The organism is Arthrobacter sp. FW306-1B-G06A (assembly GCF_058781765.1).
Map to the genome: position 1 here is coordinate 1 of NZ_JBYSXB010000034.1, position 54,417 is coordinate 54,417.

A 54,417-nucleotide genomic window follows, 5' to 3' on the forward strand; every position below is an offset into this window, starting at 1 on the left:
GGGCTTGCGTTCGACCGGGACGGCTTTGTTGCGCTGTTCAACGCGCAGCAGCTTACGGCCTTCAGGTGCCAGGGTCATGAGGAACTCCATAATTCAGGTGGCGCGGACGCACCACGATGATTCGGTTCCTCCCCGCTCTGTATTGGACCTGAGAGTTTCCGCGTCCCTGCCTTGCGGCTGGACGCTTGCACCGTCGGTGAGTCCGGTTGCCCGGGCTGCTTTCCAGAGTTGCCTTGCCGCGGCGGTACATGGGCCTGAGAGATTCCTGGGGAGGATTTGCTCCTACGGCGCCTGCTGAAACGTACCGGCAGGGCTCTCCCGCCGCAGATCATAAGCGTGTGCCGCCTTCCGGTGACACGTCTCACATGGTATCCGGTGCCTGTGCGGCACGCAAAGGGCACGTGAGCATTCGTGAAGCTAAATCCTGCGGTAACTAAGGTCGAAGATCATGCGCCCGGCCTCGTGGGCCTTGTTTTCGAAGCTGGTGCGGATGCGGCCATCGAAGCGCGGAGCCCATCCGCCTACGTGGTCCACTCCCTCGTTGGGGCCGGTGTGCTCGGTGCTGACCGGTGCCCGGCCTTCCTTGACGGGGGCCCCGCCCACCATGGATTCGACTCCGGATTCCCACACTTGGGTGAGGGGGCTGTCCGCGCCGGCCCGCTCGCCGTCGTGCAGGTTTTCAAACTCGGTTGAGCCGGCCAGGACCTCGCGGACGTGGACGGCGTAGTTGGACCAGTCGGTGGCGATCCGCCACAGGCCACCCTTCTTGACGGACCGCGCAGCGAGTTCGGCGAACGCGGGCTGGATGAGGCGGCGTTTGTGGTGCCGGGACTTGTGCCAGGGGTCGGGGAAGAAGACCCAGAGCTCGCTCACCGAACCGGCAGGAAGCATGGTAGCCAGGACCTCGGGCGCGTTGGCTTCGACCACCCGGACGTTGCTGAGCCCGCGGCTGTTGATCTTGATCATGGTGTTGGCCAGGCCCGGGGTGTAGACCTCCACGGCGAGGAAGTCCTTGTCCGGGTTCTCCTCCGCAGCGTGGCATACGGCGTCGCCGAGTCCCGAACCGATTTCAACGATCAGCGGTGCCTTGCGCCCGAACTCCGCTTCGGCGTCGAACACGTAGTCCGGGTGCACCGAGGTGTTGGCGACATGCCGCGGAACCTGGATGGCCCAGCGGTCCGAGTGCTCTTCCCACGCTGCCTGGCGGCGGCCCTGGAGGCGCGTCCCGCGGCGCACGAAACTGACCGGCCGGCCGCCGTAGGTGCCGAAGGAGGCCTGGCTCCCTGGGGTCACGGGGCGCGAAGACTGCGGTGTTTCAGGGGATTCTGGGGTTTCACTCATCCCCTCCAGAATACCGTTGCAGGACCAAACGCCCGCGGCGGAACCTGCGCACTCTCCCGTCACGAGGCGCCCGCCCACGGGAGTGACTGCCAGAATGGGTTGGTGACCCCCGCTTCAAGCGCCCCCAAGAACACCAAGCCACACTCCGGCGTCGCCGAGATACTTGTCGACGCCGAGATCGACGAGCTCCCCGCCGCCGAGCCCACCCAGGTCAAGACGCGCGGCGGACTCGTCTTCCTGGGGATCTGCCTGGTGCTCATCGGGCTGAACCTGCGGACGGTCTTCTCGAGCTTTTCGGCTGTCCTTCCGGAAGTCACCGCCGACGCCGGTCTGCCGGGCTGGGCGGTGGTTGTCCTCACCACCGTGCCGGTGACCTTGCTGGGTGTCTTCGCTCCGCTGGCGCCCATCCTGGCCCGCCGTTTCGGTGCCGAGAGGGTGCTGCTCGGCGCGATGGCCGTGCTGACAGCGGGGCTGCTGATCCGACCCGTGGACCTCGCCGGAGCGGGGCACTTGCCCGCACTGCTCACCGGAACCGCGGCGTGCGGCGCCGCGATCGCCCTGTGCAACGTGCTGCTGCCCGGCGTGGTCAAGCGCGACTTCCCGCATCGGCTCGGACTCATGGGCGGCCTGTATACGACGGCGATTTGCGCGTCTGCCGCGCTTGGTGCCGGTTTCACCTACCCCGTCTTCACGGCGGCCGGGCACTGGACCTCGGCGCTGTGGTTCTGGGCGCTGCCCGCCGCCGTCGTACTTTTGCTTTTCCTGCCGCTGGCGATCCGCCAGCACCCCGTCCGCCACAACGCGGCCGACGGCGGTGCGAACGTCTGGCGTTCCGCCGTCGCCTGGCAGGTCACCGCCTTCATGGTGTTCCAGGCGATGATGTCCTTCAGCGTGTTCGCCTGGTTGGCGCCGATCCTGCGTGACCGCGGGATCGACGGCGGGACGGCCGGCTTGATCGTGTCGGTGTCGATTGTCCTGCAGATGCTTGGTTCGTTCGTTGCTCCGGGGCTAGCGGCCCGGTTCAAGGACCAGCGCGTCATCAACACCGTGGTGGCGCTCATGACCGGGGGTGGCTTTGCCTTGAGCATTTTCGGCCCCACGGACCTGATCTGGGTGTGGACCGGACTGTTGGGCCTTGGCCAGGGGAGCCTCACGGCCGTGGCGTTGACCATGATCATGCTGCGTACCCGCGATTCGCACACCGCCGCGCACCTTTCGGGCATGATGCAGGGCGTCGGCTATGGCTTGGGCTCCACGGGAACACTGATGGTCGGCCAGTTGCACCAAGCGACCGGTGGCTTCGCCGCAGCCGGCATCCTGTTCCTCGTGGTGGGGTCCCTGGCGGCCTTCTTCGGGTTCCGCGCCGGTCGGAACCGCTACGTCGGCTAGCCCGACTGACTCGCAGTTGTTGTCGTTTTCAGGGCTCAAAACGACGTTAACTGCGAGTCAGTTGGGTCCGAACGGGGGAGGTTAGTGCGTCAGGTCCTTGCCCTTGGTTTCCGGGATCATGAAGGCGAAGGCGATACCGATGGCCAACAGGATCACGGCGTAGACGTTGAACATGTTGGCTTGGCCGATGCTGCCGAGCCACGTCTGCAGGTACGGGGCCGTCCCGCCGAAGACCGCAACGCAGATGGAGTACGGGACGCCGACGCCGACGGTGCGGATCTTGGTCGGGAACAGTTCGGCGTACACGGCCGGGACAATCGAGGCGCTGCCGGCAATGAAAAACAACATCACGGACATCGAAACGGCAAGCTGCCAAGGGGAGTCCTTCAGGAGCCACGTCATGGGGAAGTGCAGCAAAGCCGCCCCGGCGGAACTCACGATCAGCACGGGCTTGCGGCCGATGCGGTCGGACAGCTTGCCCCAAAACGGCAGCGACGCGATGAACGCGACGTTGCCGATGACGCCGGCCCACAAGGCTGCGCCACGATCCATCTTGAGGCTGCTGGCCGCGTAGCTCGGCGCCACGACGCCCCAGATGTAGTAGACAACGGTGAGGCCGACGGTCAGCCCGATAACCTGCAGGGCCTGCTTGCGGTATTTGACGATCTGCGGCCACATGGGCTCGCGCTTTTCCTTCGGAGCTTCGGCTTGGAACGCTTCGGTCTCCTTCATTTTGGCTCGCATGACCAGGGCGTAGATGCCCAGGGCACCTCCCACCAGGAACGGCACGCGCCAGCCCCAGGCGTTCATGTCGGCCTTGCTCAGCACACCGGTCAGGATGGCGCCCAGCAGCGTCCCGGCAAGGATGCCGGCTGTGCCGGAGGTGTAGATGAGGGTCGCCCAGAAGCCGCGCTTTTCCTTGGGCGCCATTTCGGACAAATACGTTTGCGACGACGGCAGCTCGCCACCGTGGGCGAGGCCCTGGATGAGGCGGGCCACCAGGAGCATGACGGATGCCAGGGCCCCAACGGCCTGGAATGTCGGGGCGATACCGATCAACAGGCTGCCGACAGCCGCGAGGCCGACGGCGATGGTCATGGACGTCTTGCGGCCGATCCGGTCGCCGATCCAGCCGAAGACGAAGCCGCCGAACGGCCGGGCCACGAATCCGACGGCGAAGATCGCCAAGGTGGAGAGGACCGCGGACGTGGGGTCGGCGCTGCTGAAGAGCGCGCTGGCGATGAAGGGCGAGAACGTGGCGTAAATGGCCCAGTCGTACCATTCGACGGCGTTGCCGATGCCGGTGCCGATGAGGGTTCGCAGATGGGACTTGTGAACCTGGGCTGTGGCTGAAGCGCCTACGGTTGCGGTCATGTCTTGCTCCAAGGTCTGGGGGTGGTGGTTAGTTGCCGGCGGCGAGAGTGGCGATACGAGAGACCGCGAGCTCTGCGTAGAGCGCCGCACCATCGGACAGGACGCCGTCGTCGAACGTGGCGTAGGGAGAGTGGTTGAACGGTGAGGTGGTGTGGTCCACGCCCCGCGGCACGGCGCTGAGGCCCACGAAGGTTCCCGGAACTTCGGCCAGGACCCGGGAGAAATCCTCCGAGCCACTGATCGGCGTGGCCCAGCGGGAGAGCCGGGAATCGCCGAACATTCCCGAGATGACGTCCTCGGCGGTGTGCGTCTCGTCCTCGTCAGTGACGGTCATGGGGTATTCGCCGCGGTAGTCGACGTCCACCTCAAGGCCGTGCGCGGAGGCAATGCCCTTGAGGAGCTGCGGAATCGCAGTCATCATCCGCTCGCGGGAGGCTTCCGAGAATGTGCGGATGGTGGCTTCGAAACGCGCGGATTCGGGGATGACGTTGCGCTTGGTACCTGCCTGAAGCACGCCCACGGTCAGGACTACGGGATCGAACATGTTGAACTGACGCGTGATCATGACCTGCAGCGCCGTCACCATTTCCGCGGCCGCGGTCACGGGGTCCTTGGCCGAATGCGGCGCCGAGCCATGGCCGCCTGCGCCCAGGACCGTGACGAAGAGCCCGTCCGACGCGCTCATCATCACGCCAGCTTTGGTGCAGAACTGGCCGTGAGGTTCCAGTGAGGAGAAGACATGCATGCCGTAGGCGGCGTCAACACGGCGGCCTGCGGCGTCGAGGACGCCTTCGCGGATCATGTGGCCGGCGCCGTCGAAGCCTTCCTCGCCGGGCTGGAACATGAGGACGACGTCGCCGGCCAGCTGGTCGCGCCGCTCGGCCAAGAGGGTTGCGGCTCCGGCGAGCATGGACGTGTGGAGGTCGTGGCCGCAGGCGTGCATGGCGCCGTCGATCTTCGAGGAGAACTCGACGCCGGTGCGCTCCTGGACGGGGAGTCCGTCCATGTCGGCACGGAGCAACACAGCCGGCTTCTGCGCTGAGGCGTGCGCCGCCCCGCCCCGCAGGACTGCGGTGACCGACGTCGTGCTCTCGCCAAGGGTGATTTCGTACGGGAGTCCGTCGAGCGCCTTGAGCACCTTTTCCTGGGTGCGCGGGAGGTCCAGGCCGATTTCCGGTTCCTGGTGGAGCTCGTGGCGGAACCGGGCGATTTCTCCCTGCATCTCTTGGGCGTCTGAGGCGATCGACATCTGTTCTCCTGTTTCCTGAACGATTGGTAGGTATCCATAGCCATTGTGGAGTGACTAGCCTCACAATCTTCCAAAGCCCTGTAAAAATTCAGGAACATGCCAGAATTAACAAGAATCGCGCATCGACTAGGAGAGGATCGCTGATGGAACTCAGTGAAGAGGACCTCCGGCTGATCAATGCCCTCCAGATCTCGCCGCGGATCAGTTGGTCCGACGCCGCGGAGGTCCTGGGCGTCCACGCCACCACGTTGGCCTCCCGATGGGACCGCCTGCGGGAATCCGGAGCCGCTTGGACCACGGCGCACCTCATGGGCGACCCCAAGCATGCCTGCCTTGCCCTGTTGGACGTGGACTGCGAAATGCACCTCAGGCCAGAGGTAACGGCCGCGCTCGCGGCAATTCCGGAGATCATCACGGTCGAGGAGGCTGCCAGCAACCGTGACCTCATGCTGACCGTGATCACCCAGGACCTCGGTGAGTTCAGCAGCCGGCTATTGCCCCAGCTCAAGGAAATCCGGGGGCTCACCAAATACCGGACCTCGCTCTGCACCCGGATCCACACGAGCGGCTATGCGTGGCGGCTCAACGTCCTGAGCCGGGCGGAGCAGCAGGCCCTCCGCGCCCTCGCCGGGCCGGAAGCGCTCAATCCGTCCGCCCCTTACGCGCAGGTCACCCCGTTGCCGGCGAGCCATATGGAGCTCTTTCCCTTCCTCGCCCGGGACGGACGGGCTTCGGCCGCGGAAATCGCACGCGCACTGGGGCGGCACCCTGCAACGGTGCAACGGCAGCTCGGCCGGGTGCTCGCGAGCCGGATGCTGTCCTTCCGTTGCGAAATCGCCCAGCAATTCTCCGGCTATCCCATGACGTGCCAATGGTTCGCGAATGTCCCAGCAGGCCAGCACGAGGCCGCGGCCGCCGAGTTGCGGGCCGTCAGGAACGTCAGATTCACGGCCTCCACCACCGGCAGCACCAACTTTGTGATCATCATGTGGCTGCGCTCGCTGGCCGAGGTCATGGAGATGGAACTCGCCATCCAGCAACGCATTCCCGGGATCGAACTCGTCGAAAGCGTCGTGATGCTCAGCACGGCCAAGCGGGTCGGCTGGATGCTGAACCCGGACTCGACGGCGACCGGCGCCGTCGTGCCGACCGCCGCCGTCGTGCCGACCGCCGCCGTCGGCTTGGCTTAGAGGCCGGCGTTGTAGACGTCTAGTCCGAAGCGGTTCAGCCCAGGGGTGCCTGCGTAGCCGAGATACGGGAGGCCGAAGGTGTCTTCAATGCTGGCCAGCAGACTGTAGTGGTTGTACGGCGTGGTGGACCAGGTGCCGCCCTTGGTGAAGGGGGAGATGACCAAAGCGCCCACCCGGCCGCCGCCCTGTCCGACAATCCCGGGAAGCGGGGAGTTGGGCCCGGGGCCCTCGCCGCAACACGCGGAAGCGTCTGATTGGGGGCTGTCGGATTCGTCGAAGGTGATCACCAGGACGCCGTCCTGGCGGAAGGCGGGAGACGAGGTGATCAGCGGAACGTACTGCTTTAGCCAGGCATCGGCGCTGGTCAGGCCGCCGGGCTGTCCGTCAACGCAGGGGGAGTCGTGTCCGTCATGGCAAAGGTTCGGCGTGATCATGGACAGGTTGGGCGTGGTGGAGACCGAAGCGAGATCGGTCTTCAGGGCTCCGAGGTCCACGTTGTTCTTCGCACAGTCCGGCGATCCCGTGATCCCCGCGAAGTAGACAAAGGGGTTGTGGCGGGCCGCGTACTGGTCCCCGACCCTTGCTTTCTGGGTGTCATCGGGTGCGCCGAGGGCCGGGTGGCGGCACGGCGTGCCCATGTCCTCCATGTAGCCCTTCCAGGTCTTCCCGGCTGCCGTCAACTGGCCCGCCACCGTGGGCACATCGGCGGGGAAAACGCAGCCGTCCCCAACGGCCTGGCCGGGATCTGCTGTTCCGGTCTTCGCGAACGGGGAGTACGTCTGGCAATCGGCCTGCATCTGCGGGTTGGGTCCTTGACCGGAAATCTGGGCGACGTAGTTCGGCTGCGAGTTGTGTGCCGTGCCGAAATACTGGTTCAGCAGGACGCCTTGGTTGCGCAGTGTGGTGGAAAGGTACGGTGCCGCCGAACCCGGTCCCCATGTGGTGTCGTACCCCTTGTTCTCGAGGTTGATCACGAACACGTGCTTGGCTCCCGGGAGGTACCCGGAGCTCTGGACGGTTTGGGGTTCGCTCGCTTGTGCCTCGGTCTGCTGCAATCCGAAGGCGATGCAGGAGGCGCCCAGCAGGACGACCAGCAGCGCAGCGAATCCGAGCCGCATCTTGGAAATGGCGAAGTTCTTGAAGGTCATGGCAGGGTCCATCCGTCCGCAAGTGCTTTCTGTTTCAGGCCGGCCCACTCTTCCTCCGCCGGCGGCCCGACAGGCGAGCAGGCCGGTCCGGCGGCATAAGGCGGCACGAGGTACGTGGGAGCGGTCAAATTGGGTGCTGATTGGAAATCAAGCACTTCGGCGATGTTGCGCGCGGCATTGTCTCGAGGCGTCAGGGCTTGAAGCCCCCAGCGCCACTCGATGGCCTTCAGGATTGAGGTGTGGTCGTAGGTATCATGCGCCACGTATTGCCTGCGGGCGCGCGGAGAAATGACCATGGACGGGACGCGGAAGCCGCGCCGGGCGGTATCCGGATTGCTGTCCGGTGCCGTTTCCGGTGGCACGTGGTCGTAGAACCCGCCCCATTCGTCGTAGTTGACCACCAGCATGGTGTTCGCCCAGTTGGGGCTTTTGGTCACGGCTTTGTAGACCTCCGCCAGGAAGAGCTCGCCCGAGCGGATGTCGGCGTGCGGGTGGTCGTCGCCGGAGGTTCCGCTGGACTCATCCGTGAAGCGCGGATCCACGAAGGACACCGAGGGCAGCTTGCCGGAACTGCAGTCGCTGAGGAACTCGGCGTAGGGCCTGGAGATGCCGAGGTACTTTGTTCCCCAGAGGGCGGTAAAGGGAACGTCGCCGTAGTAGTACTTTCCCTGAACGCCGGCGGCTGCCAAGCGGTCCCAGATCGTGGGCAGGGTGCTGGTGACGGTCGAGTTATGGAGCCTGTCCGTGGCAGCAGAGTGCTGGTAGAAGCGGTTCGGATACGTTTCGGCGAGGGTGGCTGCGAAATAGCGGTCGCAGACGGTCCAGTCGGGACCCGCTTGGCGCCAGAAGTCGAGGTCGCTCGAATCGTAGTATCCCACGGCGAATTCATCGTTCTCGCCTGCCCGCAGCCAGCCGTCGTTCTTGCCGTTGTTGAACTGGATCCTGCCGCCCTCGTAGGAATGGTCAGGGTCCGGATGCCCACAGCCCTGGAAATCCGTCAGGTGGTGGGTTGTATGCGGAATGCCGTAGCGGTCAACGAACGTCAGTCCGGCCTGTTTTCCATCCGCGCCAGGCATCCAGCCAAGGAAATGGTCGAACGAGCGGTTTTCCATCATCACCACGATGATGTGGTCGATGCCTGAGGAACCGGGCTGTGGGAGTGCGGTTGCGGCGGGCACGGTCCTCACAGTGGCGCCGCTGACAAGCGTCGCAGCCGTGGCAGATCCGGCAACGGACAGGAAGTTGCGTCTTGTGAAGTTCACGCCAAGCAGTGCATCACGGAATGATTACGGGAACAACCGATAGTCGGCTATTTAGTACAGAGTTTGCCCAGAGTTAATTTCAGGTGAATATTAATCACTTGAATGGATTTTGAAGGTGGCCCCAAACTCGTTTGGGCTTCTAGGCTGGGATGATGACAAGCCACGACGCAACAGCCGGCATACTGCAACGCCCCTATCTCCTGGCGACGGCGGGTGCCTGTGCGTTGGTCTTCCTGGCAGCGTTCGAATCCATGGCCGTCACTACCATCATGCCGCTCGTGAGCCGCGATCTGGACGGTGCCGGACTCTATGCGTTGGCCTTCGCCGGTCCGCTCGCCACGGGCGTGATCGGCATGGTGGCCGCAGGAAACTGGGCGGACAGGCGTGGGCCGGCCGCCCCGCTGTACGCATCCGTTGCGCTGTTCGCGGCCGGGCTGCTCATCGCCGGTACCGCGCTTTCCATGCAGATGCTCGTGGCCGGCAGGCTGGTCCAAGGCCTCGGCGGAGGCGCCATGACCGTGGCGCTGTATGTGGTGATCGCCCGGGTCTACCCCGCCAGGTTGCATGCCCAAGTCTTTGCCGCGTTCTCGGCGGCCTGGGTCATTCCCTCGATGATCGGTCCCTTCGCCGCCGGCGTGGTTGCCGAGTTGAGCAGTTGGCACTGGGTGTTCCTCGGGGTCGTGGGTTTGGTGGTTCCGGCCTTGGCAATGATCCTTCCCGCCATGCGGGGGGTGCGGTCCACGCCGGACGCGCGGGAGGCGGGCTCCTCGGAGCCAGGCTCCCCCAAGGCGGGCGCCGGAGAGGCGAAGCCTGGAGGCGCCGATGTTCCCTGGGCCTTCGGCCGCATGGGGTGGGCCGCGCTCGCCGCCCTTGCGGTTCTCGGCCTGAACCTCTCCGGACAGCTGCCCGGCGTCGGATGGATGATCGCCGCCGTCGCGCTCGTCATCGCCATGCTGGCAGTGCGGCCGCTGGTCCCGCGCGGCACGCTCGGCGCGCACCGCGGATTGCCAAGCGTCATCCTCATGCGCGGAGTTGCCTCAGCAGCCTTCTTCGGTACCGAGGTTTACGTGCCGTACCTCCTCACGGAGCGGTACTCGTTCTCCCCGGCATTCGCCGGACTTGCGCTGACGGGATCGGCGATTGCCTGGGCAGCGGCGTCCGCGGTCCAGGGCCGCATGGGTTCCCGGCTCGGCAACGCCCTTGCAGTCAAGATCGGGTCTGCGCTGGTGCTCGGTTCGGTGGTCATCGTCCTCGTGACCACGGTGCTCGCGTGGCCCGCCGGAGTGGCGATTGCGGGCTGGCTGTTCGCGGGCGCCGGGATGGGCCTGATGTACCCGCGGTTGAGTGTCATGACCCTGGCGCTCTCCAAGCCCGAGGATCAAGGCTTCAACAGTTCTGCGATGTCCATCTCCGATTCCCTCGGCGGCGCCCTCTCGCTCGCCGTGACGGGTCTCGTCTTCAGTGCGCTGACGACGACGGCGGGTTCCTTCGCGGGGGTGTTCGTCCTGACGTCGGCCATCGCCGTCGTCGGGCTCGTCATTGCGCCACGGGTCGCGGCCCGGCGGCCTTCTGGTGCTGAACATGCGGTGGACGCCGAGGCGCACCGCGCAGCCGAAGCGGACGACGTGCGGGCCTAGGACGTGTGAGCCCCGGATGTCCGGGTGGCCCGGAGCACGCTGTCGATGGTGGTGGCGTGTTGGCCGTCAGGGCCCGTCACCGCGCGTTCGCGGGAATCGGCAACGTTGATCCGCCACGTCCCCGGACCGTTTGTGAGCGCCTCGACCAAGTCCTCGGGAGTGAAGAACTTGTCTTTCATGTCCTTGTGCCCGCTCCACGGAGTCAGGCCATCCGGATGATGCCCGACAACCAACAAAGCGCCGCCGGGAGCCACGGCCGCCGCGGCCGAGGCCAGGAAATCGCGCCACGGAAGAAGCGGAGAATGCAGGAATTGGGAGGACACCAGATCGAAGCCCGCTTCCGGGTGCCACGAGCCGAAATTCCGTTGCAGCCACGTGATCCGGTCCGGTAGCCCGACGTCGACGGCATGGGCTTCTGCCCGTTCGAGCGCGACGGCGGAGACGTCCACCGCGGTCACCGTCCAGCCATGCTGGGCGAGCCAGATGGCGTCCGCACCCTCCCCGCAGCCGAGATCCAGGGCGGTGCCGGGAGCCAGTCCCTTGGCTTCCGCGATGAGCTGCGGATTGGGATTCCCGCTCCACCTCTTCGCCTTCTCCCGGTAGACCTCGTCCCAAAACTGCGCCGGGTCGGCGTCCTGGTCAGGGTTGCTGTGAAGGTGGGCTCCGCTGTCGTGGATTTCGCCGTGAAGGTGGGCTCCGCTGTCGTGGATTTCGCCGTGAAGGTGGGCTCCGCCGTCGTGCTGGTGCGTCATGGCTCAAGCCTGCCCCGAGGTGCCCCCGCGAGGCAACGCCTGTACCCACCCAACTGACTCGCAGTTGTTGTCGTTATAAGCCCTCAAAACGACAACAACTGCGAGCTAGTTGGGGGACGGGGACCGCATGAAAGTACCCTGTGGAAAGGCCCGCGGCCCGCGGATGCTAGAATAGATCTACTTGATGTGCAGTGATGCCCGCTTAGTCCCCGAATTTGGCTTGGTTCCAAACTTGGGAAGTGGGCTTTTTTCATGTGAGAGGCACATCCTGCGTCGATGAACGCGTTTTCTCTGGTCCCGGCCACGGCTTATTGCCTACCGGTCGATCACTGACTTTTTCCTCGGCGAACCCTTGGCCCAACCGGCGTCGGGGGACGATGTCCGTTGGACACCGCCAGAAAGACCCTTGAAACACATGACTACTTTTGCTGCCCTTGGCACGCCCAAGGCCATCGCCGAGTCCCTCGCTGCAGATGGCATTGAAGAAGCTTTCCCCATCCAGGTCAAGACCCTCCCGGATACGCTCGCAGGCCGCGACGTCCTGGGCCGTGGCCGCACCGGCTCCGGCAAGACCATCGCTTTCGCTATCCCGCTTGTGGCACGTCTCGCCGAGCGCGAAGCCAAGCACTTCCGCAAGCCCGGCCGCCCCATGGGACTGGTCCTCGCGCCGACCCGTGAGCTGGCCACCCAGATCAACGCCACCATCGAACCGATGGCCAAGGCCATGGGCCTGAACACCACGGTCATCTACGGCGGCATCTCGCAGGCACGCCAGGAAAAGGCGCTGCGCGCCGGCGTCGACATCGTCATCGCTTGCCCGGGCCGCCTCGAGGACCTCATCCGCCAGCGCATCCTGACCCTCGAAGCCGTCGAGATCACGGTCCTGGACGAGGCCGACCACATGGCAGACCTCGGCTTCCTCCCGGTGGTCAAGAAGCTCATGGACATGACCCCCACCCAGGGCCAGCGCCTGCTCTTCTCTGCGACGTTGGACAACGGTGTTGACAAACTGGTCAACCGTTACCTGTCCAACCCGCTGACCCACTCCGTGGACGACCCCCAGGCCGCCGTCACCACCATGGAGCACCACGTCCTGGTGGTCAACGACCAGACCGTCAAGAAGCAGCTGATTGTCGAGCTGGCCTCCGGCGCCGGCCGCCGCGTCCTCTTCATGCGGACCAAGCACCACGCCCGCAAGCTCGCCAAGACCCTGACCGACTGCGGCATCCCTGCCGTCGATCTTCACGGCAACCTGTCGCAGAATGCCCGTGACCGCAACCTCGCCGAGTTCTCCAGCGGTGAGGTCCGGGTCCTGGTGGCCACCGACGTCGCGGCCCGCGGCGTGCACGTCGACGACGTCGAACTCGTCATCCACGTCGACCCGCCCACAGAGCACAAGGCTTACCTGCACCGCTCAGGCCGTACGGCCCGCGCAGGTTCCGACGGCACCGTGGTGACGCTGACGCTCCCCGAGCAACAGTCCGACGTCAAGAAGCTCATGAAGGCTGCCGGCGTCGACGTCTCGTTCGAACGTGTCACGGCCAACTCTCCCCTGATTGCCGAGCTCGTGGGCCAGGTCGCCGACAAGGTTGATCCCCGCACCCGTGCGGCACTGCTCGCAGCGAAGACCCAGCAGCCGGGCGGCGGCACATCCACCGGTGCCAACGCCCAGCGCAAGCGCAACCGCCGCACCACCCAGGCTGCACCCACTGCGGGTGGCCGTGGTGGTCGCGGTGGCCGTGGCAAGGTTGCGGCCGAGCCCGTGCGCACCGACATCAACCGCGCCGAGCGCCGCGCAGCAGCGAACGACGACGTCGCCCGCAGCACGCGTGGACGCGGCAACGCAGCTTCCGCTCACCGCAACGACGTTCCTGCTGCTCGTGGCCAAGGTGCGCAGGGTGGTCGCAGCGGCCGTCCGGCAACCGGCCAGCGTGCAGCCGCGGGCAACCGCTCGGCGTCGGCCCCGCGCACGGAATCCGCAACTTCAACGCGCACCGGTGGCAACAAAGCTGTCTGGTCCTCGAACACGGGTGGCAACTCCGGTGGCTCCTACGGCTCGGGCTCGGGCAATTCAGGTGCCGGTCGTCCGGCCCGCAGCGGCCCGCGCCGTGCCTCGGCTCCGGCGTCGAACGAGCGCCGCGGCCGCTAAGCCGCGCGGGGTCTAGGGGCTCCCGTCCCCGTAGGGACTACCACCCGCGTTCGCGCCATTCCGCAAGGTGTGGCCGCTCTGCACCGAGCGTGGTCGGATCTCCATGGCCCGGATGCACCACGGTGTCGTCCGGGTAGGCCTCGAACAGACGTTCGCTCACATCGTTCAACAGCGACGTGAAGCGGGCGGCATCGTTCTGCGTGTTGCCAACTCCTCCGGGGAACAACGAGTCGCCGCTGAAAATGTGCGCTGGCCCTTCGGGGTCCAGGTACACGTAGGCGATCGAACCCGGGGTGTGGCCGCGCAGGTGCACAGCGGTGATGTCGAAACCGTCGAAGTTTCCCACGTCCCCATGGTGCAACTGCACGTCCACGGGCACTGGGAGCGCGTCGGCGTCGTCCACTCCGGCCGAGGTCTTCGCGCCCGTAGCTTCCACTAACCCGGGCAGCGCGCGGACGTGGTCCCAATGCTGGTGGGTGGTGGCGATGAGGGCAAGTTTCGGTGGCGATGCGGCGTCGGCGACCGACTCCGCAAGCATTGCTTGGATCGCCGGAAGGTCGTCCGCGGCGTCGATCAGGAGTTGCGCGCCGCTTGCCTTGGCGGTGAGCAGGTACACGTTGTTGTTCATCTCGCTGACCGAGATTCGCCGGATGGTGATGTCACGCAGTGAATGAATGAGTGAGTCCATTCGTCCACTCTACGGAAGCCGCCTGCGGCTCACCGACTACTCGCGGCCCTGTGAAACCCAGGTGGGATCCGCGGACCGTGAGCCGACGACGGCGTCCGCGGCGCCGTCGAGCACGTCCAGTTGGGCGGCACTCAACTCGAGCGACAAGGAACCCAGGTTCTCATCGAGGCGGTGCGCTTTGCGCGTTCCGGGGATGGGGACCACGCTGAGCTGGAGGCGGCGGCCCTGGGCGTAAAGCCAGGCCAGAGCCACCTGGGCGGGAGTTGCCTCCCGGCCGGTGCTCTCGGACAGCTCGGCGGCCACGGCCCGCACTGCGGCAACAACTGCCTGGTTGGCGTCGAGTGCGCCGTCCGCAAAACGGGGGATGCGGTGCCGGAAATCGTTCTCGCCGAGTTGCTCGGCGCTGACGGTGCCGGTGAGGAATCCCCGGCCAAGCGGCGAATAGGGTACGAAGCCCACACCCAGCTCTGCCGCGGTCGGGACGACGTTGCGCTCAACGTCCCGGCTCCAGATGGACCACTCGCTTTGCACGGCTGCGATCGGGTGCACGGTGTTGGCTTCCCTCAGCTCCTCGGCTGTCACTTCCGACAGGCCAAGGTGCCGGACTTTGCCAGCCCGGACAAGCTCTGCCATGGCCTCCACGGTTTCCACAATCGGAACGCGGAGGTCGCGGCGGTGCATGTAGTAGAGGTCGATGACGTCGGTGCCCAGGCGGCGGAGGCTCGCTTCCGCCGCCTGGGCCACGTACGCGGTATCTCCCCGGACATCGGTGTAGCCCTCGCGCGGGTTGCCCACGATGCCGAACTTGGTGGCCAACTGAACCTCGTCGCGTCGGTCCCTCAGCAGCTTCGCGATCAGTTCTTCGTTGTCGCCCGCGCCGTAAATGTCGGCGGTGTCAATGAAGCTGATGCCTGCATCCACGGCGTGATGCAGCGTCTTGAGGGATTCGGCGGGATCCACCTCGCCGTACACGGGGGTCAATGCCATCCCGCCGAAACCGAGGGGGCTCACGGTCAGGCCGTCACCGAGTTGTACGTTCGTGGTTTCCGGGCTCATGGTGCTTCTCCTTCGCCGAGTGTTCGTCTCACTGCTGGCAACCCCGTGGCGCGGGGGAGTATTCCGCGCTTATCGTTGGGCGGGCTCGCTCACTTCTTCACGCTTCTCCGTGGGAAGGGCCTTCAACCCGGCCGCGCAACCCACGATTCCCGCAATGAACAGCAGCTTGAGCGGGCTGGCCGGTTCGACGCCGGTGGCCATCGCCCAGCCAACGGTCAGTGCTGCCCCGATCCCGACCCAGACGGCGTACGCCGTGCCCAGGGGAATCCGTTTTACTGCGATGCCGAGTCCGATCATGCTGAGGCTTGCCGTGACGGCGAAGACCACGGTGGGGAGGGCTTCGCTGAAGCCGTCGGACAGCCCGAGAGCCGTCGCCCATACAGCTTCGAGCACGGCGGAGGCCAGCAGAATGGCCCATGCGAACTTGGCGGTCATGGCTACGCCACCACTTTCAAGCCGACCACGCACACACCGATTCCGGCGAGCAGGAGCAGCCGGGCCGCCGTCGGGCGCTCAACTTTGGTGATCATCGCGTATGCCGCCGTGAGGACGACGCCGACTCCCACCCACACCGCATACGCGGTTCCGGTGGGGATGGATTGCATCGCGAAGGCCAGGCCCGCGGTACTCGCAACCACGGTGACGAGGAAGACGGCTGAGGGCAGCGGCTTGCGGAAGCCCTTGGAGCGGTGGAGAGCTGCGGCCCAGACGGCCTCTAGAGCGCCGGACAGAATGAGGATTAACCACGACATGACAGATCCTTTGGCCAGTCTTGTCGCGTGCCGGGTACTGAACCGTCGTCCGGAGGTCCCTCTGCGGGCCTTCCTTCGAGGCTAGCAAATCCCGACGCCGGGTGGCCAGCTTTGGTGGCGAGCCTCACCAAGGGACATGTCGCCGCTGGGACTAGGAGTGCGCATGCTCCACGCGGTCGATGGAGATGACAGCGAGGAAGCCACGGCCCAGGATTTCCGGGCTGCGGGTATCGGAACCTACTACCGCGTCGTAGCGCGCGAGTTCCACAGACTGGGGCTCTGCAGGCGCGGCGGCAGTTCCACCATCCGGGCCGTCCCCGGACACAGCCGATTCCGCGGGCTCCGCGCCGGGACTAACAGAAGCCTTGCCCTCCAAAAGGACTGCCAACTGACCTTGGAACACCGGGTGTGCGCGCTTCTTGGAGAGCTCGATGATGGACGTGTAGCCCTTGAATTCGCCGGCCCTGGCGATCACATTGAGGTCCCGGATGTCGCCGGTCGGGAGTGCGCTGGCCGAAGCCGCCTCGCCGGAAAACCGGAAAGGCCGGTACTTTTCCAAGGGGTGCTCTTCGCCGTCCACCGTGAGCAGCAGCAATTCGCCGTCGATCACGGTGATGACGCGCTCCATGCCGGGGAACGTCGAGAAATCGCCGGCCGATCCGACGTCGGCGATGCTGACCCGCCAGTCCCATGCTCCGTCCTGCGCCGATGCCACTTTCGGATGACTGGCGAGTTCGCGGGTCACCCCGCCTCCGTTGCGCCACGGTTCGGGTTTGAGCTCGGCAAAGCGGATGATCTCCATGCGCTCCAGCCTAGCCCGGGCCCGCGGTTGGCCGGCTGAACGCTCGCGTAACATCGGTGCAATCTTGGTGCGGTTCAACAATCCCGGAGGCCCTTGCTAACGTCGTAGGGAGGGAAACGGTTGGAGGCGCGGCATGTTCGTCAAAGTGTGTGGTTTGAGCACGCCCGAATCCGTGCAGGCCGCTGTCGAGTCAGGCGCGGACGCCGTAGGTTTCGTGCTGACGAAGAGCCCGCGCGAGGTATCGCCCGGCCGTGCCCGGGATCTACTGGCCCATGTACCGGAAGGTGTCGCCGCCGTCGGGGTCTTCCGCCACGAGACAGCCGCCGATGCCGTCGCAACCGCGCTCGAAGCCGGCCTCGAGTGGGTCCAGCTCCACGGAAGCCGCGCGCCGGAAGACGTTAAGACCGTGCACGACGCCGGCATGCGGCTTATCCGGGCCGTCACCATGGGTGCCGCCCCGCACGAGTTCGAAGAGTGGGGCGAGGAACTTCTCCTGATCGACGCCGCCGTGCCGGGATCGGGCGAGGCATGGGACTATGCCTCGGTCCGGAACCTGGGCCTTGGTGCGCGCCACTGGTTGTTGGCCGGAGGATTGACCCCGTCCAACGTCGGAGCCGCGGCGCTCGAAGCCGAGGCCTGGGGCGTCGACGTGTCCAGCGGCGTGGAGTCCTCCCGCGGAGTCAAGGACCTCGACCTCGTGCGCGCCTTCGTCCAAGCCGCCAAAGCCTGACGTCCCCCCCCCGACGCGCGCTCACCTTTAACGCCTTTCCCCCCAACGCTCGCTCACCTTTAACGCCCTTTCGCCAAACGCTCGCTCGGATGATGTGAGCGGGCGTCTGCGGTTTTGCCCCCAAAAGTGAGCGAGCGCCGCAAGAAGCCCTTGACAGCCGCCGTCCGTCGTCGCATATTTAACACATCGGCTAATTAACCGGGATGTTAAATATAAAGGCGCAAGAAATGTCCACAGACCGGCTCAGTCTCATCTTCTCGGCACTTGCCGACCCCACACGAAGGGCCATTTTGGCCCGGCTTTCGGAGGGTGACGCCACCGTGAACGAGCTTGCCGAACCGTTCGACATCAGCCTTCCCGCCGTCTCCCGGCATCTCAAAGTCCTGGAAAAAGCAGGGCTGATCAGCCGGAGCCGGAGTGCGCAGTGGAGGTCTTCCAAGCTTGAAGTGGAACCACTGCGCGAAGCCACCGAGTGGATGGACAAATACAGGCGCTTCTGGGACGCCAGTTTTACCCGCCTCGACGCCCACCTACGCAAGATTCAGCACGATTCAGAGGATCCAGGAGTCAAACCATGAACACCGAACAGCACATCCTTACCATGACCCGCGATTTCGATGCGCCACGCGAGCTCGTCTTCGACGCCTTTGTGGACCCCGAGCAGCTCGCCGCATGGTTCGGGCCTGTCGGAGTGGATTCGCCGCGCGAGCGGATCGTCGTCGACCCTCGTGTGGGCGGAGCCTGGCAGCTCGTCATGACCTGGGACGAGAACGGGGTCGCCAAGGAATCACCCATCGACGCGGTCATCACCGCATACGACCCGCCCGCCCTGCTGGTCGCCACCCAGAAAGCAGAGCCCGACGCCGGAATCACACTCTTGCTGGAAATGCGCCTTGAGTTCGAGGTACTGGATGGCGGCCGCACCCGGCTTCATCTCACCCAGGGCCCCTTTGACTCCGACGAATGGGTGGACATGACCCGCGAGGGATGGGGCACCTCGTTCACCAAACTGGACACGTTGCTGGTGCGGGAATAGGGAAGCGGTCCAAAAGGGGGCCGAAGTCAACTTGGAAGGTCGGTGCCCATCCGGGCTACACTCCACGGCGGGGACAGAATGCCATTGCTCTGGAGACCGAACGGTTCCGGAGACCGACGATCAAGCAGAATGCGACCTTTGAAAATTTCTTCCAAACTTCTTAACGGCCCTATCCGATACCTGACAGTCGCCCTCTTCGCCGCACTGGCGCTGTCCGGCTGCTCCACACCAGGAGGGGGATCCGCAGCGGCGGGCACGCCGTCGTCCTCTTCCACGGGCGACCCGGCATCCGCAAGTGCAAGCCCGACTCCATCATCGGGGCCATTCGGGGGCTTCGCGTCGGCGGCCGAAATGTGCTCCACCATCTCCAAAGAAGCTACGGGAGCGTCGTTGTTGCCAATGTCGGCGGCGCAAGGCAAGACCGCCGAGCTGGAGCAATACAAGGCCGAGCTCGCCGCAACGGCGGATCGTGTCCCGGACGCGCTCAAGGCTGATTTCACCAACCTCAAGGACACTGCGATTGCCGGCTTGAAAGACCAGACCGTCTACTCAAGCGGCAAGTTCGAAAAGGCGATGGCTCCCGTTACCACTTGGCTGAGCGCCAACTGCAACTAGCGGTTTTATCCACTTAAGCGAATGAACAGCTAGCGCAGTCCCGTTGCCGCGGCAAGAATGGCTTCATGCAGCTGCCAGTCATGCCTCCTGTCGCACCCATGCTTGCCAAGGCGGTTGGTGCCGTCCCGGATGGCGCCATGAGCTACGAACCCAAATGGGATGGTTTCCGCTCCATCGTTTTTCGTGACGGTGACGACGTCGAAATCGGTAGTCGCAACGAGAAGCCGATGAACCGGTACTTCCCGGAGCTCATCGAGGCGTTGAAGGCAAACCTGCCGGAACGCTGCGTCCTCGACGGCGAGATCATCCTGGTCGGCAAGTCCGGTGACCGCTTGGACTTTGAAGCCCTCCAGCAACGCATCCATCCGGCAGCCAGCAGGGTCAAGCTGTTGTCCGAGCAGACGCCGGCGAAATTCGTGGCCTTCGACCTGCTCGCCCTTGGCGATGAGGACTTCACGGGACGGCCCTTCGCCGAACGGCGGGCAGCGCTTGAACAAGCGCTCGCAGACGCCGCCGCTCCCATCCACCTCACTGCGGCAACCCGGGACAAGGGAACTGCGGAGCAGTGGTTCAACCAGTTCGAGGGCGCAGGCCTGGACGGCCTGCTCGCCAAGCCGCTGGATGGTACCTACCAACCGGACAAGCGCGTGATGTTCAAGGTCAAACACCAGCGGACCGCCGACTGCGTCGTGGCCGGCTACCGGGTTCATAAGACGGGTGACGATCTTATTGGTTCGCTATTGTTGGGGCTTTATGACGACGGCGGCAGGCTTTCCAACGTGGGCGTGGTGGGATCCTTCTCGATGCAGCGGCGCAAGGAACTGTTCGACGAACTCCAACCCCTCGTGACCGGGTTCGAGGGGCATCCCTGGGCATGGGCCGAGCAGGAGGAAGGCAGCCGGACACCCCGCAACGCCGAAGGGAGCCGCTGGAGCGCAGGAAAGGACCTGTCGTTCACGCCCCTGCGGCCAGAACTCGTGGTGGAAGTGGCTTACGACCATATGGAAGGGGAACGGTTCAGGCACACAACGCAGTTCGTGCGGTGGCGGCCGGACAGGGATCCGGAGTCGTGCACCTATGAGCAGCTTGAGGAACCCGTGAAGTTCGATTTGTCAGCGGTCCTGGACACCGGGAAACCATAAATCAGGGGGATTTCAGGGCGAACCCTTAGGCCCAGGCCGCATCCAGCAAGGGACAATGGGAGATATGAAAACGCTGCTCAACATCATCTGGCTCGTCTTCGGCGGCTTCGTCCTGGCCTTGGGATATTTCATGGCCGGAATCGTCTGCTGCTTGTTGATCGTCACCATCCCGTGGGGCATCGCGTCGTTCCGGATTGCCTCGTACACGCTGTGGCCGTTTGGCCGCATGGTGGTGGACAAGCCCGGGAGCGGGGGCGTCTTTACGCTCCTAGGCAATGTCATCTGGTTGCTGGTCGCGGGCATTTGGATCGCGATCGGGCACGTGGTCACGGCCTTCGCCATGGCCATCACCATCGTTGGGATCCCGCTGGCCATAGCCAACCTGAAGCTCATTCCGGTATCGCTCATGCCGCTGGGCAAGCAGATCGTGCCGAGCAACCGACCGTTCGTCAGCACCTACCGCTAGCACGGCGACGCCGGCCACCCGAACCCCGGCGTCGGGCAGCGGGCGCCATGGAGTGTTCCGGAGTAGCGTAGGCGGTGTCTGCACTGCCTCCCCTCGAAAGGAACAGTCCATGTCCGCCGCCAGGAACACTGTTGCCAAGAACATCGTCTCCACCCTCAAAGCCAACAATGTCCAACGCGTCTACGGGATCCCCGGGGATTCGCTGAACGGTTTCACGGACGCGCTGCGGGAAGAGGAGAGCATCCGTTGGGTGCACGTCCGGCACGAGGAAGCCGCGGCGCTAGCGGCCGCCGCCGAGGCGGGCCTCACGGATGAACTCGCGGTGTGCGCCGGATCCTGCGGCCCGGGCAACCTTCACCTGATCAACGGCCTCTACGATGCCAACAAGTCCAGGGTTCCGGTGCTGGCCATCGCCGCCCACATTCCCAGCGAAGAGATCGGCAGCCAGTACTTCCAGGAGACGCATCCCCAGGAGTTGTTCCGGGAGTGCAGCGTTTATGTCGAGCACGTCGCGCATCCTTCCCAGATGCCCAGGGTCTTGGAAATCGCCATGCGGACGGCCGTCGAGAAGCGGGGCGTCGCCGTCGTCGTGATTCCCGGTGACGTGGCCCTCGCGGAGGCGCGGAGTGACCGGACCTCCGTGATCCGGGCCGCCCGGCCGGAGATCCGGCCCAACCCCCGGGAGCTCGCCGAGGCAGCGGACATCCTCAACGCGGCCGGCAAAGTCACCATCCTGGCCGGTGCCGGCAGCGCGGGTGCGCACGCCGAGGTCATGGGCCTGGCGGACGCACTGGGCGCGCCGATCGTCCACGCCATGCGCGGCAAGGAGCACATCGAATACGACAACCCGTTCGACGTCGGCATGACCGGCCTTTTGGGCTTCAGTTCCGGCTATCGCGCGATGGAGAGCTGCGAAGCCTTGCTCATGCTGGGCACCGATTTTCCGTACCAACAGTTCTACCCGGAGAACGCAAAGATCATCCAGGTGGATATCAGGGGCGAGCAACTCGGCCGGCGGTCCCGGATCGATCTTGGCCTGGTGGGCACGGTCAGGGACACTGCAGCCTCGCTTCTGCCCTTGATCGAGCGCAAGGTAAAGCGCACACACCTGAGTACCTCGCTCAAGCATTACGCCAAGTCGCGCGCCAAACTCGATGACCTGGCTTCGCCGGCGAAGGACGGCCAGCCGATCCACCCGCAGTTCGTGGGCAGGCTCGTGGATGAGTTGGCCGGCCCGGATACGGTTTTCACGTGCGACGTCGGGTCCCCCACCGTGTGGGCGGCCCGGTACCTGAGCATGAATGGCCGACGCCGGCTGCTCGGCTCGTTCAACCACGGAACCATGGCCAATGCACTGTCGCACGGAATCGGTGCGGCGGCCGCGTATCCCGGGCGCCAGGTGGTGGCCCTCGCGGGGGACGGCGGCCTGACCATGCTTCTCGGCGAGCTGATCACCTTGGTGCAGAACAAGCTCCCGGTCAAAGTGGTGGTTTTCAACAACTCCTCGCTGAACTTCGTGGAGCTCGAAATGAAGGCCGCCGGATTCGTCAATTTCGGCACTGAGCTCGAGAATCCGGACTTCGCCAAACTGGCAGAATCGCTGGGCATCCGCGGAATCCGGGTGGACAACTCCTCCGGGTTGAAGGCGGGGTTGGCTGAAGCCTTCGCGCACGACGGTCCGGCCCTCATCGACGTCCGCACGGCCCGGCAGGAACTGTCCATTCCGCCGGCGATCAGTGCCGAGCAGGTCAAGGGCTTCACGCTCTACGCGATCCGGACGGTACTCTCCGGCCGCGGCGACCAGCTCATCGACCTCGCGAAGACCAATATCCGCCAGATTTTCTAGCCGGAATCGTTACCGGGCGGGGCCAGCCGTCACGGCTCCGGTGCGCAGATCGAAACTGAAGCTGCGCTCGATCACCCGCGCGCCGCCGTCGTGCGCCACCGCAAAAGTCAGCTCAAGCGAGTCCCGCGCCAGATCCTCCTCGGTGACCGTGCATACCGGCGTGAAATACAGTGCTTCAGCGCCGGATGCCAGATCGGCGGGCGGGAAGTCCGCCGGGTTCGCGTGCGGTCCCAGGAGTACGACGCCGGATGCGGCCTGGGTGCCGAGGTTGCGGGCGCGTCCGGTGAACGCGAGGATGTCCCCGGCTTTGTAGCCCGGAATGATGGGCCCGTAGTTGAGGTCTTGGGCTTCGCGGGTTCCGAGGATCTGCGCCTGCTCCGCTGAGTATCCTTGGCCGATTTCCTTCCACGTCTGAACGTCCCAGTCACGATCGTTGTCCGAGGGGAGGACATGGAATTCACCGGCGTTCTGCCACACAGAGGGCCGGCCGGGAGTGATGGAGCGCAGTTCCATGTGAAACTCGAGGTGGTCGGGCTGGGTTCCCGGCGCACCCGCCGGGCCCGCCGCACCCGCCGGGCCCGCCGCACCCGCCGGGCCCGAAAGCTGCTCCGTCAGCTGATCCACCGGCACGGAAACGAAGACGATCTCGCGGTATCCCTGCCGCTCGTACAAGACGCCGATGTTGCCGTCCGGAAGCCGCGCCGCAGTCGAGTAGGCCGAGCTTCCCTCGCAGAGGACCAGCTTGGCGGGCCAGCTGGCCCCGTTGTCCGTGGACAGGCTGAGGACCGTATTGCGGCGCAGGGAAGTGTCCTGGTTGTTGCTCGCGAGCAGCCAGCTGCTCGTGTCCGGGGTGGCCAGGGATGCCACATTCGGCAGGCCGTCGAAGCGGACAAGCGAGCCGTTGTCGCTCGGGTCGGGGAGGTCCCCGACCGGTTCCAGCAGGCTCCACGTCTCGCCGCCGTCATGGGAGATTGCCGCCAGCCGCCGGGGCGTGGCGCGCGAGTGCAGGAGGAGGCGGCCGTCGTCGAGGCATGCCACTTTGTTTTCGTTGGGGCCGACCCCATCCGGACCCTTTCCGATGAGCGATCCGAGCGTCCAGTTCTCGCCGTGGTCGTCGCTGTATGCGGAAGCCGCCATGATTTCGCCGTCGACGAGCACCACGAACTGCTGGACCAGTCGCCCGGCGAACGGACCGGCGTGCATCTGGATTCCCTGACCGGCTGCGGCGAAAATCCCCGTGATGCCGCGGTCGCCGGCACGAGCGCCCGGAACACCGCCCCGCTTGAGCTGTCCGGTGAGCCGCCGATGCTGCCAGGTGACGCCGTCGTCGTCGGAAAAGCTGACATCGCAGTGCTGCACGTCGTCATCGGGTTCCAGGCCGCCTACCGCTTCGAAGAAACCGGCATGCGTCCCCGCGGCATGGAACATGAAGATCCGCCCGGTCACTGCGTCCACCAAGAGGCTCGGATCGCCGTAGCCATTGAGCCCCGAGCCGCTGCGGACTACGCGCTGTTCCTCCCAGCTGCGGCCATTGTCCGTGCTGCGCCGCAGCAGGAGATCGATCGGATTGGGCAGGTCGTCCAAGTTCGGCCGGCCGTCATAGGCGGCGAGCACTGTCCCCGCCGTCGAGACGGCCAGCGCCGGTATGCGGTACTGCCGGTAGCCTCCCGTGCCGCGCACCGCCAGGACGTGCTCGACGTCGGGACGGGCTTGGGGGAGTGCGGCACCACGGCGCTGGAGGTAGGAGGTCACACCTCCATGATACGAGACGACGCCTTCGGCTGGAACGACCCTTAGCTGATCCTGCGCCGGTAGGCGGCCGTGGCGAAGAAGTACGCGATAATCAGGATGCCGAGGCACCATGCGAGGGCGACCCATATGTCGTTTCCGATCGGCCGTTGTTCAAACAGATCCTGGATCGTGTTGACGATCGAAGTGACCGGTTGGTTCTCGGCGAAGGCGCGCACGGGACCCGGCATGGTGGCCGTCGGGACGAAGGCCGAACTGATGAACGGCAGGAAGATGAGCGGGTAGGAGAACCCGCCGGCACCGTCCACTGACTTCGCTGTCAGGCCTGCAATGATCGCGAGCCAGGTGAGTGCCAGGGTGAACAGCGCCAGGATTCCAACGATCGCGAGCCATGCCAGCAGGCTTGCGGAGGTGCGGAATCCCATCAGGAGGGCCACCAGCATGATGATCACGAGCGAGAGCCCGTTCGCCACCATGGAGGTCAGCACATGTGCCCACAGGACCGATGATCGTGCGATCGGCATGGAGTGGAACCGCTCGAAAATGCCGCTCTTCATGTCGGTGAACAAGCGAACAGCGGTGTACGCGATGCCCGAGGCGATCGCGATCAGCATGATTCCCGGCAGCAGGTAATTGACGTAGTTCTCCGTGCCTGTCCTGATGGCGCCGCCGAACACGTAGACGAAAAGCAGCATGAGGGCGATCGGCGTGATCGCGGTGGTGATGATGGTGTCCGCGCTGCGGAAGATGTGACGCATGGAGCGGCCTAGCAAGACGGCCGTGTCTCCGAAGAAATGTGTGCTCATGACTGCTCCTTACTTGACGCGACCTTGCCCTCGTTCCCCACCAGTGCGAGGAAGATGTCCTCCAGGCTGGGCTGTTTTTCGACGTACTCGACCTTCGCCGGTGGAAGTAGTTGCTTGAGCTCGGCGAGAGTCCCGTTCGCGATGATGCGCCCTTGATGGAGGATGGCGATGCTGTCCGCGAGTTGTTCTGCCTCGTCGAGATATTGCGTGGTGAGCAGGACGGTGGTGCCCCGTTTCGCGAGCTCCTGGATTACCTGCCACACCTCGATGCGTGCTTCGGGGTCGAGTCCGGTGGTCGGCTCATCGAGGAAGATCACCTCGGGCTGCCCGATCAGGCTCATGGCGATGTCAAGGCGACGGCGCATGCCTCCGGAATACGCGGACACCTTTCGGGACGCTGCCTCGGACAAGTTGAAGCGCGCCAGGAGATCGTCCGCCGCTTGCCCGGGGTCCTTCAGGTGCCGCAACTTGGCAACCAGCACCAGGTTTTCCCTGCCCGAGAGGATTTCATCGACCGCTGCGAATTGTCCGGTGAGGCTGATGGATTCCCGGACCTGCAGCGGGTGGGCCACGACGTCGAATCCGTTGACGGTCGCCGTGCCGGCGTCCGGACCGAGCAGCGTCGACAGGATTTTCACCATCGTGGTCTTTCCTGCTCCGTTGGAGCCGAGAAGGGCGAAGATGGTGCCCGGTGCCACGTCGAAGTCCACGCCGCGCAGCACGTGCAGCTCTTTGTAGGACTTTTCCATGCCCTGCACGCGGATCGCGGGTTCGCGGGTGGTGGATGCATTGCTCATGATTCCCGCTCCTTCCCATCGTCTCCGGCAGCGGCGTCGATCGCCTTGACCAGGCGTTCGCGCTCCTTGTTGATCCACTGACCGACCGTGTAGTTGCGCATGAACGTTTCGGCGAACTCCACGGGGTCGTCACCAACGATGTCGCGGATCGGCATCCCGTCCGCGGCGCTCTGTTCGAAGAGATCGGTGAGGTCCCCGAGCATCCGCAGCAGCACATCGCCCTTGGTGATGGCACCGAAGTACATCAGGTACCGTTCCAGCGCGGTCGCCGCCGCGCGATAGTCCGCGGGAAGCTGCTCCACGCGTGCCTTGTTTTGCCGGTATTGCTTCTTCTGTTCGAGCGATCCCGTAAGCTGCTCGATCCACCCTGCGGCCATGTTCACTTTCCTCCCTTTCGGAGCTGTTCCAGTCGCTCGGACAGGAAACTCCACGTATTCCAGAATTCGTCCAGTTCCTTTTCGCCCTGCTCGTTGAGCGAATAGACCTTGCGCGGCGGGCCCTTCTCGGACGGCCGTTTCTCGACGTCGACAAGGCCTTTTTGCTCGATCCTGACGAGCAGCGCATACACGGTGCCCTCGGCGATCTCGGTGAAGCCCTGGCCTCGGAGCAGCGTCGTGATTTCGTACCCGTACGCGGGATTCCCGGTCAGGAGGGCGAGAACGATGCCCTCGAGGGTCCCTTTGAGCATCTCCGTCATTTGCCTGCCCATCGGACACCTCCTTCCACTACTCAGTGTTACTAGCTACTGGTACATAGTACCGCTAAGTAGTGGAAGCGCAAGCCCCTTCGGAAACCGCACCGAAGTGCACTCAGGGCTGCTGGAACGCGCCGTCCCTCAAGAGGGCCACGGCGGTCCCGGCGTCAAGTTCGGCGGCAATCTCGACGTCGTCCGCGTGCCCTGCGTCGATCAACTCCCGGCCGCTGGAGCAATCCTGCAACGTGTGATGGAGCCGCGGCTCGACGGCGTTGAAAACAGCCATCGCCGCATCAGCCTCCGGCGAGAAACCTTCCCTGCCGTCTTCCGGCGTGAAGCCGCCCCGTCCGGCGGCAGCGAGTCCGGCAATGAAGGCGCCGGCCCCGATCTGATCCTCCAGGGCGGGCCGGAGGGAGCCGCCTGGCCACAGTTCACCGGCCGCGATCACCGCCACCACTAAATCCGGAGGGAGTTCGGCGGCCACCCACTCGGCGGTGGCGGCTGCGTTCCGCAGTGACACGGCCGCGATGAGCGGGACTTCCTGGGCGAGCTCATAAGCGATCGAAGAGCCGTTGGGCGAGGGCAGCACGACGCGGCTCAACGACCGCGCGTCCCGCAGGCTCGACGGCGAGAGGCTCAATCCGCCTCCACCCCGCGGACCAGCCAGCTGGGCATCGTGGTGGGCGGCGAAGTCCTCGGCCCCGGCGTCCTTCCACGCGTAGGGGAACACGATGGCACCGCGGTCGACGGCGACGCTGACGCATGTGGTGAAGGTGAGGACGTCAACCACGACGGCGAGGTCCGCTCCGGACGCAACCGCACGGGCGCCGTCGAGCCCCCATTCAAACCTCACGGTGAACGGAAGCTGCCGGTGCACCGTTCCCGCCATGGTCATGACAGTTCGGCCTCCAGGTTGCGGCGGGAGGCCTCCAGCCACAGGCTCCGCGCGCGTTCGCTGTGGAAGAGTGGATCCAAGGCGAGCAGATGGCGGACGACGGCGGCCCGGCCGGCAGCGAAGTCGGCATCGCTGACGTGGGCGTAGTCCTCGCGGACAGCAGCAAGGTAGCGGGCGTAAGCCGTTGGTTCCGCGCCGAGGATGGAGAGATCGGCGTCGCACAAGAGGGCGCCGAGTCGGTCTCCCGGTTCGGGGCTGTGGGTGGAGGTCAGCCTGACCAGCCGGGCAACTTCGTGGATCGTCGGTTCCGGGAGTCCCGCAAGAGCCAGGCGGTCCTCGGCCAGCCGGGCCGATTGCTCTTCGTCCTGCCCTGCGATTCCCTCGTAGACGGCGTCATGGAACCATGCGGCCAACGTCACTGAGCGCGCTGGCAGAGAGGGTTCGCTCAGGAGATCCAAGGCTTCCAGGACCGCCAGCAAATGCGTGCGGCTGTGGTATTTCCGATGGTCCTCGCCCCAGCGTTCGAGGAGCTCAAAACCCAGCTCCTCATGTCCTGGAAGAGCCGAATTCCAGCGCTCCAGCAAGGGTACGGTGAGCGCCTTGCTGCGTTGGCGGGCGGGGATCCGCAAGCCGCTCGCGATCAGTTTCCGCACAAGAATGCGCGCCTCCACGGGGATGGCGCCTGCGGACAGGAGGTCCTGGTAGCGGCGTTCCGGGACGTCGTAGTGGTCGCCGTCGAAGGCGCGCCCGGGAATCCCCGTCGCTTCGGCGAAGGCATGCAACTCCTCGAGCGAGGTGTCCGAGACGAGGTGGGAAAACACGGTCCCGTGCGCGGGCCACAGCGGCGGATCAACGTAGACGGCCATGGTCCGCGCCAGAGAACTAGGAGTTTTTCCGGGTGGCTACCGCAGAGAGAGCGGTCAAACCCTTTTCGAAGTCGCCGCCCACCATCTTGTCCATGTTCATGAACAAAGCGAAGATTTTGCCGAGGCCTTTGTTCTCGCCGGTCATGGTCCAGGTGACGCGGGTGCCGTCCCCTTCGGGTACGAACGTGAAACCCGTAGGATTGACTGCCTTCATCGGCTTGGTGAACTCGAGGCGGATGTCGATCCTGCCGGGCTCCTCCGAGCCGACGATTTCCATGGTTCCGGTGCCGGCCTTGTTGTTGCCGCTCCAGGCATACTTTGCTCCGACGCCGGATTCGTTGCCGGAATAGCTCCGGTTCAGCTTGGGGTCCACGGCTTCCCACGGAGACCACTTGGTCCACTCGTGGAAGTTGTTGACGAAGGGGAAGACGTCGGCGGGTGCGGCGGGGATCAGCGCATTGCGAGTGACTGTGAAGGGTGCCATGTGCATATCGTACGGCGCTTTGCCGGGATCGTGGGCGCGGGCCGAGTGCTGCGTTCCGGCACGCAGCGCGCGGCCCGGATCCACGATTTCGACGGCGGGTGCTCCCTTACATGCCCGGGACGTCGAGCGCTTCGTAGACGGTGATCGAGGCTTCGGGGGCCATGAGGAAATGCGGGTGGCCTTCGAGGAGCTTCAGCGCTCCGTCCATGTCTTCGGCTTGGAGGACGCTGTAACCGCCCACGCCGGTCTCTGCATCGGATACTCCAGAGTTCCCAACCACTTTGCCGCCACCGAGGGGTGTGCCAAGATCGGCAAGCCCAGCGCCAGCCTTCGCGGCCCAGTCCATCCACAGCTTCATGCCTTCGGCTGCTGCCTCAGGGGAGCTGCCAGCCATCATCGATTCCGCCGATTGTGGTGCATTGTAGAGAACTACGAACTTCTTCATTGCGTGTCCTTTTTCTCATGCGCGCCCGGGGGGGTGTTCCACCCGGTCACACCTGATCCTAGGGCCAGGGAACGCAAACAGCGAGGGACTTTTCACCGTAAGCGGGGAAGGCTATGGACAGCAGTTTCGCCGTCGGCAAACATGGAGCAGGAGGGACGCTTCGCCAAAGTTGAGCATAGTAGACTCAACTTTGAGAATTAGTCATCTTTCCCGAGAGGAGCTCTTCCATGGACGTCAAATTCACCACCAAGAGCCAGGAGGCTCTTTCCGCGGCGGCCATGAACGCCTCCACCGCCGGAAATCCGCAGGTGGAGCCAGCCCACTTGCTCAAAGCCCTCATGGATCAACGCGAGGGCGTCGCGGTGGCGCTCTTGCGCGCCACTGGAGCGGACCCGGATGCCGTGAGCGTCCAGGCGAGTTCGGCCATCAAGGCCCTGCCGTCGTCGTCGGGCAGTTCAGTGCAGCAAGCGCAGCTTTCCCGCCCTTCGATGCAGGCCATCCAGGCCGCCCAGAACGAGGCCGAGAAACTCGGCGATTCCTTCGTGTCCACTGAGCACCTCCTCTTGGGGCTCTCTGCCGGTAGCGACGCCGTGGGGAAGCTATTGCGCGACGCCGGCGCCTCCCACGAAGCGCTCCTCGCCGCCTTGCCGGGTGTCCGCGGTGACCGGAAAGTCACCTCGCAAGACCCGGAAAACACCTTCCAGGCGCTTGAGAAATACGGCACGGACCTCACCGCCGTCGCGCGCTCCGGCAAGCTGGATCCCGTGATCGGGCGGGACAGCGAAATTCGCCGAGTGGTCCAGGTCCTGAGCCGCCGCACCAAGAACAACCCCGTGCTGATCGGCGAACCCGGCGTCGGCAAGACCGCCGTCGTCGAAGGCCTTGCCCAGCGCATGGTGGCAGGTGACGTCCCGGAAAGCCTGCGGGGCAAGACCCTCATCGCGCTGGACCTCGCATCCATGGTGGCCGGCGCGAAGTACCGCGGCGAATTCGAGGAACGGCTGAAGGCCGTGCTGGAGGAGATCAAGAACTCCAACGGGCAGATCGTTACGTTCATCGACGAAATCCACACTGTGGTGGGCGCCGGTGCCACCGGTGAAAGCGCCATGGACGCAGGGAACATGCTCAAGCCCATGCTGGCCCGCGGCGAGCTGCGGCTCATCGGCGCCACCACCCTGGACGAGTACCGCGAGAACGTCGAGAAGGACCCTGCCTTGGAACGCCGCTTCCAGCAGGTCTACGTGGGCGAACCAAGCGTGGAGGACACCATCGGCATCCTCCGCGGCCTCAAGGAACGCTACGAGGCCCACCACAAGGTAGCCATCGCGGACTCCGCCCTGGTAGCCGCCGCCACGCTCTCCAACCGCTACATCTCGGGCCGTCAATTGCCGGACAAGGCCATCGACCTCGTGGATGAGGCGGCGTCCCGGCTACGCATGGAAATCGACTCGGCTCCCGAGGAAATCGACCAGCTCCGCCGTGCCGTGGACCGTCTCACCATGGAGGAATTGGCACTCGAGCGCGAGACGGATGCGGCCTCCATCGAACGCCTCGCCGCGCTCCGCGCGGACAAAGCGGACAAGAAGGAAGCCTTGGGTGCGCTGAACGCCCGCTGGGAAGCCGAGAAGGCCGGGCTCAACCGCGTGGGCGACCTCAAGGCAAAGATCGACGAATTGCGGTCCGCCGCCGAAAAGTTCCAGCGCGAGGGCGACCTTGAAGCTGCCTCGCGCATTCTCTACGGCGAACTGCCCGCGTTGGAGCGCGAGCTCAGCGCAGCAGCCGAGGAAGAATCCGCCCGGGAAGCGCGCGGTGAAGCGAAGCCCGCCCTGATGGTCGCGGACGAAGTCACGGCGGACGATATCGCGGAGGTTATTTCGGCCTGGACGGGCATCCCCGCCGGCCGCATGCTCCAGGGGGAATCCCAGAAGCTGCTGCACATGGAAGAGGAGATCGGAAAGCGGCTGATCGGTCAGTCCAAGGCCGTGGCCGCCGTCTCCGACGCCGTCCGCCGCGCCCGCGCGGGCATCAGCGACCCCAACCGCCCCACGGGTTCGTTCCTGTTCCTGGGCCCCACCGGCGTCGGTAAGACCGAGCTCGCCAAGGCACTCGCCGACTTCCTGTTCGACGACGAACGCGCCATGGTGCGGATCGACATGTCCGAATACGGCGAGAAGCACTCCGTGGCCCGGCTGGTCGGTGCCCCTCCCGGATACGTGGGCTACGAGGAAGGCGGCCAGCTCACCGAAGCGGTCCGCCGTCGCCCGTACTCCGTGATCTTGCTCGACGAGGTGGAGAAGGCCCACCCGGAAGTGTTCGACATCCTCCTTCAAGTGCTCGACGACGGCCGCCTCACCGACGGGCAGGGCCGCACCGTGGACTTCCGGAACACCATCCTGGTGTTGACCTCCAACTCGGGTAGCCAGTTCCTTGTGGATCCAACGCTGGACTCCACGGCGAAGCGGAATGCGGTCATGGCCGTGGTCAACGCCTCCTTCAAGCCGGAATTCCTCAACCGGCTCGACGAGATTGTGCTGTTCGATCCGCTCAGCGTCGACGAGCTCGCCAGGATCGTCGAATTGCACGTGGACGAGCTGACCAAGCGGCTGCACGACCGCCGGCTCACCCTTGAGGTCAGCGACGGCGCCCGTGCGTGGCTCGCGATGTCCGGTTACGATCCCGCCTACGGCGCCCGTCCGCTGCGAAGGCTGGTTCAACGCGAGATCGGTGACCGCCTGGCCAGGGAAATCCTTGCCGGACAGATCGCGGACGGCGACACGGTACTGGTGGACACCGCGGCCGACGTCGACGAACTCACCATCGAGGGTCTCGAGGCTTTGACGGGTCCCGACGGCGGTGCTCCGGCGGGTAGCGGCCTGACGGTGAGGCGGAAGGAATAGCTACTTCTGCAGCACGGATTCCTTGAGCGTGTTTCCCGAGTTCACCACGATGAAGCAGTCCACGCGGCGGTCGCCGTTGTCCCAGCTCGTGGCGCTCGGGTACACGTTCTGCTGCAGGAGCGCGTACTTCGTGGATGCCTCGTTGAGCACCAGATCACGGCAGATTTCGCGGCCTTTGTCACGCAAGGCAGTGGCGCCGGGGAAGGTGTCGTCAGCCTTGTACCGGAAGATGGCGCCCAGCTGGGCCGAATGGTCGGTGGTGCAGTCCACCACCTTGGACTTGATGGCGTTGGAGTCGAAATCGGCGAAGCAATCTCCCAGCTGGTAATCCTTTGCCTCCACATCCGCCGGGAGGGGACCGCGGCTGGTGGACGTGGCCGGCGCGGGGATGGGCGCGGCCGCCGGGCGGTTGGCCAGTGCCCCGACGAGGACCCAGATCACTACGCCGATCAGGATCAGCACGGCCAGCACGATGCCGCCAATGATGAGCCGATACCGCGTTATGGCGTCCAGGGCAGTCCGCAGGGACGAGCCTTTCTCGGAGGGAGCAGGGCCCTCGGGCCCGGTTTCGCCAGGCATGCCTGCATCGGGATACGTGCCCGAAGTCCCGGAATACCAGGTCCCGGAACCAGGGTCTACCGGCGACTCATTGTCGCCCGTACCGTTGTTGCCCTGGATCATGTTGTCCTGGCCCATGTCTGAGTTCGCGCCTTTCATGCCTGCCGCCCCATATTAGGGCGACTCTACCCAAGTTTTTCATGCCAATGAATGGAGATACTGCCAGGTGGAACTGTGACGGCGCTTTCGCGAAGCAAGTGGCAAGCAGTTGCTCCAGAAAGCATGTAATCTAGACATACGACAAATTGACCAAACATTCCGGGGCCTCACCGATCGCCAAGGTGACCACCTCCGGTCCAAGTACAAAAGGGGGTCACGCCATGGGGCGCGGCCGTCAAAAGGCAAAAGCTACCAAGCAGGCTCGGGACATCAAGTACTACTCCCCGAACACTGACTATTCGGCCCTTCAGCGCGAGCTGACTGGGCCATCAAGTCGTGCGACGAGCCGATTCGCGGATGATCCGCCGGAGCCGGACTACTCGGCTTACGAGGACAAGTACGCACAGGACTTGGAAGACGATGACGACGAGGTAGACACCCGCCGTATCGGATAGCTGTAGCAACAATCAGGTGCCTTTCGGCATCGAGTTGCGTACCGCCGTCGTACACGAGGTCGTTTGGCATCCCCGGATGCCTCCCAAAACGATAGAGCCCGTAGGGCGCGCCATGATTGGCGTGCGCTACGGGCCTTTTTCGTGCCCTTTGGCCGGTCAGTCCTTCTCGTGGCACAGATCCAGCAGGGGGATCAGTGTTTCGAGGTCGTTGGCGCGCGCTGCGGCCAGGATCTTCCGGTGGGCGTCCGCCACGCGCTCAAGCTTGGCGTCGTCCAAGGGGTACGAGCGGCTGATGAGCCGTTGAACAGGGTTGTCCCAGACGGATTCGAGGGTTTTCAGCAAGAATCCGTTGGGCGCAGGCGCCGCCAAGCCCAAATGGAACGCCCGCGTGGCGGTGAACAGTTCCTCCGGGTCGGCGCTTGCCGCACCCTCGGCGATAAGCAGCTCCAGCCTCGCAAGCTGAAGGTTGGTGTATTTTGCCCCACACTGCCTGATGGCCATGATCTCGAGGGCCTTGCGTACTTCGTAGACTTCCTCGACGGCTGATCGGGTCAGCGTCGTCGCGAAATACCCCGAGCCCGGGACCAAAGTGGCGAGTCCTTCGTGGACCAAGCGGTTCAGGGCGTCGCGGACCGGCGTCCGGGACACGCCGTATTCTTCGGCCAGCTGTTCCTGGACCAGGGGAGCGCCTGGCTCGACCACTCCGTTGACGATCTCATTGCTGATCCTGTCGTAGACGTGCTCGCTCAGCGGCCTCATCCCCTTGGCAGCTTGCGTGGCCATTCGCCTCATCCCCTTTTTCGTATCAAAACTCGTTCAATCCTACGTGCTTTACATCACAGGATTCACTGTATACAGTGAATCCAATTCTACCAACCCTGAAGAAAGTTGCCCTATGAGCCTGCGCATTCCACGCATACCCGGCATCGATTTTGCCGCCGTCGGCAAGCAGCTGGGTTACCTGGAGATCGAACATTCGGACAATGAGAATGACGCCGCTGTCATCCCTTCGCCGATCGCGGTCCTGAGTGGTGGGGACGGCCCCACGGTCCTCCTGATCGCCGGTACGCATGGCGACGAATATGAAGGACAGATCCTTCTCCAGGAACTCATCCGCACCTTGAACCCTGATGAGGTGAGCGGGAGATTGATCATCCTGCCTGCCCTCAACATCCCTGCTGTCCGCGAAGGAAGACGTGTTTCCAGCGTGGACCGGGTCAATCTGAACCGTGCCCTCCCGGGCCGCGCCGACGGCGGACCGGCACTACAGATCGCCTCGATCGTGGCCCAGGAACTCATCCCCATGGCCGACTTTGTGATGGACATCCATTCCGGGGGGATCGCGTCGGAGTATGTGCCGTCCGCGTTCGTCTACCAAGGGCCGACGCCGGAGCTATGGGCCGCGAAGGTGGCGGCGGTCGCCGCATTCAATGCCCCTTATTCCGTCGTGGTGAAGCCCATGCTTAAGGCGGGCTCCATCAGCGGCGCGGCCGATCAGGCCGGCGTGCCGATGATCTCGACCGAACTCGGTGGGAGGGGAACCGTATCCCTGCCGATCCTCGCAAGGGCCCGGACGGGACTTCCCTCGCTGCTTGGGCACTGGGGCGTGCTCAAGGACGCCGGCCTCTCAGGTATCGGAGACCCGATCCAGTGGGTCGAACTCACGGCCCAGTCCGCGGTCCATTCCACCATGGCAGGCATCCTCGAGCCGGTGGTCGGACTTGGCCAGAAAGTCGCGGCCGGAGAGCTCGTGGCCCGCGTTCACTCAGTGGAAGAACTCGAGCGTCCTCCAAAAGACTTCTTTTCACCGATGGACGGGGTGGTCGCAATCATTCGGCATCCCGCCCTCGTCAATGTCGGCACCACCGTGGTCAACATCGCCGTTGACCATGGAACAAGCTATGCGAAAGGCAATCATGAACCGTCCTAGATACATCTCCACAGCCGCCCTGCTGCTGGCCGCCGCCGTCGCGCTCAGCGGCTGCACCACTGCGTCACTCGACGCCGGCAAGGAAGCCGCCGCCAGTTCGATTCCCGGCAAGGACGCCGCGATTCCGGCGGCGCCCTTCAACAAGTCCGCCGCGAATCTCTTGCCCCCGGACGTCAAGGCCAAGGGGACATTGGTGGTCGGCACCGACCCCACCTTCGCGCCTTATGAGTTCTACGCGGCTGACAGCAAGACGGTGGTCGGCTGGGACGCGGACTTTGCGAAAGCAGTCGGCGAGACGCTGGGGCTCGAAGTCAAGATGGTTCCCGCGACCTTCGATACCATCCTCCCGGGCGTGAGCTCCAACAAGTACGACGTCGGCATCTCGGGTTTCAATGTCACGGCCGAGCGTAAGATGAATGCCGATTTCGCCTCCTACCAGAGCAGCGGCTCCGGCCTTGCAGTCAAGGCCGGCAACCCCAAGAAGCTGGCCCTCGACGCGATGAAGCTGTGCGGCACGAAGGTGGGTGGCGAAAAGGGGACCACGCAAGGGATCGAGACCCTTCCGGCGTTCTCGAAGCAGTGCGTCGTCGCCGGCAAAGCGCCGATCGACATCCAGTTGTTTCCCTCCCAGAATGAAGCCAACCTGGCACTCATCTCCGGCCGCGTGGACAGCGTCCTCTCAGGCCTTGTTGGCATGGGTTACGCAAGCAAGCTTTCCGGCGGTGCCTTCGAGCTCGCCGGCAACCAGGACTTCGAACCGACGCCGGTAGGTATCGCCATGCCCAAAGGCTCGCCCCTGACCAAGGCGATGGTCGCGGCGGTCAGGGCGCTGATCGCTGGCGACACGTACAAGGCGATCAATGCGAAGTACGGAATCCCGGACTCGGTGACCATCAGCGCTGATGCCGTGGACGCGAGTGGTGCGAAATGAGCACCGTGATCACCGTCCCCAAGATGGGAACAACGGACCGCGGACAGTTCACCGTGGTCTCGGCCAGGCACCCCTGGCGATGGGTGGCTGGCACTGCGGTAGGCGCCGTCGTGATCCTGTTGCTTGTTTCCGCGGTGAGCAATCCCCGTTTCGGCTGGGACAAGGTGGCCCTGTATTTCCGTGACGTTGCCATAGTCAACGGGATCGGCATCACCCTGTTCCTGACGGTTGTCTGCATGGCTGTCGGGGTGGGGCTTGGCGTGGTGCTTGCGGTCATGCAGCTTTCGGCAAACCCCGTGGTCAAGGCCTCGGCAAGCGCCTATGTGACGATCTTCCGAGGCACCCCCGTCCTGGTCCAGCTGTTGTTCTGGTTCAACTTGTCGGCGCTGTATCCGGAGATCACCTTTGGTATCCCCGGCGTCAGCCTCGACGCCAACCAGATCATCACACCCCTCGCCGCGGCGATCCTTGGCCTGGGCCTCAACGAGGCTGCCTACATGTCGGAGATCGTCCGGGCAGGAATCCAGTCCATCGATCAAGGTCAAGGCGAAGCTGCGGGTGCCCTCGGCATGTCCCGCATCCAGACCCTCATCAGGGTGATCCTGCCGCAGGCCATGCGCGTCATCATCCCGCCTACGGGCAATGAGTTCATCGGCATGCTCAAGATGACCTCGCTGGTCAGTGTCCTGGCGGTCCCCGAGCTCCTGTACTCCGCCCAGATCATCTACTCGAAGAACCTGCAGGTTGTCCCGCTGCTCCTGGTCGCCAGTATCTGGTACATCATCGTCACCACGGTGTTCACGGTGGGCCAAGGCTACCTGGAACGGCACTTCGCCCGGGGAACGTCCCGTTCCGTCCCGCCGACCGCCGCCGAGCGGTTGCGGAAATTCTTCAGGGTACATTCCGCGCAAGGCTCACGAAAACAAGGATCAGGAAAGGAAAGCCAGTCATGACTATCGAGACGAAGGAAAGCCGCAAGGCGCCGGAGGCGCTTCCGCTGGTACGCGCGGAAGGCGTGCGCAAGAGTTTCGGCGACAATGAGGTCCTCAAGGGAATCGATCTCCACGTCCAGAGCGGCGAAGTGGTCTGCCTGATCGGCGCCTCGGGCTCCGGGAAAAGCACCTTCCTGCGGTGCGTGAACCACCTGGAGAAGATCGACGGTGGCCTGCTGTGGGTGGGGGACAGGGCCGTGGGCTACCGGATCAAGGGGGACAAGCTCCATGAACAGTCCCACAACGAAATCTGCGCCGACCGGACCGATATCGGGATGGTCTTCCAGCACTTCAACCTCTTCCCGCACATGACCGTGCTGGAGAACCTGATGGAAGCCCCGATCAGGGTGCTCAAGCACCGCAAGGCGGATGTCCGCCGTCGGGCGTTGGATTTGCTGGAGAAGGTGGGCCTGTCGGAGAAGGCGGGGGCCTATCCACGGCACCTCTCGGGCGGGCAGCAGCAGCGGGTGGCGATCGCCCGGGCCCTGTGCATGCAGCCGAAGCTGATGCTGTTTGACGAGCCGACGTCGGCGCTGGATCCGGAGTTGGTGGGCGAGGTCCTCAGGGTGATGAAGGACCTGGCCCGGACGGGAATGACCATGATTGTTGTGACGCACGAGATGGGCTTTGCCCGCGACGTGGCGGATCGAGTGGTGTTCATGCATGGCGGCCGGATCATTGAGGAAGGTCCCGCCGAAGCCGTCATTGGCAACCCGCAGCATGAGCGGACCAGGGCGTTCTTGTCTGCGGTCCTGTAGTTGTTGATAGTGCGCTCTCGGAAGCGGTTGACAGAATGCGTTAGTGACGGCTAACGTATTAATCATGCTCGACCGACTGGAAGTTGCCGCGGAGCCGAACAGGCGGCGCCTGTTGCACCTGCTTGCGGCGGGCGAGCGCACCGTGACGGAGCTGGCTGGCGAATTCACGGTGAGCAGATCCGCTGTCTCGCAGCACTTGTTGTTGCTGGAGCAGGTAGGCCTCGTTGCGGCCCGCAAAGAGGGACGCAACCGCTACTACCGCTTGGATAACGACGGCATGAGAGAACTCCGGATGCTTTTTGAGCAGTTCTGGACCGCTGAGCTGGACATGCTCCTCGCTGACGCACAAAACTTCACCACCGACCGCCTTCAAACAACAGAGGAATCATCATGATTTACGACAAGACCGTTCTTCTTCCCCTCAACGTCGACCAGGCGTTCGAACTCATCACGCAGCCCGCACGCCTCCGCCGCTGGCAGACCGTTGCCGCCCGCGTCGACCTCAAGGTTGGCGGCGAGTACCGCTGGACCATCACCCCGGGTCACCACGCGGCGGGAACGTTCACGGAAATCGAGCCCGGCAAGCGCGTCGTCTTCACTTGGGGCTGGGAGCAGCCCGAAGCGCCGGCGGACAACGTCTCCACGGTAGCCATCACCCTTGAGCCGGCCGACGGCGGCACCTCCGTGCGCTTGGTGCACGAAGGCCTTCCGACTCCGGAAGCCCTGGCAGGCCACTCCGAGGGCTGGAACCACTACCTCGACCGTCTCCTCGCCGAGGCTTCCACGGGCGACGCCGGTGCCGACGAATGGGCAGCTGCCCCTGCCGACCTCAACGAGCTCACCTCCGCGGACGCCACGCTCGCCATCGTGCAACGCGTACTGGCGCACGTGACCGAGGCCGACGCGCAGACCCAGACTCCGTGCGCCGATTTCAACGTGTCCCAGTTGCTTGACCACCTTGCCGGCTCAATTGCCAACATCGCCAAGGCCCTGGGCGCCGAAGTAGCCGACGACGCCGGGAAGTCGCCCGAGGTGCGCATCGCCGACCTCGCCCAGCCGACGCTGGAAGCCTTCTATCGCCGCGGCCTCGAATGCACCATTGACATGGGCTTCGCCGAACTGCCGGCCACGATGGTCGCCTCCATCCTCAACCTCGAGTTCCTGGTCCACGCTTGGGACTTCTCCAAGGCCCTGGGCCTCGAGGTGTCGGTGGCGGATGAGCTCACCGACTACGTCGAGGTCCTCGCGCAGAACACCATCAGCGAGCAGGTCCGCGCAAGCGGCAGCTTCGCCCCGGCCCGGGAAGTCGCCGAGACGGCATCCAGCCTGGAGCGCCTGGTCGCTTTCACCGGCCGGACTGTTCACGCATAAGCTCGAAGCATCATCAACGAAGGGATAGCAATGCCGCAGGTTGATAGCTACAAGCAGGGAACCCCGTGTTGGGTGGACCTGTCGTCGTCGGACATCGAGGCCTCCAAGGCCTTTTACAGTGATCTGTTCGGCTGGGAATTGGACGCGATGGATGCCGGCAACGGCATGACCTACTACATGGCCAAGCTGCAGGACCGCTACGTGGCGGGCATGATGCAGCAGATGCCGGACATGGCCGCGGCCGGCGCACCGTCCTTCTGGGCCAACTACCTCGCCGTCGATTCGGTCGATGACGCCGCTGAGCGCGTCACGGCGGCAGGCGGCAACGTTCTCTTCCCGCCGGACAGCGTCCCCAACGGAAGCGGGCGGATGTTCTTCGCAGCCGATCCCACGGGTGCACAGATTGGCTTCTGGGAGGCCGGAACCCACCACGGCGCCGGGCTGGTCAATGAACCGGGCACGGTGGTCTGGAACGAACTGCAGACGAACGACGTCCCCAAGGCCGTCGCCTTCTACGAATCCGTGACGGGATGCTCCAGCGAGACGGCCGCGGCCGGAGACCTGCAGGAATACACCCAGCTCGTAGTGGACGGGAAGTCCGTAGGCGGCGCCATGAAGCAGCCCGTCGAGGGAATGCCGCCGTTCTGGATGACCTACTTCAATGTTGCGGACGTGAACGAGTCCGTGGCGAAGGCCGTCGAGCTCGGCGCCCAGGTCTTCGCGCCTGCCTTCGACGTCCCTGGCGTCGGCCGCATGGCAGTCCTCGGTGATCCAGCCGGAGCAGCCTTCAGCCTCATGGCCGCCGAAAGCAACTAGGCCTCAAACAAAAGTGCCCACCCAACTGCCGGATCGGCAATGGGGTGGGCACTTTTTGCGCGAAGAACCCTTAGGCGTAAGCGTTCACGAGGCGCACGGCGCCGCCGTCGACGCCCTTGGCGCCCTGGACGTAGTCCGGACCGCTCTTGATGATCGAGTCGGAGTCCGCGGCCACCGTACCCATGACCCACGACGGCAAGCCGCGCTCGTTGAGGCGGGCCACGGCGGCGTCGGCGATTTCGGGAGACACGATGGCCACCATGCCGACACCGAGGTTGAGCGTGCGCTCGAGGTCGGCAAGGGGAACATTGCCGAGCTCGGACACCAGCTTGAAGATGGCCGGCAGTTCCCAGGTGGCGCGGTCAACCGTGGCCACGAGGCCCTGCGGCAGGACGCGGGCCAGGTTGGCTGCGAGGCCGCCGCCGGTGACGTGGCTGAAGCCGTGCACGGCGCCGGGCGCAGTACCCAGGCCGCTGACCGGGAACGCGCGGGCGAGGTCCAGGCAATCGGCGGCGTAGACGCGGGTGGGCTCCAGCAGTTCTTCGCCCAGCGTGCGGCCGAGTTCGGAGACCTGGCGGTCCAAGGCCCAGCCGGCGTGGTTGATCACGCGGCGGACCAGGGAATAGCCGTTGGAGTGCAAGCCCGAGGAAGCCATGCCGATCACGACGTCGCCGGCGCGGACGCGGTCCGGGCCAAGCAGGGCATCGGCTTCGACAACACCGGTAGCTGCACCGGCGACGTCGTACTCGTGCTCACCCAGGAGGCCCGGGTGCTCAGCGGTTTCGCCACCGACCAGGGCAGTGCCCGCCACGGAACAAGCGGCGGCGATGCCGCGGACGATGTCCGCGATGCGCTCGGGGACAACCTTGCCGCACGCGATGTAGTCGGTCATGAAGAGCGGCTCTGCGCCGACTACGACGATGTCGTCCACCACCATGCCCACCAGGTCGAAGCCGATGGTGTCGTGGATGTCCATGGCCTGGGCGATGGCCACCTTGGTGCCGACGCCGTCCGTGGACGTGGCCAGCAGGGGCCGCTTGTACGTGAGCAGCTTGGAGACTTCGTACAGGCCGGCGAAACCGCCGACGCCGCCGAGCACGGAGCTGTTGTGGGTCGCCTTGACGGCGTCCTTCATGAGTTCGACGGCGCGGTCGCCCGCTTCGACGTCGACGCCGGCGGACGCGTAGGTGATGCCGGTTGTGTTCTCAGCGGCGGAGGATGCGGAGGTCATACAGACTCTTTCTTATCGGCGTCGGTCAGCAGGTTCTCAAACTCGGCGTCGGGTCCGGGATCGCAGCCCGTGGCGCCGGGCTTGTTGGCCGGGTCGTCCGAGTCCGCGGTTACGGCTTCGGCGGAGATGCCCGACGTCGGCAGCCCGCCGAGGTCGGTGCGCTCCAGGAGGTTCTTGCCCAGTTTGTCCGAACCCGGAAGTGCGATGGGGTACTGGCCGGTGAAGCAGGCGGTACAGAGGCGTTCGCGCGGTTGCTGGGTGGCGCCGATCATGCCGTCTTCGGAAATGTAAGCCAGCGAATCCGCTCCGATGGCCTGGGAGATTTCCTCGATGGTGGCGCCGTTGGCGATCAGTTCAGCGCGGGACGCGAAGTCGATGCCGTAGAAGCAGGGCCACTGGACGGGCGGGGAGGAGATCTTGACGTGGACGGCTGCGGCTCCGGCCTCGCGGAGCATCCTGACGATGGCGCGCTGGGTGTTGCCGCGGACGATCGAGTCATCCACTACCACCACGCGCTTGCCGCGGATCACGGATTCGAGGGCGTTGAGCTTGAGCCGGATGCCGAGCTGGCGCAGGGTCTGCGAAGGCTGGATGAACGTGCGGCCCACGTAGGAGTTCTTGACGAAGCCGTGCGCGAACGGGATGCCGGATTCTTCGGCGTAACCGACCGCTGCCGGGGTTCCGGATTCGGGGACCGGGATGACGATGTCCGCTACCTGGGTGTTTTCGCGGGCCAGCTGGCGGCCCATCTCCACGCGGGACTCGTACACGGAGCGCCCGGCAATCGAAGCGTCGGGACGCGCAAGGTAGACGTACTCGAAAACGCAACCGGCCGGCGTCGCTTCCGCGAAACGCTGGGAACGGACGCCGTTTTCGTCAATGGCGATGAACTCGCCGGGTTCGATCTCGCGGATGAAGCTGGCCCCGACGGTTGCCAAGGCGGACTGTTCCGAGGCGACAACCCAGCCGCGCTCGAGGCGGCCAAGGCACAAGGGGCGGATGCCGAAGGTATCGCGGGCCGCGTAGAGGGTGCCTTCGTCCATGAACACGAAGCAGAAGCCGCCCCGGATCTTGGGAAGCAGCTCAAGCGCAGTCTGTTCCAGGGTCTTGCCCTCTTCGCCTTCGAGGAGGGCAGTGACCAGGGCGGTGTCCGAGGTGTTGCCCTGCTTCATTTCGCCGGTCAACTGACCGCCGTTGAGTTCGAGGATCATTTCCCGGAGCTCAGCCGTGTTGGTCAGGTTGCCGTTGTGCGCGAGGGCAACGGTGCCGGTGGCGGTTGCGCCCAGGGTGGGCTGTGCGTTGGCCCAGTGGCTTGCTCCGGTGGTGGAGTAGCGACAGTGGCCGACGGCGAGGTGCCCGGTGAGGGTGTTCAGGGTTGTCTCGTCGAAGACCTGGGACACGAGGCCCATGTCCTTATAGACATTGATGCGCTTGCCGTCACTGGTAGCAATACCAGCCGATTCTTGTCCGCGGTGCTGCAACGCATACAGCCCGTAATAGGTGAGTTTTGCTACTTCTTCGCCCGGCGCCCAGACCCCGAAGACGCCACAAGCGTCCTGAGGTCCTTTTTCGTCGGGGAGAAGATCATGAGAAAGTTTTCCGTCGCCACGTGCCACTGGTCAATTGTCGCATGATGTTGGCGTGGTACTTTCCCTCACGCGACATTGTGACCCGGATCCTATGCCCCGGCGTCGTCCTCTGTGGGGTTGGGCACGGACTCGACGACGGCACGCTGGGAACGCCGCACGCTGACTTTGTCGAGGACGAGGGCCGCGATGGCGCCCAGCAGCACGCCGCCCGCGGCGAAGGACACAAGGAAGAAACCGAAGACCGCCCCCGTGTCGAAACTTTGGTCGCCGGGGATGCCGTAGGCCACGAACGCGGCAACAATGATGCCGAGCACCCCGCCCAGTCCCATGAACGGAACGAACTTCGGTGCACGGCGGACCGTGATCCCGCGGCGTTCCGGAGTGCCGTTGTCTGCCGCGGCGTTGCGTGCCGGGCTGTTGTGTGACGTGCTGTTTTGCGATGTGCCGTCGGCGTTCGCGCCCTCAGAAACCATGCCTTCCAGCTTACCGTTCCGAAGAGGTTGGTTTGTGGTCTGAAGTCAGACCATTGACAGATTGATGTGAAGTGGGTCACTATCGATGCGAGCGGTGTCGGCCCGTTCCCCCCTTCCGTTTAGAAAGAGAATAATCATGAGTGATCGTTCTACGGCAGCGAAGGTGCAGGCTGTGCAAGACGCAGATGCTGCGGCCCTCGCCGAGCTTGGCTACAAGCAAGAGTTACATCGCGGCATGTCCGGCTTCTCCAACTTCGCAGTCTCGTTTTCCATCATTTCGATTTTGGCTGGCTGCATTACCTCCTTCAGCATTGCGCTCAAGTCCGGCGGTCCGGCTGCCATCAACCTGGGTTGGCCGCTGGTTGGCGTTCTGGTCCTGTGCGTGGCGCTCTCCATGGCCGAGGTTTGTTCGCGGTACCCGACCGCCGGTGGCTTGTATTTCTGGGCCGGCAGGCTCGCCAAACGCAACAAGCGGGCCTGGGCCTGGTATGTCGGGTGGTTCAATTTCCTCGGTGAAGTGGCCGTCACGGCCGCAATCGACTTCGGCTGCGCCACAACAATGATGGCTTTCGCGGCGCTGACTTTCGGCGTTGAGCCCACCCCGGGCGGTACGTTCGCGCTGTTCGTCGTCCTCATGGTTATCCACGCCCTGCTCAACAGTTTCGGCGTCAAGATTGTCAGTTTCCTGTCCAATGTCTCGGCCTGGTGGCACATCGTGGGTGTTGCGATCATTGTGGCGGCGCTGTGGCTCATGCCCACGAGCCACCAGTCCTTTGACTGGACGATGACCGCGTGGCACAACGAAACCGGCTTCACTTTCGGGCCGTACGTCTTCCTCATGGGCCTGCTCATGTCGCAGTACACCTACACCGGCTACGATGCTTCGGCCCACGTTGCCGAGGAGACCAAGAACGCAGCCATTGCGGCTCCCAAGGGGATTGTCATGAGCGTCGTCATCTCCATCATTGGTGGCTGGATACTGCTCTACTCACTCGTCGCGGCGATCCCGGACGGCTCAGAGGAAGGCCTGACCACTCTTGGCGCTACGGCAACAGGCTTGCCCCCGGCGCAGATTTTCCTGGATGCATTGGGCAACCCCGGCGTAGCGAAATTCCTGCTGGCCATCGTGGTGGGCGCACAATTCTTCTGTGGCATGGCCTCAGTGACCGCCAACTCACGCATGACCTACGCTTTCTCCCGCGACAATGCACTGCCAGGCTCCCGCATCTGGGCCAAAGTCAACGCCCGGAGCGGTACCCCCACAAACTCCATCTGGCTCTGCGTTGGCTGCGCGATCGTGCTCGCCTCACCAGCCCTGTTCAACACCACCGCGTATTTTGCCGTGACGAGCGTGGCCGTCATTGGCCTCTACATCGCGTACATCACCCCCGTGTTGCTCCGCAGGCTCAACAAGAACTTCGTACCGGGCCCGTGGCACCTGGGGAAATGGAGTCCCATCATCAACTGGGTAGCGATTGTGTGGGTCGCCATCATCGTGATCCTCTTCGTTCTTCCGCCCGTCGCAGACATCACCATCGACACGTTCAACTACGCGCCGATCGCCGTCGTGGTCGTCTTCCTCCTTGCCACCGTGCTTTGGTACACCACGGGGCGCCGGACATTCATGACGAGTGCCGAACAGGAGCACCTGACGATCGACGCCGATAAGCTGCTCAACTAGCAACACACGCGGGCCGCCGGCGGGTCTCGCGGGCGGCCTCCCACCAAGGAAGGCCACCATGTTGTTCGCCGAACCGATTGAATCCCCCCTCCTGGAGACGGTCTTGCTTCCCGTGCGCGGACACATGGCGTTCGAGTCATGCGTTGAGCACTTGGGATCGGCAATCCAGTTGGGGATCTTCAAAACCGGTGAGCGCCTCCCGCCCGAACGCGACTTGGCCGAGCGCATGCAGGTCTCCCGGGCCACGCTGCGGGAAGCGATCAGCGCGTTGCGAGCCGCGGGCTTCGTCACGACCGTCCGGGGGCGGGGCGGCGGAACCATCGTGGAACCGGTCGGCAACGCCCGGCCGCCGGAGCGCCTCGACAACAAGGACAGGCAGGGGGAAATCAGCGACATCCTCATCTTCCGTTCCGTGATTGAACCCGGGGCTTGCCAGCGGGCGGCCTCGATGCGGCTCAGCGAGGATCAGCGTCAGCTCCTGATTGATTCCTTGGCCGAGGTTGAAAACGCGGGTTCCCCGGTGGAATACAGGCAAGCCGACGCCCGCCTCCACCTGGCTTTCTCCGCTGTTGCGGGGTCGTCCGAACTCAATAAAGCCAGCACCACCATCCAGACAAAGATCCACGAGTTCCTCGCGGAAATCCCCTTTCTGCAGCGGAACATCGAACATTCAAACCAAGAGCATCGATTGATAGTGCAGGCCATCCTCGACGGCGAGCCTGCAGCGGCCCGAAGCGTCATGGAATTGCACTGCGAGTCCACTGCCGCACTACTCAAGGGACTACTGAAATGAGCAGCACTATGAACGACATTTCGAACACCGCGGATACCACTGTTCACCCCCGCAATGACCGTATGCTCACCGTTGAGCAACTCAAGGCGCGGATTGCCGAGGGCGCCATAGACACCGTGATTCTCGGCTTCACCGACATGCAGGGCAGGCTTCAGGGCAAGCTCCTTCACGCGCAATTCTTCCTGGATTCCGTCCTGGAGCACGGCACGGAAGGCTGCAACTACCTCCTCGCCGTTGACACCGAAATGAACACCGTGGATGGCTATGACATTTCCTCGTGGGAAAAGGGCTATGGTGACATGCTCTTCGACATGGATTTGGACACCATCCGTGTCCTTCCCTACCGCGAGGGGAGTGCGCTGATCCAGTGCGATCTGTCGATGACCGACGGCACTCCGGTCTCTGTTTCGCCCCGCGCCATGCTCAAGCGCCAGACGGCCAAGGCTGCCGAACGCGGTTGGAAGGCACTTGCCGGAACCGAGCTTGAGTTTGTGGTCTACAACGACTCCTACGAGCAGGCATGGGACCTGGACTACAAGCACCTCACTCCTGCCAACCAATACAACGTGGACTACTCGCTCCTGGGATCGGGTCGCGTGGAACCACTGCTTCGCCGGATCCGGAACGAGATGTACGCAGCGGGCATGACCGTGGAATCCGCGAAAGGTGAATGCAACTTCGGCCAACACGAGATCGCTTTCAAGTACGACGAAGCGGTCACCACGGCGGACAACCATTCCGTCTACAAGACCGCGGCCAAGGACATCGCCCATGACATGGGCCAATCCATTACCTTCATGGCCAAGCCCAACGAGCGCGAGGGCAATTCCTGCCACATCCACCTGTCCCTTCGCGGACTCGACGACGAGCTGGTCTTCTGGGACAAGGCCACCGGAGCCCGCACCAAAACCTACGATCACTTCATCGCCGGAGTGCTTGCCACGATGCGGGAATTCACGCTCTTCTACGCTCCCAACATCAACTCCTACAAGCGGTTCGTCAAAGGCTCGTTCGCTCCGACGGCGGTGGCCTGGGGCCTCGACAACCGCACCTGCTCGGTGCGCCTCGTCGGCCATGGTCAAAGCGCGCGCCTGGAGAACCGGCTGCCCGGTGGCGACGTGAACCCGTACTTGGCACTGTCGGCCATGCTTGCCGGCGGGCTCTACGGAATCGAAAACGAGCTCGAACTCGAGCCCGCAACCCTTGGCAACGCCTACACCTCGGGTGCTCCCACCGTGCCGACGACGATGCGGGAAGCGCGGGATCTGTTCGCCAACTCCGTGATCGCCAAGGAAGTCTTCGGCGAGGAAGTGGTGCGGCACTACGTGAACTACGCCGACGTCGAACTGGCAGCTTTTGAGTCCGCGATCACGGACTGGGAGCTCCGCCGCGGCTTCGAAAGGCTGTAGGCGATGACTCAGAATCAGACGCAGGCTCCAGGTTCAAGCCGGCCTCCTCGCATCGCGTTGACCACTTATCTTCAAAACGCGAAATGGGGGATTTGGGACGCGCGGGCAGCGGTACTGCCGGCAACGTATTTGGAAGCCGTGGTGGCGGCAGGCGGCACCCCTCTCCTGCTGCCGCCCATCGGCACCGATACTTCCGTCCTTGACCTCGTGGATGGCCTCATTGTGGTGGGAGGCGCCGACGTCGACCCCGGAAATTACGACGCCGAGCCCCACCCGAGCACACGCAGCCAGCCCGAGCGGGACGAGCACGATATCTCGTTGACGCTGGCGGCCTTGGAGAAGGGCATTCCGCTCTTCGCGATCTGCCGCGGCGCGCAAATCCTCAACGTGGCCCTGGGCGGAAACCTCATCCAGCACGTGCCGGACGTGCTGCCCGAGGCGAACTACCAACCTGCTCCCGGAGTCTACGGGGAGGTTGAGTTCGATACTCGGCCGGGCAGCATCAGCGCGCAACTACTAGGTGAAAAGGCATCGGCGCCGGTCTATCACCACCAGATTCTTGACCGGGTTGCCGAAGGCCTTTGCGTCACCGCGCGTGCGGCGGACGGGACGGTCGAGGCCGTCGAATCGACCCAAGGAAGTTGGGCGTTGGGTGTTCAGTTTCATCCTGAACAAAATCGTTCCGACGTGCGGCTCTTCGAAGGATTCATTGAGGCTGCCAGAAGGTACCGGGACGGGGAACTCTACGCTGAGCGCCTCGACCCATCGACGGAATTCACAGCGACAGAAAAGAGCTGGGCGTGAGTGCCACAACTTTTGACATCATCAATCCGGCCACAGAAGAGTTCCTTCAAACCGTTGAGCTGGCATCCCTCGCCGAAACGGACGCGCTGATTGCCCGCGCGGCTGGCGCCTTTGAGGCCTGGCGGAACGTGTCGCCGTCGGACCGGGCACTGCTCCTGCGCCGGTTCGCGGCCGCCGTCGACGTCGATCTGGAGAACCTTGCACAACTGGAAGTCCGCAACGCGGGGCATACGATCGGCAACGCCCGCTGGGAAGCGGGCAATGCGCGCGACGTCATCAGCTACTACTCGGCGGCCCCCGAGCGGCATTTCGGGCGGCAGATCCCCGTTGCCGGAGGCCTCGATGTGACGTTCCACGAGCCATTGGGCGTTGTCGGCATTATTGTGCCGTGGAACTTTCCGATGCCGATCGCGGCGTGGGGCTTCGCTCCGGCGCTCGCGGCGGGCAACACGGTGGTACTCAAGCCCGCGGAACTTACGCCGCTAACCGCGATGAGGCTGGGTGAGCTGGCGCGCGAGGCCGGCCTGCCCGATGGCGTGCTGACGATCATCCCCGGGAAGGGCTCCGTTGTGGGGGCGCGCTTCGTGACCCACCCTGCGGTGCGAAAGGTCGTCTTTACCGGGTCAACCGGGGTCGGCAAGCAGATCATGGCCGGTTGTGCCGACCAGGTGAAGCGCGTGACGCTCGAGTTGGGCGGCAAGAGCGCGAACATCGTGTTCGCCGACGCCGACCTTGAGGCCGCTGCTGCCGCAGCACCAGGCGGCGCGTTCGACAACGCCGGCCAGGACTGCTGTGCCAGGTCCCGGATCCTGGTGGAAAAATCGGCCTACGACAGCTTCTTGGAGCTTCTCGAGCCCGCCGTTCGGGCTGTCAAAGTCGGCGACCCGGCGGATGAAAGTACCGTCATGGGGCCCTTGATTTCCGCCCGGCAAAGGGAAACCGTCGCGGGCTTTGTGCCCTCGGGAGCGCCCATAGCCTTCCAAGGCGACGTGCCCGAGGGGCCGGGATTCTGGTTCCCGCCCACGGTCCTGGCTCCCGGCTCCTTCGACGACCGGGCGGTGCGTGAGGAGATCTTCGGACCGGTCGTCGTCGTCGTTCCCTTCAACGACGAGGCGGACGCGGTACGGATTGCCAATGACACCGAATACGGCCTCTCCGGATCGATCTGGACCCAAGACATTGGCCGGGCCTTGCGCGTGGCCCGCGGGGTGGAAGCCGGAAACCTCTCGGTGAACTCCCACTCTTCAGTCCGGTATTCGACGCCGTTCGGCGGCTTCAAGCAATCGGGCCTGGGCCGCGAACTGGGTCCCGATGCCCTCGATTCCTTCAGCGACGTAAAGAACGTCTTCATTGCGCACTGAACCCACCAACTTTGGAAGCCCCATCATTCAAGGAGAGATCACCATGACCGAATTCATTTCACACCGACTCAAGGACCGCACTGCCGTCATCACGGGCGGCGGCAGCGGGATCGGCCTGGCCACCGCAAAGCGTTTTGCCTCGGAGGGTGCCAACGTGGTCATCGCCGATATCGATCCGGCAGCCGGAGAAGCAGCCGCGGCCGCCGTCGATGGCATCTTCGTGAAGGTCAACGTCACAGACGAGCAGGAAGTCATCGACCTCTTCGCCGCTGCCAAGAGCCACTACGGCAGCGTCGATATCGCGTTCAACAACGCGGGCATTTCGCCGCCGGACGATGCATCCATCCTCGACACCGGAATCGACGCCTGGCGCCGGGTCCAGGAGGTCAACCTGACGAGCGTCTACTACTGCTGCAAATACGCGCTGCCTTACATGTTGGAGCAGGGCAAGGGCTCGATCATCAACACCGCGTCCTTCGTGGCCGTGATGGGTGCGGCGACCTCGCAGATCTCCTACAGCGCCTCCAAGGGCGGCGTGCTGGCCATGACCCGTGAGCTCGGCGTCGAATTCGCGCGCAAGGGTGTGCGAATCAACGCGCTGTGCCCGGGACCGGTCAACACTCCGCTTCTGAAGGAACTCTTCGCCTCCGATCCGGAGCGGGCCGCGCGGCGCTTGGTCCACGTGCCCTTGGGCCGCTTCGCCGAGCCCGAGGAACTGGCCGCTGCGGTCGCCTTCCTGGCGAGCGACGACGCCTCGTTCATTACCGCGTCGACCTTCATGGTTGACGGCGGAATCTCCGGAGCCTACGTCACGCCGATCGACTAGCGGAAGCTTCCAGGTCGGTTCCCCACTCCAGTGGTGGGTGGGGAACCGATGGGTTAGCTGCCCCGGTACGTGGAGAACGCGAAGGGGCTGAGCAGGAGCGGCACGTGGTAGTGCTCACCGGCGTCGGACACCGTGAAGCTCAAGTCCACCTCCGGGAAAAAGGTGTCAACGCCTTGTGCCTTGTAATACGGACCGGTCGCGAAGTTCAAGCGGTAACTGCCGCCGTCGACCCTCTCAGGGCCAAGGTCCTTGATCCGGCCGTCCGCGTCCGTGGTGCCGCTAGCTACGTGGCGCCAGTTGTCGCCGTCCCGCACGGAGAGAACGACGGCGACGCCGGCCGCCGGGCGCCCGGAACCGGTGTCCAGGATGTGGGTGGTGATCTGGGAAACACTCATTTGCTGGGCTCTCCTTCGCTGCTCCCGCTGTCTTCGCTGATCACGCCGGCAAGACGCAGCAGGGCGATTTCGCGCAATTGTCCGGCCACGATCAGGTCTTCTTCTTCCGCGGTATGGGTCAGGCGCTCGTGGAGGGAGGCCAGGATGTCGTTGGCTGTCCGTCCTGCTGCCCGGATGAGGAAGACGCGGCCGAACTTGGCCTCGTACTCTCGGTTGCCTTCGGCCAAAGCGGTGACGACTCCGTCATCGCCGGGGTCGACGCCCGCCTGTTCGGAGCGGGACATCGCGGCTTCGGTGGTCTGCGCCTTGGGTCGTTCGCCGATCCGCGGGTGATGGGCCATCGCGGCCGCCACTTCGTCCGACGTGAACGGCTCGGCGGTTTCCCGGGCGAAATCGAGCAAGGAGTCCAAGCCGCTGAACGGACGCGCATCTGCGACGTGCTCCACCCAACGCTGGATGTCGAGGCATGGGCGGAGGACGTCGATGGCGTCCGCACGGTCCACGCTGTTGAATACTTCAAGCTGCATGCTTGTTCATTCCTCGTGCGAGTGCTGGCATCCATGGTGTTGGCTATGCGGAACTCCGGCGATTCCTGCCGGATGGACCTGCGCGCCTCCGCACTCCAGGCCTTCCACATCATGGAACTGTTATTTCAGCATACGTAATAGTGAATCCAATGACAGCCGTGGTGTCAAGAGAATACCGCACCCCGGTCCTCCCTCCTTCCCGCTTTGGCCTCTCTGCGACGCTCGCTCACTTATGCCGCCGTTTCCCGAAACGCTCGCTCACCTTCGGTGGGTTCTACCGAAACGCTCGCTCACCTTCGTCGCCTGGTGGACAATGTCAGCAACGAGCCAAAGGAGTTCCGTCATGCCAGAGGTCCTGACTTCCCGGTATCTGTTCGGGCCGGGTCCCAGCAATTGCTATCCGGAAGTGACGGCCGCATTGGCGTATCCGGTGATCGGGCACCTAGATCCAGTGTTCATCGAGCGACTGGACCGGACATGCGCGGGGCTTCGGACGGTGTGGGGGACCCGGAATGCCCGCACCCTGCCATTGAGTGCCACTGGTTCCGGCGGCATGGAGGCTGCCTTTGTTAATACAGTGTCCGACGGCGACGTGGCAGTAATTGCCGTCAACGGGCTTTTCGGGGAGCGCATGTGTGAGGTCGCCCGGCGGTGCGGCGCCACGGTGGTCCGCGTCGACCATGAATGGGGCCAACCGGTGGATGCGGAGCGGGTCCTCGCCGCGCACCCCCATCCCAAGGTGATTGCCGCTGTCCATGCCGAAACCTCCACGGGTGTCCTGTCCGACGTCGCGCCCCTTGGCGCCGGCAAGGGCGACGCCTTGCTGATCGTGGACGCGGTGACGTCCATCGGCGGACTGGAACTCCTGGCTGACGACTGGGGGATCGACGTCGGGTATGCCGGGACGCAGAAGTGTTTGGGAGCGCCCCCTGGCTTGTCCCCGTTCACAGTGTCCGAGCGCGCTTTCGAGCGGCGCATCAAGGAGCCGCGTTCGTGGTACCTGGATATCGGCCTTCTGGGTGGGTATGTTGGCGCGGCGAGTGGCAGCCGGACGTATCACCACACGGCGCCAGTGACCATGATCGCGGGGCTAGAGGCGGGACTTGACCGCATCTTGGCCGAGGGGCTCGCGGCTGTTCAAGCGCGGCACCGTGCCGCCGGGGCCGAGTTGCGCGACGGCCTCGAAGCGATGGGGCTCGAGCTGTTTGCCGCGGAGGGCTCGCGATTGCCGAGCCTCACCACGGTCAAAGTGCCCGACGGCGTGGACTCGGCCGCCGTCCGCGCCTACCTTCTGGAGAACTTCAGTATGGAAATCGGCTCCGGTGCGGGTGCGTTTACGTCGACCGTTTGGCGGATCGGCATGATGGGTCCGAATGCCAACAGGGCGTCGGTGAAGCTCGTGCTTGGCGCGCTGGAAGAAGCGATCGCGAATGCCTGACGCCCGCTCACATATCGACGCTCATGCCGTGACGCTCGCTCACATATCGACGCTCATGCCATGACGCCCGCTCACATATGAAGGCAATTCCGAAATGCCCGCTCACTCCTGGCCGAAAATAGAGAGTCCTCCTGCAGATCATGATCTGCAGGAGGACTCTCTATTTGGCCTCATAGGTGAGCGAGCGTCGACCCGGGAGTCGTCATAGGTGAGCGAGCGTCGACCCGGGAGTCGTCATAGGTGAGCGGGCGTCACGCCGGACGGCCCGATTTGTGAGCGGGCGTTACAGGCCGAGTTCGGCCTTCAGGGCTGCTACGTGGCCCTGGGCCTTGACCTGGTACTGGGTCAGCTTGACCTTGCCTTCGCCGTCGAGCACTACGGTGGAGCGGACCAGTCCGTCGACTACCTCGCCGTTCACGAGCTTCTCGCCCCAGGCGCCGTAGGCCAGCGCTACTGCGTGGTCTTCGTCGGAGAGGAGCGGGAAGGTCAGGGAGAAGTCGCCGGCGAAGTGTGCGATCTTTTCCGGGGCGTCGGGGGAGATGCCCAGGACTTCGTAGCCGGAGGACTGCAGGCTGGCAAGGCTGTCGCGGAAGTCGCAGGCCTCTGTGGTGCAGCCGGGGGTGGCGGCTTCCGGGTAGAAGTACACGATGACGTTGCGTCCGCGGTAATCGGACAGGGAAACTTTCTGGCCTTCGGAGTTAAGCAGCGCGAAATCGGGGGCCTGGGTTCCGGCGAGGAGTTTCTGGGTCATGTTGCGATCCTTGACTTGTCGGGCAACCGCCGTGGCCGGCGATCAATCTAATGGTGTAACGGGCTGCCTAGATGCAGTATTCCGCAGGTCCGCGGACGGTGGAGCCTGGTCCGGGCACGAACTGGTAGCCGCCTCCACGCACCGTGGCGATGACATGGCGGGCTGAGCCCAGCTTGCGCCGGACGCGTCCAACATACACGTCGATGGACCGAAATGCCGCGCCGGGACAGTCAAGTGACTCCAAAAAGCGTTGCAATTCTTCACGTGGGATGGGGCGGGACAGGTTTTCCACGAGGTAGCGGAGGAGGCTGTGTTCCATCGCGGTGAAGCTGACAGGCACACCGTCGAGGAGGACGGTATTCGCGGCCAGGTCTACTGCCACGGTGCTGCGTCGTCCGGCCAGGGAGACCGGCGACGGAGCGGTTGCGCGGTTTTCGGCGTCGGGCACTTCCGACGCCGAACCGCCGTCGGACGCTGCCGCACCGTCGGACGAGCCGGAAGAATCACCGGACGTTGCAGCTCCGGCGGCGGGCCAAAGGAGGACTTCCGCCCCCGGAGCAAGTTTGCGGGCCCGGGCCAGGACCGCTTCAGCGGCCCGGGCCCAAACCTCGGGATCGATCTCGCGGCCTTCGCCGGGCTGTACCCACACGGCGAGTCCGCGCGGGTGCATCCCGGGCCGAACCAGACCGGGCCGAAGCGCGGAAGGCCGGGGGGCGGGCTGGTGCCGCGAGGCGTTGAGCCGTGCGGGCAGTTGCCCGTACGGGGCATGGACGTTGACGGCCATGGCTTGGCCTTACACGCCGCCGCGGCGAATCAGCTTGCCGCTGGGCGTCCGGCCGTCGATCTCGCTGCCGCGCAGGTACGTTTTGCGTACGACGCCGGAGAGCGCCTTGCCGTCGTACGGCGTGATCG

At 64.5% G+C, this 54,417-nt stretch carries 57 protein-coding genes and 3 riboswitches (1 of these 60 only partly in view); of the genes, 27 read left to right on the forward strand and 30 right to left on the reverse strand.

Annotated elements, in window-relative coordinates:
- Nucleotides 1-127: 127 nt before the first annotated feature.
- Nucleotides 128-231: riboswitch (glycine riboswitch) on the reverse strand.
- Between the two features lies 1 nt (nt 232).
- Nucleotides 233-331, reverse strand: a riboswitch (glycine riboswitch).
- Nucleotides 332-417: 86 nt separating this feature from the next.
- Complete coding sequence (gene trmB / locus AC3WJM_RS16880) at nt 418-1,341, reverse strand: tRNA (guanosine(46)-N7)-methyltransferase TrmB (protein ID WP_492272454.1); 924 nt, start codon at nt 1,339-1,341, stop codon at nt 418-420.
- A gap of 102 nt (nt 1,342-1,443) precedes the next feature.
- Between trmB and AC3WJM_RS16885 the strand changes: the two genes are divergently transcribed.
- A complete protein-coding gene (locus AC3WJM_RS16885) occupies nt 1,444-2,730 on the forward strand; it encodes an MFS transporter (RefSeq protein ID WP_492272455.1) in 1,287 nt (428 codons plus the stop codon).
- A gap of 81 nt (nt 2,731-2,811) precedes the next feature.
- Here AC3WJM_RS16885 and AC3WJM_RS16890 read toward each other — a convergent pair whose 3' ends face one another.
- Both AC3WJM_RS16890 and AC3WJM_RS16895 read right to left on the reverse strand, forming a co-directional pair.
- The gene (locus AC3WJM_RS16890) at nt 2,812-4,104 is read right to left on the reverse strand and encodes an MFS transporter (RefSeq protein ID WP_307055425.1); all 1,293 of its coding nucleotides are present in this window, start codon (nt 4,102-4,104) and stop codon (nt 2,812-2,814) included.
- A gap of 28 nt (nt 4,105-4,132) precedes the next feature.
- Nucleotides 4,133-5,353, reverse strand: a complete 1,221-nt coding sequence (locus AC3WJM_RS16895; RefSeq protein ID WP_492272456.1) for a M20 metallopeptidase family protein — start codon at nt 5,351-5,353, stop codon at nt 4,133-4,135.
- Nucleotides 5,354-5,496: 143 nt separating this feature from the next.
- Here AC3WJM_RS16895 and AC3WJM_RS16900 point away from each other — a divergent pair, with 143 nt between their 5' ends.
- On the forward strand, nt 5,497-6,543 hold the full coding sequence (locus tag AC3WJM_RS16900; protein ID WP_492272457.1) for an Lrp/AsnC family transcriptional regulator: 1,047 nt from the start codon (nt 5,497-5,499) through the stop codon (nt 6,541-6,543).
- On the opposite strand, the gene AC3WJM_RS16905 is transcribed toward AC3WJM_RS16900, so the two are convergent.
- The gene (locus AC3WJM_RS16905) at nt 6,540-7,691 is read right to left on the reverse strand and encodes an alkaline phosphatase family protein (protein ID WP_284991886.1); all 1,152 of its coding nucleotides are present in this window, start codon (nt 7,689-7,691) and stop codon (nt 6,540-6,542) included. The genes AC3WJM_RS16900 and AC3WJM_RS16905 overlap by 4 nt on opposite strands.
- Entirely contained in the window at nt 7,688-8,953 is a 1,266-nt protein-coding gene (locus tag AC3WJM_RS16910; RefSeq protein ID WP_492272458.1) for an alkaline phosphatase family protein, read from the reverse strand. Before AC3WJM_RS16910 ends, AC3WJM_RS16905 begins: the two co-directional genes overlap by 4 nt.
- Before the next feature lie 152 nt (nt 8,954-9,105).
- On the opposite strand from AC3WJM_RS16910, the gene AC3WJM_RS16915 reads away from it, so the two are divergent.
- On the forward strand, nt 9,106-10,590 hold the full coding sequence (locus AC3WJM_RS16915; protein ID WP_492260280.1) for an MFS transporter: 1,485 nt from the start codon (nt 9,106-9,108) through the stop codon (nt 10,588-10,590).
- On the opposite strand, the gene AC3WJM_RS16920 is transcribed toward AC3WJM_RS16915, so the two are convergent.
- The gene (locus AC3WJM_RS16920; protein ID WP_492272459.1) at nt 10,587-11,342 is read right to left on the reverse strand and encodes an SAM-dependent methyltransferase; all 756 of its coding nucleotides are present in this window, start codon (nt 11,340-11,342) and stop codon (nt 10,587-10,589) included. The genes AC3WJM_RS16915 and AC3WJM_RS16920 overlap by 4 nt on opposite strands.
- A gap of 415 nt (nt 11,343-11,757) precedes the next feature.
- Between AC3WJM_RS16920 and AC3WJM_RS16925 the strand changes: the two genes are divergently transcribed.
- Complete coding sequence (locus AC3WJM_RS16925) at nt 11,758-13,491, forward strand: DEAD/DEAH box helicase (protein ID WP_284991890.1); 1,734 nt, start codon at nt 11,758-11,760, stop codon at nt 13,489-13,491.
- A 37-nt stretch (nt 13,492-13,528) separates the two neighbouring features.
- Here the strand turns inward: AC3WJM_RS16925 and AC3WJM_RS16930 are convergent, their stop codons facing one another.
- The 5 genes from AC3WJM_RS16930 to AC3WJM_RS16950 all read right to left on the reverse strand — a co-directional run bounded on the left by AC3WJM_RS16930 (nt 13,529) and on the right by AC3WJM_RS16950 (nt 16,789).
- Nucleotides 13,529-14,179, reverse strand: a complete 651-nt coding sequence (locus tag AC3WJM_RS16930; RefSeq protein ID WP_492260283.1) for an MBL fold metallo-hydrolase — start codon at nt 14,177-14,179, stop codon at nt 13,529-13,531.
- A 36-nt stretch (nt 14,180-14,215) separates the two neighbouring features.
- Complete coding sequence (locus AC3WJM_RS16935) at nt 14,216-15,235, reverse strand: aldo/keto reductase (RefSeq protein WP_492272460.1); 1,020 nt, start codon at nt 15,233-15,235, stop codon at nt 14,216-14,218.
- 69 nt (nt 15,236-15,304) lie between these two features.
- Complete coding sequence (locus tag AC3WJM_RS16940; protein WP_059389909.1) at nt 15,305-15,670, reverse strand: DMT family transporter; 366 nt, start codon at nt 15,668-15,670, stop codon at nt 15,305-15,307.
- 2 nt (nt 15,671-15,672) lie between these two features.
- Complete coding sequence (locus tag AC3WJM_RS16945) at nt 15,673-15,987, reverse strand: DMT family transporter (protein ID WP_059389910.1); 315 nt, start codon at nt 15,985-15,987, stop codon at nt 15,673-15,675.
- 9 nt (nt 15,988-15,996) lie between these two features.
- A riboswitch (guanidine-III (ykkC-III) riboswitch) is annotated at nt 15,997-16,062 on the reverse strand.
- Between the two features lie 76 nt (nt 16,063-16,138).
- Nucleotides 16,139-16,789 carry a HutD/Ves family protein gene (locus tag AC3WJM_RS16950; protein ID WP_284991893.1) on the reverse strand — a complete coding sequence of 217 codons (651 nt, stop codon included), beginning with the start codon at nt 16,787-16,789 and terminating at the stop codon, nt 16,139-16,141.
- A gap of 133 nt (nt 16,790-16,922) precedes the next feature.
- On the opposite strand from AC3WJM_RS16950, the gene AC3WJM_RS16955 reads away from it, so the two are divergent.
- From AC3WJM_RS16955 to poxB, 7 genes are all read left to right on the forward strand, one after another.
- On the forward strand, nt 16,923-17,519 hold the full coding sequence (locus AC3WJM_RS16955) for a phosphoribosylanthranilate isomerase (protein ID WP_284991894.1): 597 nt from the start codon (nt 16,923-16,925) through the stop codon (nt 17,517-17,519).
- 227 nt (nt 17,520-17,746) lie between these two features.
- Complete coding sequence (locus AC3WJM_RS16960; RefSeq protein ID WP_059389912.1) at nt 17,747-18,097, forward strand: ArsR/SmtB family transcription factor; 351 nt, start codon at nt 17,747-17,749, stop codon at nt 18,095-18,097.
- Nucleotides 18,094-18,555 (forward strand): SRPBCC family protein, encoded by a 462-nt coding sequence (locus AC3WJM_RS16965; RefSeq protein ID WP_059389913.1) that lies wholly within the window; start codon nt 18,094-18,096, stop codon nt 18,553-18,555. The genes AC3WJM_RS16960 and AC3WJM_RS16965 overlap by 4 nt, the downstream gene beginning before the upstream one ends.
- Nucleotides 18,556-18,693: 138 nt before the next feature.
- Nucleotides 18,694-19,170: a hypothetical protein gene (locus AC3WJM_RS16970; RefSeq protein ID WP_492272461.1), complete on the forward strand. Its 477-nt coding sequence runs from the start codon at nt 18,694-18,696 to the stop codon at nt 19,168-19,170.
- A 65-nt stretch (nt 19,171-19,235) separates the two neighbouring features.
- Nucleotides 19,236-20,312 (forward strand): ATP-dependent DNA ligase, encoded by a 1,077-nt coding sequence (locus AC3WJM_RS16975; RefSeq protein ID WP_492272462.1) that lies wholly within the window; start codon nt 19,236-19,238, stop codon nt 20,310-20,312.
- Between the two features lie 64 nt (nt 20,313-20,376).
- Nucleotides 20,377-20,778, forward strand: a complete 402-nt coding sequence (locus AC3WJM_RS16980; RefSeq protein ID WP_059389916.1) for a YccF domain-containing protein — start codon at nt 20,377-20,379, stop codon at nt 20,776-20,778.
- A gap of 109 nt (nt 20,779-20,887) precedes the next feature.
- Complete coding sequence (gene poxB, locus AC3WJM_RS16985) at nt 20,888-22,624, forward strand: ubiquinone-dependent pyruvate dehydrogenase (RefSeq protein ID WP_492272463.1); 1,737 nt, start codon at nt 20,888-20,890, stop codon at nt 22,622-22,624.
- A 9-nt stretch (nt 22,625-22,633) separates the two neighbouring features.
- Here the strand turns inward: poxB and AC3WJM_RS16990 are convergent, their stop codons facing one another.
- From AC3WJM_RS16990 to AC3WJM_RS17030, 9 genes are all read right to left on the reverse strand, one after another.
- Entirely contained in the window at nt 22,634-24,376 is a 1,743-nt protein-coding gene (locus AC3WJM_RS16990) for a sialidase family protein (protein ID WP_492272464.1), read from the reverse strand.
- A gap of 41 nt (nt 24,377-24,417) precedes the next feature.
- The gene (locus AC3WJM_RS16995) at nt 24,418-25,179 is read right to left on the reverse strand and encodes an ABC transporter permease (protein ID WP_284991899.1); all 762 of its coding nucleotides are present in this window, start codon (nt 25,177-25,179) and stop codon (nt 24,418-24,420) included.
- The gene (locus AC3WJM_RS17000; RefSeq protein WP_492272465.1) at nt 25,176-25,976 is read right to left on the reverse strand and encodes an ABC transporter ATP-binding protein; all 801 of its coding nucleotides are present in this window, start codon (nt 25,974-25,976) and stop codon (nt 25,176-25,178) included. Before AC3WJM_RS17000 ends, AC3WJM_RS16995 begins: the two co-directional genes overlap by 4 nt.
- A complete protein-coding gene (locus AC3WJM_RS17005; RefSeq protein WP_492272480.1) occupies nt 25,973-26,353 on the reverse strand; it encodes a DUF1048 domain-containing protein in 381 nt (126 codons plus the stop codon). The genes AC3WJM_RS17000 and AC3WJM_RS17005 overlap by 4 nt, the downstream gene beginning before the upstream one ends.
- Nucleotides 26,354-26,355: 2 nt before the next feature.
- Nucleotides 26,356-26,685 (reverse strand): PadR family transcriptional regulator, encoded by a 330-nt coding sequence (locus tag AC3WJM_RS17010; protein WP_059389920.1) that lies wholly within the window; start codon nt 26,683-26,685, stop codon nt 26,356-26,358.
- 100 nt (nt 26,686-26,785) lie between these two features.
- The gene (locus tag AC3WJM_RS17015) at nt 26,786-27,565 is read right to left on the reverse strand and encodes a 2-phosphosulfolactate phosphatase (protein ID WP_492272466.1); all 780 of its coding nucleotides are present in this window, start codon (nt 27,563-27,565) and stop codon (nt 26,786-26,788) included.
- A complete protein-coding gene (locus AC3WJM_RS17020) occupies nt 27,562-28,431 on the reverse strand; it encodes a DUF4031 domain-containing protein (RefSeq protein ID WP_492272467.1) in 870 nt (289 codons plus the stop codon). The genes AC3WJM_RS17015 and AC3WJM_RS17020 overlap by 4 nt, the downstream gene beginning before the upstream one ends.
- A 16-nt stretch (nt 28,432-28,447) precedes the next feature.
- On the reverse strand, nt 28,448-28,915 hold the full coding sequence (locus AC3WJM_RS17025; protein WP_441433521.1) for an SRPBCC family protein: 468 nt from the start codon (nt 28,913-28,915) through the stop codon (nt 28,448-28,450).
- 106 nt (nt 28,916-29,021) lie between these two features.
- Nucleotides 29,022-29,360, reverse strand: coding sequence for a YciI family protein (locus tag AC3WJM_RS17030; protein WP_441433522.1), 339 nt, complete (start codon nt 29,358-29,360; stop codon nt 29,022-29,024).
- Between the two features lie 227 nt (nt 29,361-29,587).
- Here AC3WJM_RS17030 and clpB point away from each other — a divergent pair, with 227 nt between their 5' ends.
- A complete protein-coding gene (gene clpB / locus AC3WJM_RS17035; RefSeq protein ID WP_492272468.1) occupies nt 29,588-32,257 on the forward strand; it encodes an ATP-dependent chaperone ClpB in 2,670 nt (889 codons plus the stop codon).
- Here clpB and AC3WJM_RS17040 read toward each other — a convergent pair whose 3' ends face one another.
- Nucleotides 32,258-32,974: a septum formation family protein gene (locus tag AC3WJM_RS17040; protein ID WP_306962038.1), complete on the reverse strand. Its 717-nt coding sequence runs from the start codon at nt 32,972-32,974 to the stop codon at nt 32,258-32,260. It lies immediately after the preceding gene.
- A 221-nt stretch (nt 32,975-33,195) separates the two neighbouring features.
- On the opposite strand from AC3WJM_RS17040, the gene AC3WJM_RS17045 reads away from it, so the two are divergent.
- Nucleotides 33,196-33,429 (forward strand): DUF3073 domain-containing protein, encoded by a 234-nt coding sequence (locus AC3WJM_RS17045; RefSeq protein ID WP_028265518.1) that lies wholly within the window; start codon nt 33,196-33,198, stop codon nt 33,427-33,429.
- A gap of 156 nt (nt 33,430-33,585) precedes the next feature.
- On the opposite strand, the gene AC3WJM_RS17050 is transcribed toward AC3WJM_RS17045, so the two are convergent.
- Nucleotides 33,586-34,212 (reverse strand): GntR family transcriptional regulator, encoded by a 627-nt coding sequence (locus tag AC3WJM_RS17050; RefSeq protein WP_059389925.1) that lies wholly within the window; start codon nt 34,210-34,212, stop codon nt 33,586-33,588.
- Nucleotides 34,213-34,324: 112 nt separating this feature from the next.
- On the opposite strand from AC3WJM_RS17050, the gene AC3WJM_RS17055 reads away from it, so the two are divergent.
- From AC3WJM_RS17055 to AC3WJM_RS17085, 7 genes are all read left to right on the forward strand, one after another.
- Nucleotides 34,325-35,359 (forward strand): succinylglutamate desuccinylase/aspartoacylase family protein, encoded by a 1,035-nt coding sequence (locus tag AC3WJM_RS17055; protein WP_492272469.1) that lies wholly within the window; start codon nt 34,325-34,327, stop codon nt 35,357-35,359.
- A complete protein-coding gene (locus AC3WJM_RS17060; RefSeq protein ID WP_492272470.1) occupies nt 35,346-36,290 on the forward strand; it encodes an ABC transporter substrate-binding protein in 945 nt (314 codons plus the stop codon). Before AC3WJM_RS17055 ends, AC3WJM_RS17060 begins: the two co-directional genes overlap by 14 nt.
- The gene (locus AC3WJM_RS17065; protein WP_492272471.1) at nt 36,287-37,243 is read left to right on the forward strand and encodes an amino acid ABC transporter permease; all 957 of its coding nucleotides are present in this window, start codon (nt 36,287-36,289) and stop codon (nt 37,241-37,243) included. The genes AC3WJM_RS17060 and AC3WJM_RS17065 overlap by 4 nt, the downstream gene beginning before the upstream one ends.
- Complete coding sequence (locus AC3WJM_RS17070) at nt 37,240-38,040, forward strand: amino acid ABC transporter ATP-binding protein (protein ID WP_284991911.1); 801 nt, start codon at nt 37,240-37,242, stop codon at nt 38,038-38,040. Before AC3WJM_RS17065 ends, AC3WJM_RS17070 begins: the two co-directional genes overlap by 4 nt.
- 64 nt (nt 38,041-38,104) lie before the next feature.
- On the forward strand, nt 38,105-38,434 hold the full coding sequence (locus AC3WJM_RS17075; protein ID WP_059389930.1) for an ArsR/SmtB family transcription factor: 330 nt from the start codon (nt 38,105-38,107) through the stop codon (nt 38,432-38,434).
- Nucleotides 38,431-39,411: a TIGR03086 family metal-binding protein gene (locus AC3WJM_RS17080; RefSeq protein WP_492272472.1), complete on the forward strand. Its 981-nt coding sequence runs from the start codon at nt 38,431-38,433 to the stop codon at nt 39,409-39,411. The genes AC3WJM_RS17075 and AC3WJM_RS17080 overlap by 4 nt, the downstream gene beginning before the upstream one ends.
- Nucleotides 39,412-39,441: 30 nt before the next feature.
- Nucleotides 39,442-40,227, forward strand: a complete 786-nt coding sequence (locus AC3WJM_RS17085) for a VOC family protein (RefSeq protein ID WP_307055468.1) — start codon at nt 39,442-39,444, stop codon at nt 40,225-40,227.
- A gap of 70 nt (nt 40,228-40,297) precedes the next feature.
- Here AC3WJM_RS17085 and purM read toward each other — a convergent pair whose 3' ends face one another.
- The 3 genes from purM to AC3WJM_RS17100 all read right to left on the reverse strand — a co-directional run bounded on the left by purM (nt 40,298) and on the right by AC3WJM_RS17100 (nt 43,520).
- Entirely contained in the window at nt 40,298-41,458 is a 1,161-nt protein-coding gene (gene purM, locus AC3WJM_RS17090; protein ID WP_492272473.1) for a phosphoribosylformylglycinamidine cyclo-ligase, read from the reverse strand.
- Nucleotides 41,455-43,074: an amidophosphoribosyltransferase gene (gene purF / locus AC3WJM_RS17095; RefSeq protein ID WP_284991916.1), complete on the reverse strand. Its 1,620-nt coding sequence runs from the start codon at nt 43,072-43,074 to the stop codon at nt 41,455-41,457. Before purF ends, purM begins: the two co-directional genes overlap by 4 nt.
- A gap of 62 nt (nt 43,075-43,136) precedes the next feature.
- Nucleotides 43,137-43,520 carry a hypothetical protein gene (locus tag AC3WJM_RS17100; protein WP_284991918.1) on the reverse strand — a complete coding sequence of 128 codons (384 nt, stop codon included), beginning with the start codon at nt 43,518-43,520 and terminating at the stop codon, nt 43,137-43,139.
- 136 nt (nt 43,521-43,656) lie between these two features.
- On the opposite strand from AC3WJM_RS17100, the gene AC3WJM_RS17105 reads away from it, so the two are divergent.
- Genes AC3WJM_RS17105 through AC3WJM_RS17130 form a run of 6 tightly spaced genes read left to right on the forward strand, consistent with a single transcriptional unit; the run spans nt 43,657 to nt 50,394 of the window.
- Nucleotides 43,657-45,201, forward strand: a complete 1,545-nt coding sequence (locus tag AC3WJM_RS17105) for an amino acid permease (protein WP_306962019.1) — start codon at nt 43,657-43,659, stop codon at nt 45,199-45,201.
- 58 nt (nt 45,202-45,259) lie between these two features.
- The gene (locus AC3WJM_RS17110) at nt 45,260-45,994 is read left to right on the forward strand and encodes a FadR/GntR family transcriptional regulator (RefSeq protein ID WP_284752949.1); all 735 of its coding nucleotides are present in this window, start codon (nt 45,260-45,262) and stop codon (nt 45,992-45,994) included.
- Nucleotides 45,991-47,403, forward strand: coding sequence for a glutamine synthetase family protein (locus AC3WJM_RS17115; RefSeq protein WP_492272474.1), 1,413 nt, complete (start codon nt 45,991-45,993; stop codon nt 47,401-47,403). Before AC3WJM_RS17110 ends, AC3WJM_RS17115 begins: the two co-directional genes overlap by 4 nt.
- A 3-nt stretch (nt 47,404-47,406) precedes the next feature.
- The gene (locus tag AC3WJM_RS17120; RefSeq protein ID WP_306962014.1) at nt 47,407-48,207 is read left to right on the forward strand and encodes a gamma-glutamyl-gamma-aminobutyrate hydrolase family protein; all 801 of its coding nucleotides are present in this window, start codon (nt 47,407-47,409) and stop codon (nt 48,205-48,207) included.
- On the forward strand, nt 48,204-49,568 hold the full coding sequence (locus AC3WJM_RS17125) for an aldehyde dehydrogenase family protein (RefSeq protein ID WP_492272475.1): 1,365 nt from the start codon (nt 48,204-48,206) through the stop codon (nt 49,566-49,568). The genes AC3WJM_RS17120 and AC3WJM_RS17125 overlap by 4 nt, the downstream gene beginning before the upstream one ends.
- Nucleotides 49,569-49,611: 43 nt before the next feature.
- Nucleotides 49,612-50,394 (forward strand): 3-oxoacyl-ACP reductase, encoded by a 783-nt coding sequence (locus AC3WJM_RS17130; RefSeq protein WP_171983479.1) that lies wholly within the window; start codon nt 49,612-49,614, stop codon nt 50,392-50,394.
- Nucleotides 50,395-50,447: 53 nt separating this feature from the next.
- Here AC3WJM_RS17130 and uraH read toward each other — a convergent pair whose 3' ends face one another.
- Together uraH and uraD are read right to left on the reverse strand one after the other, a co-directional pair.
- The gene (uraH, locus tag AC3WJM_RS17135) at nt 50,448-50,789 is read right to left on the reverse strand and encodes a hydroxyisourate hydrolase (protein ID WP_265979873.1); all 342 of its coding nucleotides are present in this window, start codon (nt 50,787-50,789) and stop codon (nt 50,448-50,450) included.
- Nucleotides 50,786-51,316, reverse strand: coding sequence for a 2-oxo-4-hydroxy-4-carboxy-5-ureidoimidazoline decarboxylase (gene uraD / locus AC3WJM_RS17140; RefSeq protein WP_284991923.1), 531 nt, complete (start codon nt 51,314-51,316; stop codon nt 50,786-50,788). The genes uraH and uraD overlap by 4 nt, the downstream gene beginning before the upstream one ends.
- A gap of 343 nt (nt 51,317-51,659) precedes the next feature.
- Here uraD and AC3WJM_RS17145 point away from each other — a divergent pair, with 343 nt between their 5' ends.
- Entirely contained in the window at nt 51,660-52,754 is a 1,095-nt protein-coding gene (locus tag AC3WJM_RS17145; RefSeq protein ID WP_492272476.1) for a pyridoxal-phosphate-dependent aminotransferase family protein, read from the forward strand.
- A gap of 283 nt (nt 52,755-53,037) precedes the next feature.
- Here the strand turns inward: AC3WJM_RS17145 and bcp are convergent, their stop codons facing one another.
- From bcp to allB, 3 genes are all read right to left on the reverse strand, one after another.
- Complete coding sequence (bcp, locus tag AC3WJM_RS17150; RefSeq protein ID WP_306962004.1) at nt 53,038-53,505, reverse strand: thioredoxin-dependent thiol peroxidase; 468 nt, start codon at nt 53,503-53,505, stop codon at nt 53,038-53,040.
- Between the two features lie 67 nt (nt 53,506-53,572).
- Entirely contained in the window at nt 53,573-54,289 is a 717-nt protein-coding gene (locus AC3WJM_RS17155) for a winged helix-turn-helix domain-containing protein (RefSeq protein ID WP_332602951.1), read from the reverse strand.
- Nucleotides 54,290-54,298: 9 nt separating this feature from the next.
- Nucleotides 54,299-54,417, reverse strand: the end of a protein-coding gene (gene allB / locus AC3WJM_RS17160) for an allantoinase AllB (protein ID WP_492272477.1). 1,243 nt of this gene lie beyond the right edge of the window; the window shows 119 of its 1,362 coding nt (coding positions 1,244-1,362); the start codon falls outside the window, past its right edge; the stop codon is at nt 54,299-54,301.

Excerpts from the sequence above, each read along its gene's own strand:
- AC3WJM_RS17000 (WP_492272465.1), bottom strand. The coding sequence starts at position 25,976 with ATGAGCAATGCATCCACCACCCGCGAACCCGCGATCCGCGTGCAGGGC.
- AC3WJM_RS17120 (WP_306962014.1), top strand. The coding sequence starts at position 47,407 with ATGACTCAGAATCAGACGCAGGCTCCAGGTTCAAGCCGGCCTCCTCGC.
- AC3WJM_RS16940 (WP_059389909.1), bottom strand. The coding sequence starts at position 15,670 with ATGACCGCCAAGTTCGCATGGGCCATTCTGCTGGCCTCCGCCGTGCTC.
- AC3WJM_RS17045 (WP_028265518.1), top strand. The coding sequence starts at position 33,196 with ATGGGGCGCGGCCGTCAAAAGGCAAAAGCTACCAAGCAGGCTCGGGAC.
- AC3WJM_RS17030 (WP_441433522.1), bottom strand. The coding sequence starts at position 29,360 with ATGAAGAAGTTCGTAGTTCTCTACAATGCACCACAATCGGCGGAATCG.
- AC3WJM_RS17105 (WP_306962019.1), top strand. The coding sequence starts at position 43,657 with ATGAGTGATCGTTCTACGGCAGCGAAGGTGCAGGCTGTGCAAGACGCA.
- AC3WJM_RS16905 (WP_284991886.1), bottom strand. The coding sequence starts at position 7,691 with ATGACCTTCAAGAACTTCGCCATTTCCAAGATGCGGCTCGGATTCGCT.
- AC3WJM_RS17065 (WP_492272471.1), top strand. The coding sequence starts at position 36,287 with ATGAGCACCGTGATCACCGTCCCCAAGATGGGAACAACGGACCGCGGA.
- AC3WJM_RS16915 (WP_492260280.1), top strand. The coding sequence starts at position 9,106 with ATGACAAGCCACGACGCAACAGCCGGCATACTGCAACGCCCCTATCTC.
- AC3WJM_RS17025 (WP_441433521.1), bottom strand. The coding sequence starts at position 28,915 with ATGGCACCCTTCACAGTCACTCGCAATGCGCTGATCCCCGCCGCACCC.
- AC3WJM_RS16945 (WP_059389910.1), bottom strand. The coding sequence starts at position 15,987 with ATGTCGTGGTTAATCCTCATTCTGTCCGGCGCTCTAGAGGCCGTCTGG.
- AC3WJM_RS17050 (WP_059389925.1), bottom strand. The coding sequence starts at position 34,212 with ATGGCCACGCAAGCTGCCAAGGGGATGAGGCCGCTGAGCGAGCACGTC.
- AC3WJM_RS17020 (WP_492272467.1), bottom strand. The coding sequence starts at position 28,431 with ATGGCCGTCTACGTTGATCCGCCGCTGTGGCCCGCGCACGGGACCGTG.
- AC3WJM_RS16965 (WP_059389913.1), top strand. The coding sequence starts at position 18,094 with ATGAACACCGAACAGCACATCCTTACCATGACCCGCGATTTCGATGCG.
- AC3WJM_RS16995 (WP_284991899.1), bottom strand. The coding sequence starts at position 25,179 with ATGAGCACACATTTCTTCGGAGACACGGCCGTCTTGCTAGGCCGCTCC.
- AC3WJM_RS17155 (WP_332602951.1), bottom strand. The coding sequence starts at position 54,289 with ATGGCCGTCAACGTCCATGCCCCGTACGGGCAACTGCCCGCACGGCTC.
- AC3WJM_RS16960 (WP_059389912.1), top strand. The coding sequence starts at position 17,747 with ATGTCCACAGACCGGCTCAGTCTCATCTTCTCGGCACTTGCCGACCCC.
- AC3WJM_RS17005 (WP_492272480.1), bottom strand. The coding sequence starts at position 26,353 with ATGGCCGCAGGGTGGATCGAGCAGCTTACGGGATCGCTCGAACAGAAG.
- AC3WJM_RS17040 (WP_306962038.1), bottom strand. The coding sequence starts at position 32,974 with ATGAAAGGCGCGAACTCAGACATGGGCCAGGACAACATGATCCAGGGC.
- AC3WJM_RS17115 (WP_492272474.1), top strand. The coding sequence starts at position 45,991 with ATGAGCAGCACTATGAACGACATTTCGAACACCGCGGATACCACTGTT.
- AC3WJM_RS17015 (WP_492272466.1), bottom strand. The coding sequence starts at position 27,565 with ATGACCATGGCGGGAACGGTGCACCGGCAGCTTCCGTTCACCGTGAGG.
- AC3WJM_RS16950 (WP_284991893.1), bottom strand. The coding sequence starts at position 16,789 with ATGGAGATCATCCGCTTTGCCGAGCTCAAACCCGAACCGTGGCGCAAC.
- AC3WJM_RS16890 (WP_307055425.1), bottom strand. The coding sequence starts at position 4,104 with ATGACCGCAACCGTAGGCGCTTCAGCCACAGCCCAGGTTCACAAGTCC.
- uraD (WP_284991923.1), bottom strand. The coding sequence starts at position 51,316 with ATGCAGCTTGAAGTATTCAACAGCGTGGACCGTGCGGACGCCATCGAC.
- AC3WJM_RS16955 (WP_284991894.1), top strand. The coding sequence starts at position 16,923 with ATGTTCGTCAAAGTGTGTGGTTTGAGCACGCCCGAATCCGTGCAGGCC.
- AC3WJM_RS17085 (WP_307055468.1), top strand. The coding sequence starts at position 39,442 with ATGCCGCAGGTTGATAGCTACAAGCAGGGAACCCCGTGTTGGGTGGAC.
- clpB (WP_492272468.1), top strand. The coding sequence starts at position 29,588 with ATGGACGTCAAATTCACCACCAAGAGCCAGGAGGCTCTTTCCGCGGCG.
- purM (WP_492272473.1), bottom strand. The coding sequence starts at position 41,458 with ATGACCTCCGCATCCTCCGCCGCTGAGAACACAACCGGCATCACCTAC.
- AC3WJM_RS16920 (WP_492272459.1), bottom strand. The coding sequence starts at position 11,342 with ATGACGCACCAGCACGACGGCGGAGCCCACCTTCACGGCGAAATCCAC.
- AC3WJM_RS17070 (WP_284991911.1), top strand. The coding sequence starts at position 37,240 with ATGACTATCGAGACGAAGGAAAGCCGCAAGGCGCCGGAGGCGCTTCCG.
- AC3WJM_RS16930 (WP_492260283.1), bottom strand. The coding sequence starts at position 14,179 with ATGGACTCACTCATTCATTCACTGCGTGACATCACCATCCGGCGAATC.
- AC3WJM_RS17100 (WP_284991918.1), bottom strand. The coding sequence starts at position 43,520 with ATGGTTTCTGAGGGCGCGAACGCCGACGGCACATCGCAAAACAGCACG.
- trmB (WP_492272454.1), bottom strand. The coding sequence starts at position 1,341 with ATGAGTGAAACCCCAGAATCCCCTGAAACACCGCAGTCTTCGCGCCCC.
- AC3WJM_RS17110 (WP_284752949.1), top strand. The coding sequence starts at position 45,260 with ATGTTGTTCGCCGAACCGATTGAATCCCCCCTCCTGGAGACGGTCTTG.
- AC3WJM_RS17080 (WP_492272472.1), top strand. The coding sequence starts at position 38,431 with ATGATTTACGACAAGACCGTTCTTCTTCCCCTCAACGTCGACCAGGCG.
- AC3WJM_RS17145 (WP_492272476.1), top strand. The coding sequence starts at position 51,660 with ATGCCAGAGGTCCTGACTTCCCGGTATCTGTTCGGGCCGGGTCCCAGC.
- AC3WJM_RS16895 (WP_492272456.1), bottom strand. The coding sequence starts at position 5,353 with ATGTCGATCGCCTCAGACGCCCAAGAGATGCAGGGAGAAATCGCCCGG.
- poxB (WP_492272463.1), top strand. The coding sequence starts at position 20,888 with ATGTCCGCCGCCAGGAACACTGTTGCCAAGAACATCGTCTCCACCCTC.
- AC3WJM_RS16925 (WP_284991890.1), top strand. The coding sequence starts at position 11,758 with ATGACTACTTTTGCTGCCCTTGGCACGCCCAAGGCCATCGCCGAGTCC.
- AC3WJM_RS16900 (WP_492272457.1), top strand. The coding sequence starts at position 5,497 with ATGGAACTCAGTGAAGAGGACCTCCGGCTGATCAATGCCCTCCAGATC.
- AC3WJM_RS16980 (WP_059389916.1), top strand. The coding sequence starts at position 20,377 with ATGAAAACGCTGCTCAACATCATCTGGCTCGTCTTCGGCGGCTTCGTC.
- AC3WJM_RS17055 (WP_492272469.1), top strand. The coding sequence starts at position 34,325 with ATGAGCCTGCGCATTCCACGCATACCCGGCATCGATTTTGCCGCCGTC.
- uraH (WP_265979873.1), bottom strand. The coding sequence starts at position 50,789 with ATGAGTGTTTCCCAGATCACCACCCACATCCTGGACACCGGTTCCGGG.
- AC3WJM_RS17075 (WP_059389930.1), top strand. The coding sequence starts at position 38,105 with ATGCTCGACCGACTGGAAGTTGCCGCGGAGCCGAACAGGCGGCGCCTG.
- AC3WJM_RS17010 (WP_059389920.1), bottom strand. The coding sequence starts at position 26,685 with ATGGGCAGGCAAATGACGGAGATGCTCAAAGGGACCCTCGAGGGCATC.
- AC3WJM_RS16935 (WP_492272460.1), bottom strand. The coding sequence starts at position 15,235 with ATGAGCCCGGAAACCACGAACGTACAACTCGGTGACGGCCTGACCGTG.
- AC3WJM_RS17130 (WP_171983479.1), top strand. The coding sequence starts at position 49,612 with ATGACCGAATTCATTTCACACCGACTCAAGGACCGCACTGCCGTCATC.
- bcp (WP_306962004.1), bottom strand. The coding sequence starts at position 53,505 with ATGACCCAGAAACTCCTCGCCGGAACCCAGGCCCCCGATTTCGCGCTG.
- AC3WJM_RS17060 (WP_492272470.1), top strand. The coding sequence starts at position 35,346 with ATGAACCGTCCTAGATACATCTCCACAGCCGCCCTGCTGCTGGCCGCC.
- AC3WJM_RS16975 (WP_492272462.1), top strand. The coding sequence starts at position 19,236 with ATGCAGCTGCCAGTCATGCCTCCTGTCGCACCCATGCTTGCCAAGGCG.